This window comes from Faunimonas sp. B44, assembly GCF_052655945.1.
In genome coordinates this window covers 494,357-551,258 of sequence record NZ_JBQYEX010000002.1, presented here as the reverse complement: position 1 = coordinate 551,258, position 56,902 = coordinate 494,357, and the positions used below count along the sequence as shown (strand labels likewise).

General features: G+C 69.2%; 47 protein-coding genes, 2 tRNA genes and 2 pseudogenes (2 of these 51 cut by a window edge). 33 read left to right on the top strand and 18 right to left on the bottom strand.

Translation table 11 applies throughout. The annotated features are described in order from the left end of the window. The 13 genes and pseudogenes from pyrH to lpxB form a co-directional block, all read left to right on the top strand. A protein-coding gene (pyrH, locus tag ACUN0C_RS05870; RefSeq protein ID WP_445465379.1) for a UMP kinase crosses the window boundary here: on the top strand, positions 1-486 show its 3' portion. 237 nt of this gene lie to the left of the window's left edge; 486 of the gene's 723 nt are visible here — the last part of the coding sequence; the start codon falls outside the window, past its left edge; it ends in the stop codon at positions 484-486. A gap of 37 nt (positions 487-523) precedes the next feature. After that, positions 524-1,084, top strand: a complete 561-nt coding sequence (gene frr / locus ACUN0C_RS05865) for a ribosome recycling factor (protein ID WP_445465378.1) — start codon at positions 524-526, stop codon at positions 1,082-1,084. A 39-nt stretch (positions 1,085-1,123) separates the two neighbouring features. Next, positions 1,124-1,876 carry an isoprenyl transferase gene (locus tag ACUN0C_RS05860; protein ID WP_445465377.1) on the top strand — a complete coding sequence of 251 codons (753 nt, stop codon included), beginning with the start codon at positions 1,124-1,126 and terminating at the stop codon, positions 1,874-1,876. After that, the gene (locus ACUN0C_RS05855; RefSeq protein ID WP_445465376.1) at positions 1,869-2,579 is read left to right on the top strand and encodes a phosphatidate cytidylyltransferase; all 711 of its coding nucleotides are present in this window, start codon (positions 1,869-1,871) and stop codon (positions 2,577-2,579) included. Before ACUN0C_RS05860 ends, ACUN0C_RS05855 begins: the two co-directional genes overlap by 8 nt. Then, positions 2,579-3,757, top strand: coding sequence for a 1-deoxy-D-xylulose-5-phosphate reductoisomerase (gene dxr / locus ACUN0C_RS05850; protein ID WP_445465375.1), 1,179 nt, complete (start codon positions 2,579-2,581; stop codon positions 3,755-3,757). The genes ACUN0C_RS05855 and dxr overlap by 1 nt, the downstream gene beginning before the upstream one ends. A 24-nt stretch (positions 3,758-3,781) precedes the next feature. Then, positions 3,782-4,924: an RIP metalloprotease RseP gene (gene rseP / locus ACUN0C_RS05845; RefSeq protein WP_445465374.1), complete on the top strand. Its 1,143-nt coding sequence runs from the start codon at positions 3,782-3,784 to the stop codon at positions 4,922-4,924. 180 nt (positions 4,925-5,104) lie between these two features. Further along, positions 5,105-7,483, top strand: a complete 2,379-nt coding sequence (gene bamA / locus ACUN0C_RS05840; RefSeq protein WP_445465373.1) for an outer membrane protein assembly factor BamA — start codon at positions 5,105-5,107, stop codon at positions 7,481-7,483. Positions 7,484-7,537: 54 nt separating this feature from the next. Continuing rightward, complete coding sequence (gene lpxD, locus ACUN0C_RS05835) at positions 7,538-8,590, top strand: UDP-3-O-(3-hydroxymyristoyl)glucosamine N-acyltransferase (RefSeq protein WP_445465372.1); 1,053 nt, start codon at positions 7,538-7,540, stop codon at positions 8,588-8,590. Between the two features lie 22 nt (positions 8,591-8,612). Next, positions 8,613-9,074 (top strand): 3-hydroxyacyl-ACP dehydratase FabZ, encoded by a 462-nt coding sequence (gene fabZ, locus ACUN0C_RS05830; RefSeq protein WP_445465371.1) that lies wholly within the window; start codon positions 8,613-8,615, stop codon positions 9,072-9,074. 1 nt (position 9,075) lies between these two features. After that, on the top strand, positions 9,076-9,876 hold the full coding sequence (gene lpxA / locus ACUN0C_RS05825; RefSeq protein ID WP_445465370.1) for an acyl-ACP--UDP-N-acetylglucosamine O-acyltransferase: 801 nt from the start codon (positions 9,076-9,078) through the stop codon (positions 9,874-9,876). A gap of 5 nt (positions 9,877-9,881) precedes the next feature. Next, a pseudogene (locus ACUN0C_RS05820) lies at positions 9,882-10,289 on the top strand (DUF1009 domain-containing protein); the annotation flags it as partial. Then, on the top strand, positions 10,263-10,730 hold the full coding sequence (gene lpxI / locus ACUN0C_RS05815) for a UDP-2,3-diacylglucosamine diphosphatase LpxI domain-containing protein (protein WP_445465448.1): 468 nt from the start codon (positions 10,263-10,265) through the stop codon (positions 10,728-10,730). The pseudogene ACUN0C_RS05820 and the gene lpxI, both read left to right, overlap by 27 nt. Further along, positions 10,727-11,905 (top strand): lipid-A-disaccharide synthase, encoded by a 1,179-nt coding sequence (lpxB, locus tag ACUN0C_RS05810; protein ID WP_445465369.1) that lies wholly within the window; start codon positions 10,727-10,729, stop codon positions 11,903-11,905. The genes lpxI and lpxB overlap by 4 nt, the downstream gene beginning before the upstream one ends. Positions 11,906-11,933: 28 nt before the next feature. Here lpxB and gltA read toward each other — a convergent pair whose 3' ends face one another. Both gltA and gltX read right to left on the bottom strand, forming a co-directional pair. Beyond that, a complete protein-coding gene (gene gltA / locus ACUN0C_RS05805) occupies positions 11,934-13,226 on the bottom strand; it encodes a citrate synthase (RefSeq protein WP_445465368.1) in 1,293 nt (430 codons plus the stop codon). 151 nt (positions 13,227-13,377) lie between these two features. Next, positions 13,378-14,793: a glutamate--tRNA ligase gene (gltX, locus tag ACUN0C_RS05800; RefSeq protein WP_445465367.1), complete on the bottom strand. Its 1,416-nt coding sequence runs from the start codon at positions 14,791-14,793 to the stop codon at positions 13,378-13,380. A 78-nt stretch (positions 14,794-14,871) separates the two neighbouring features. Here gltX and ACUN0C_RS05795 point away from each other — a divergent pair, with 78 nt between their 5' ends. From ACUN0C_RS05795 to ACUN0C_RS05785, 3 genes are all read left to right on the top strand, one after another. Next, complete coding sequence (locus tag ACUN0C_RS05795; protein ID WP_445465366.1) at positions 14,872-17,037, top strand: ComEC/Rec2 family competence protein; 2,166 nt, start codon at positions 14,872-14,874, stop codon at positions 17,035-17,037. A gap of 125 nt (positions 17,038-17,162) precedes the next feature. Next, complete coding sequence (alaS, locus tag ACUN0C_RS05790) at positions 17,163-19,829, top strand: alanine--tRNA ligase (RefSeq protein ID WP_445465365.1); 2,667 nt, start codon at positions 17,163-17,165, stop codon at positions 19,827-19,829. Positions 19,830-19,845: 16 nt separating this feature from the next. After that, positions 19,846-21,594 carry a cation:proton antiporter domain-containing protein gene (locus ACUN0C_RS05785; protein ID WP_445465364.1) on the top strand — a complete coding sequence of 583 codons (1,749 nt, stop codon included), beginning with the start codon at positions 19,846-19,848 and terminating at the stop codon, positions 21,592-21,594. Positions 21,595-21,710: 116 nt separating this feature from the next. On the opposite strand, the gene ACUN0C_RS05780 is transcribed toward ACUN0C_RS05785, so the two are convergent. Then, complete coding sequence (locus tag ACUN0C_RS05780) at positions 21,711-22,922, bottom strand: NADP-dependent isocitrate dehydrogenase (protein WP_445465363.1); 1,212 nt, start codon at positions 22,920-22,922, stop codon at positions 21,711-21,713. Between the two features lie 212 nt (positions 22,923-23,134). Between ACUN0C_RS05780 and ACUN0C_RS05775 the strand changes: the two genes are divergently transcribed. Both ACUN0C_RS05775 and murI read left to right on the top strand, forming a co-directional pair. Continuing rightward, positions 23,135-23,977: an RNA methyltransferase gene (locus ACUN0C_RS05775; protein WP_445465362.1), complete on the top strand. Its 843-nt coding sequence runs from the start codon at positions 23,135-23,137 to the stop codon at positions 23,975-23,977. Continuing rightward, positions 23,970-24,770, top strand: a complete 801-nt coding sequence (gene murI / locus ACUN0C_RS05770; protein ID WP_445465361.1) for a glutamate racemase — start codon at positions 23,970-23,972, stop codon at positions 24,768-24,770. The genes ACUN0C_RS05775 and murI overlap by 8 nt, the downstream gene beginning before the upstream one ends. Before the next feature lie 102 nt (positions 24,771-24,872). Here the strand turns inward: murI and ACUN0C_RS05765 are convergent. Beyond that, positions 24,873-24,948: transfer RNA gene (locus tag ACUN0C_RS05765), tRNA-Glu, on the bottom strand. A 238-nt stretch (positions 24,949-25,186) separates the two neighbouring features. Between ACUN0C_RS05765 and ACUN0C_RS05760 the strand changes: the two genes are divergently transcribed. Beyond that, positions 25,187-25,696 (top strand): hypothetical protein, encoded by a 510-nt coding sequence (locus ACUN0C_RS05760; RefSeq protein WP_445465360.1) that lies wholly within the window; start codon positions 25,187-25,189, stop codon positions 25,694-25,696. A 27-nt stretch (positions 25,697-25,723) separates the two neighbouring features. Here the strand turns inward: ACUN0C_RS05760 and ACUN0C_RS05755 are convergent, their stop codons facing one another. Next, positions 25,724-26,212 (bottom strand): GNAT family N-acetyltransferase, encoded by a 489-nt coding sequence (locus ACUN0C_RS05755; RefSeq protein WP_445465359.1) that lies wholly within the window; start codon positions 26,210-26,212, stop codon positions 25,724-25,726. A 366-nt stretch (positions 26,213-26,578) separates the two neighbouring features. On the opposite strand from ACUN0C_RS05755, the gene ACUN0C_RS05750 reads away from it, so the two are divergent. Next, entirely contained in the window at positions 26,579-27,700 is a 1,122-nt protein-coding gene (locus tag ACUN0C_RS05750; RefSeq protein WP_445465358.1) for a baeRF11 domain-containing protein, read from the top strand. Between the two features lie 161 nt (positions 27,701-27,861). Here ACUN0C_RS05750 and hisD read toward each other — a convergent pair whose 3' ends face one another. The 5 genes from hisD to ACUN0C_RS05725 all read right to left on the bottom strand — a co-directional run bounded on the left by hisD (position 27,862) and on the right by ACUN0C_RS05725 (position 33,431). Then, positions 27,862-29,160 (bottom strand): histidinol dehydrogenase, encoded by a 1,299-nt coding sequence (hisD, locus tag ACUN0C_RS05745; protein ID WP_445465357.1) that lies wholly within the window; start codon positions 29,158-29,160, stop codon positions 27,862-27,864. A 42-nt stretch (positions 29,161-29,202) separates the two neighbouring features. After that, positions 29,203-29,985 carry an IclR family transcriptional regulator gene (locus ACUN0C_RS05740; RefSeq protein WP_445465356.1) on the bottom strand — a complete coding sequence of 261 codons (783 nt, stop codon included), beginning with the start codon at positions 29,983-29,985 and terminating at the stop codon, positions 29,203-29,205. 31 nt (positions 29,986-30,016) lie between these two features. After that, complete coding sequence (locus tag ACUN0C_RS05735) at positions 30,017-31,375, bottom strand: TRAP transporter large permease (RefSeq protein ID WP_445465355.1); 1,359 nt, start codon at positions 31,373-31,375, stop codon at positions 30,017-30,019. Positions 31,376-31,387: 12 nt separating this feature from the next. Beyond that, positions 31,388-32,056 (bottom strand): TRAP transporter small permease, encoded by a 669-nt coding sequence (locus ACUN0C_RS05730; RefSeq protein WP_445465354.1) that lies wholly within the window; start codon positions 32,054-32,056, stop codon positions 31,388-31,390. A 145-nt stretch (positions 32,057-32,201) separates the two neighbouring features. Continuing rightward, positions 32,202-33,431 (bottom strand): TRAP transporter substrate-binding protein, encoded by a 1,230-nt coding sequence (locus ACUN0C_RS05725; protein WP_445465353.1) that lies wholly within the window; start codon positions 33,429-33,431, stop codon positions 32,202-32,204. A gap of 123 nt (positions 33,432-33,554) precedes the next feature. On the opposite strand from ACUN0C_RS05725, the gene ACUN0C_RS05720 reads away from it, so the two are divergent. Next, positions 33,555-35,192: a GMC family oxidoreductase gene (locus tag ACUN0C_RS05720; protein WP_445465352.1), complete on the top strand. Its 1,638-nt coding sequence runs from the start codon at positions 33,555-33,557 to the stop codon at positions 35,190-35,192. A 4-nt stretch (positions 35,193-35,196) separates the two neighbouring features. Next, positions 35,197-35,949, top strand: a complete 753-nt coding sequence (locus ACUN0C_RS05715; RefSeq protein WP_445465351.1) for a sulfite exporter TauE/SafE family protein — start codon at positions 35,197-35,199, stop codon at positions 35,947-35,949. 101 nt (positions 35,950-36,050) lie between these two features. Here the strand turns inward: ACUN0C_RS05715 and ACUN0C_RS05710 are convergent, their stop codons facing one another. The 5 genes from ACUN0C_RS05710 to ACUN0C_RS05690 form a co-directional block, all read right to left on the bottom strand. Beyond that, entirely contained in the window at positions 36,051-37,229 is a 1,179-nt protein-coding gene (locus ACUN0C_RS05710; RefSeq protein ID WP_445465350.1) for an acetate/propionate family kinase, read from the bottom strand. 28 nt (positions 37,230-37,257) lie between these two features. After that, complete coding sequence (xsc, locus tag ACUN0C_RS05705; protein WP_445465349.1) at positions 37,258-39,036, bottom strand: sulfoacetaldehyde acetyltransferase; 1,779 nt, start codon at positions 39,034-39,036, stop codon at positions 37,258-37,260. A gap of 65 nt (positions 39,037-39,101) precedes the next feature. Next, a complete protein-coding gene (locus ACUN0C_RS05700) occupies positions 39,102-40,625 on the bottom strand; it encodes a tripartite tricarboxylate transporter permease (protein WP_445465348.1) in 1,524 nt (507 codons plus the stop codon). A gap of 15 nt (positions 40,626-40,640) precedes the next feature. Continuing rightward, positions 40,641-41,213 carry a tripartite tricarboxylate transporter TctB family protein gene (locus tag ACUN0C_RS05695; protein WP_445465347.1) on the bottom strand — a complete coding sequence of 191 codons (573 nt, stop codon included), beginning with the start codon at positions 41,211-41,213 and terminating at the stop codon, positions 40,641-40,643. Then, a complete protein-coding gene (locus tag ACUN0C_RS05690; RefSeq protein ID WP_445465346.1) occupies positions 41,213-42,178 on the bottom strand; it encodes a tripartite tricarboxylate transporter substrate binding protein in 966 nt (321 codons plus the stop codon). Before ACUN0C_RS05690 ends, ACUN0C_RS05695 begins: the two co-directional genes overlap by 1 nt. 280 nt (positions 42,179-42,458) lie before the next feature. On the opposite strand from ACUN0C_RS05690, the gene ACUN0C_RS05685 reads away from it, so the two are divergent. The 5 genes and pseudogenes from ACUN0C_RS05685 to ACUN0C_RS05665 form a co-directional block, all read left to right on the top strand. Continuing rightward, on the top strand, positions 42,459-43,256 hold the full coding sequence (locus ACUN0C_RS05685; protein ID WP_445465345.1) for an IclR family transcriptional regulator: 798 nt from the start codon (positions 42,459-42,461) through the stop codon (positions 43,254-43,256). A 202-nt stretch (positions 43,257-43,458) separates the two neighbouring features. Beyond that, positions 43,459-44,880 carry an acylating sulfoacetaldehyde dehydrogenase gene (gene sauS / locus ACUN0C_RS05680; protein WP_445465447.1) on the top strand — a complete coding sequence of 474 codons (1,422 nt, stop codon included), beginning with the start codon at positions 43,459-43,461 and terminating at the stop codon, positions 44,878-44,880. A 7-nt stretch (positions 44,881-44,887) separates the two neighbouring features. Continuing rightward, positions 44,888-46,018, top strand: a complete 1,131-nt coding sequence (locus tag ACUN0C_RS05675; protein WP_445465344.1) for a succinate--CoA ligase subunit beta — start codon at positions 44,888-44,890, stop codon at positions 46,016-46,018. Then, the gene (locus ACUN0C_RS05670; RefSeq protein ID WP_445465343.1) at positions 46,015-46,911 is read left to right on the top strand and encodes a succinate--CoA ligase subunit alpha; all 897 of its coding nucleotides are present in this window, start codon (positions 46,015-46,017) and stop codon (positions 46,909-46,911) included. The genes ACUN0C_RS05675 and ACUN0C_RS05670 overlap by 4 nt, the downstream gene beginning before the upstream one ends. A gap of 127 nt (positions 46,912-47,038) precedes the next feature. Beyond that, positions 47,039-47,265 (top strand): annotated as a pseudogene (locus ACUN0C_RS05665) (hypothetical protein); the annotation flags it as partial. Between the two features lie 434 nt (positions 47,266-47,699). Here the strand turns inward: ACUN0C_RS05665 and ACUN0C_RS05660 are convergent. Then, positions 47,700-47,773 (bottom strand) — tRNA-Gln (locus ACUN0C_RS05660). A 248-nt stretch (positions 47,774-48,021) separates the two neighbouring features. Between ACUN0C_RS05660 and ACUN0C_RS05655 the strand changes: the two genes are divergently transcribed. Next, on the top strand, positions 48,022-49,203 hold the full coding sequence (locus ACUN0C_RS05655) for a Ppx/GppA phosphatase family protein (RefSeq protein WP_445465342.1): 1,182 nt from the start codon (positions 48,022-48,024) through the stop codon (positions 49,201-49,203). Continuing rightward, on the top strand, positions 49,200-49,889 hold the full coding sequence (locus ACUN0C_RS05650; RefSeq protein ID WP_445465341.1) for an RlmE family RNA methyltransferase: 690 nt from the start codon (positions 49,200-49,202) through the stop codon (positions 49,887-49,889). The genes ACUN0C_RS05655 and ACUN0C_RS05650 overlap by 4 nt, the downstream gene beginning before the upstream one ends. Before the next feature lie 54 nt (positions 49,890-49,943). Here the strand turns inward: ACUN0C_RS05650 and ACUN0C_RS05645 are convergent, their stop codons facing one another. Together ACUN0C_RS05645 and ACUN0C_RS05640 are read right to left on the bottom strand one after the other, a co-directional pair. After that, positions 49,944-51,206, bottom strand: a complete 1,263-nt coding sequence (locus ACUN0C_RS05645; RefSeq protein ID WP_445465340.1) for a vWA domain-containing protein — start codon at positions 51,204-51,206, stop codon at positions 49,944-49,946. A gap of 222 nt (positions 51,207-51,428) precedes the next feature. Continuing rightward, positions 51,429-52,817, bottom strand: a complete 1,389-nt coding sequence (locus ACUN0C_RS05640; RefSeq protein ID WP_445465339.1) for a DHA2 family efflux MFS transporter permease subunit — start codon at positions 52,815-52,817, stop codon at positions 51,429-51,431. A gap of 300 nt (positions 52,818-53,117) precedes the next feature. On the opposite strand from ACUN0C_RS05640, the gene guaB reads away from it, so the two are divergent. From guaB to ACUN0C_RS05620, 4 genes are all read left to right on the top strand, one after another. Next, positions 53,118-54,614 (top strand): IMP dehydrogenase, encoded by a 1,497-nt coding sequence (guaB, locus tag ACUN0C_RS05635; RefSeq protein ID WP_445465338.1) that lies wholly within the window; start codon positions 53,118-53,120, stop codon positions 54,612-54,614. Beyond that, positions 54,611-55,033: an MAPEG family protein gene (locus ACUN0C_RS05630; protein ID WP_445465337.1), complete on the top strand. Its 423-nt coding sequence runs from the start codon at positions 54,611-54,613 to the stop codon at positions 55,031-55,033. Before guaB ends, ACUN0C_RS05630 begins: the two co-directional genes overlap by 4 nt. A gap of 4 nt (positions 55,034-55,037) precedes the next feature. Further along, complete coding sequence (locus ACUN0C_RS05625; RefSeq protein WP_445465336.1) at positions 55,038-56,327, top strand: RsmB/NOP family class I SAM-dependent RNA methyltransferase; 1,290 nt, start codon at positions 55,038-55,040, stop codon at positions 56,325-56,327. 68 nt (positions 56,328-56,395) lie between these two features. Continuing rightward, positions 56,396-56,902, top strand: the 5' portion of a protein-coding gene (locus tag ACUN0C_RS05620; protein ID WP_445465335.1) for a glutathione S-transferase N-terminal domain-containing protein. 201 nt of this gene lie beyond the right edge of the window; 507 of the gene's 708 nt are visible here — the first part of the coding sequence; the start codon lies at positions 56,396-56,398; its stop codon lies off the right edge, out of view.

Here is a 56,902-nt window from a genome sequence, read left to right as displayed (position 1 = left end):
CTCGCCACCGTGATGAACGCGCTGGCGCTCGAGGCGGCCCTGGTGCGCGAGGGGCTCGATGCGCGCGCCATGTCGGCGATCGAGATGCCCTCCATCTGCGAGACCTACATCCACCGGCGCGCGACCTGGCACATGAACAAGGGCCTGATCGTGGTGCTGGCCGGCGGGACCGGCAACCCGTATTTCACCACCGACAGCGGCGCGGCGCTGCGGGCGCTCGAGCTCGAATGCGACGCCCTCCTGAAGGGCACGCAGGTCGACGGCGTCTACACGGCCGACCCGCGCACCGACCCGACGGCGGAGCTCTACGAGCACGTCACCTATCAGGAGGCGATCGCCAAGGGCCTCGCCGTCATGGACACTGCCGCCTTCGCGCTTGCCCGCGACAACGGCTTGCCGATAATCGTGTTCAACATCCATGAGCCGGGTGCGCTTGCCCGGATCGTCGCCGGCGAGGCCGTCGGGACGCTCGTTTCGGCCGCATGACGCACGCCGCCAAGAAGAGAGAAGCGGGGAACCACCTATGAGCGACGGATTCGACAGCCGCGACCTGCAACGGCGCATGCAGGGGGCGCTCTCCGTGCTGAAGACCGAGCTGTCGGGGCTGCGGACGGGCCGCGCCTCGGCCAACCTCCTCGACCCGATCATGGTGCCGGCCTACGGCTCGCAGATGCCGATCAACCAGGTCGGCACGGTGAGCGTGCCGGAGCCGCGGATGCTCACGGTCCAGGTCTGGGACCAGACGCTCGTCGGCAAGGTCGACCGTGCCATCCGCGATGCCAATCTCGGCCTCAATCCGGTCGTCGAGGGCACGCTCCTGCGGATCCCGATCCCGGAGCTCAACGCCCAGCGCCGGCAGGAGATGGTCAAGGTCGGCCACAAATATGCGGAACAGGCGCGCGTCGCCGTCCGCCACGTGCGCCGGGACGGCATGGAATCGCTGAAGCGCATGGAGAAGAACGGCGAGATCAGCGAGGACGACAGCCGGCGGCAGTCCGACGAGATCCAGAAGATGACCGACGGGTTCATCAAGGAGATCGACGAGATGCTGGCCGCCAAGGAGAAGGAAATCGTCCACGTCTGACCCTCGGCCGAGCCGCGCGATCGACAACCGGATGCCGCCATGGTGAGCGTTCCCGCAACACTGGTCGAGCCGGCGCCGGCGCCCGAGCGCCTGCCGCGCCACGTCGCGATCATCATGGACGGGAACGGGCGCTGGGCACGGGCGCGCGGGCTCCCGCGCGTGGAGGGGCATCGGCGGGGGGTCGAAGTCGTACGGCGGGCCGTGCGCTATGCCGGCACGCGCGGGATCGAGGTGCTGACGCTGTTCAGCTTCTCCTCGGAGAACTGGTCGCGTCCCGAGGCCGAGATCCAGGACCTCCTCAACCTGCTCCGCTTCTTCATCCGGCGCGATCTCGCCGAGCTGAAGCAGAACGGCGTGCGGGTGCGCGTGATCGGCGAGCGGGCGAGCCTGCCGGAGGACATCCGCGAGCTGATCGCGCTGGCCGAAGCCGAAACCGCTGAGAATTCCGCGCTCCAGCTGCAGGTCGCCTTCAATTACGGGGCGAGGGACGAGATCGTCCGCGCCGCGCGCCGGATCGCCGAACGCGTCGCCGCCGGCGAGATGCGGCCGCAGGACATCTCGCAGGACGTGTTCAAGGCGCATCTCGACACCGGCGGGATGCCCGATCCGGACCTCGTGATCCGGACGTCCGGGGAGAAGCGGATCAGCAATTTCCTGCTCTGGCAGGCGGCCTATGCGGAGTTCGTCTTCCTGCCGGTGCTCTGGCCGGATTTCGGCGATCCCGATTTCGAGGCCGCACTGCGGGAGTTCGCCGGCCGCGAGCGCCGGTTCGGAGGCGTGGTCGGTGAGTGACGCCGCGCGCGGGATCGTGTCGAAGAACCTCGTCCAGCGCGTTCTGTCCGCAGCCGTTCTCGCGCCCGTCGTCCTGCTGGCGACGTGGTACGGCGGCGCTCCCTTCGCCCTGATCATCCTTCTGATCGCCGTCCTTGCCTTCCTCGAATGGTCGGCGATGACGCGGGGCAGGGGCGGCGGCGAGCGGGCGCTGTGGCTCGCCTTCGGGGCGCTCTACGTCGTGCTGCCGACGGCCGCCCTCATCGTCCTCCGCGGCAGCGACCCCGCCGGCTGGGTCGGGATCGCGTTCATCTTCGCGGTGGTCTGGGCGACCGACACCGCCGCTTATTTCGGCGGCCGCTCGATCGGCGGGCCGAAGCTCTGGCCGAGGGTCTCGCCCGGCAAGACCTGGTCCGGCGCGATAACGGGCTTCCTCGCGGGGATCGCCGCCGGCGTGCTGGTGAGCAGGCTCGGCGAGGGAACCTCCGTCGCCGCCGCAGCCGGCGTCGCCGCTCTCCTCTCGGTCGCCGCCCAGCTCGGGGACCTTCTGGAATCGGCCGTGAAGCGCCGGTTCGCCGTCAAGGATTCCGGCTCCGTGATCCCGGGCCATGGCGGGGTGCTCGACCGGATCGACAGCCTCTATGGTGCGGCCGTCATGGCCTGGCTACTGGCGCTCGCGGGTCTCTCGGGCCATCTCTTCCGATCCGTCGGCGGTTCCGGGTGATGCGCCGCGTCACGCTTCTCGGCGCCACGGGTTCGGTCGGGTCGAGCGCGGTAGAGGTCCTTCAGGAGGGGAGGGAGCGCTTCGCCGTCCATGCGGTGACGGCGAATTCCGACGCGGCGGCGCTCGCGGGAATCGCGCGGAGGCTCCGGGCCGAGCGCGCCGTCGTCGCCGATCCCGCGGCACTTGCCGCCCTGCGCGACGCCCTCGCCGGGACAGGGATCGAGGCGGCGGCCGGCGCGTCGGCCATGCAGGAGGCCGCCGGCGAGCGGGTGGACGTCGTCCTCTCCGCGATCGTCGGGGCGGCCGGGCTCGCGCCGACGGCGGCGGCGGTGCGTGCGGGCAGCACGATCGCGCTCGCAAACAAGGAATGCCTCGTCTGCGCCGGGCCCGCCTTCATGGCGCTCGCCAGGCGGCACGGCGCACGGATCCTGCCGGTCGATTCGGAACACAACGCCCTCTTCCAGCTCATCGAGGGCCGCGATGCGGACGAGGTGTCCCGCTTCACGATCACTGCGTCGGGCGGGCCGTTCCGCACCTGGAGCGCGGAGCGCTTGCGGCGGGCGACGCCGGAGGAGGCGCTCGCGCACCCGACCTGGTCGATGGGGCCGAAGATCTCCATCGATTCCGCGACGATGATGAACAAGGGGCTCGAACTCATCGAGGCGCATCATCTCTTCGGGCTGTCGCCCGACCGGCTCGACGTCCTCGTGCATCCGCAGTCGATCGTGCACGGCCTGATCACCTTCCGCGACGGTTCGGTGCATGCCGAGATCGGCCTTGCCGACATGAAGCGCCCGGTGAGCTATTGCCTCAACTGGCCCGCCCGGGGCGGATGCGCCGCGCGGCATCTCGACCTCGCCGCAATCGGGGCGCTTACCTTCGAGCGGCCGGACGAGGCGCGGTTTCCCGCGCTCGCCTTGGCCCGGTCGGCGATGGTTCACGGATCCGGAGCTCCGACGGTCCTGAACGCCGCCAACGAGCTCGCCGTCTCGGCCTTCCTGGCGAGGCGGATCCCGTTCACGGCGATACCGGAGACCGTGGCGCGCAGCCTGACCGAGGCCGACCGCGCCGGGCTCCTGACCGAGCCGGAAACGGTCGAGGAGGCGATCGGGCTCGACGCTGCGGCACGCGACCTGGCGGCGCAGGCGGTTGATAATCTTGCCGCGATCGCCAGCTAAGTACAATCTGCCCGAGAGGTGGCGATGATCGAGTCCGCTTTACAGCCTTTGACCGCCTTGATGGGCTATGTGATCCCGGCCCTTCTGGTGCTGACGGTGGTCGTCTTCGTGCACGAGCTCGGCCATTTCCTGGTGGCGCGCTGGTGCGGCATCCGCGTCGCCGCGTTCTCCATCGGCTTCGGCCGGGAGCTCTTCGGGTTCAACGACCGCAACGGCACGCGCTGGAAGATCAGCATGATCCCGCTCGGCGGCTATGTGCGCTTCGAGGGGGACGAGAACGTTGCCTCCCTGCCGGATGCCGAGGCGCTGGCGCAGGTGCCGCAGGAGCGGCGGGCGGGGCTCTTCCATTTTGCGCCGCTCTGGCGGCGGGCAGCCGTCGTAGCGGCGGGGCCGGCGGCGAACTTCCTGCTCGCGATTGCCGTCTTCGCTGCGCTCTTCGCGACGCTCGGCAAGCCGATCACCGTTCCCCGCGCCGACATGGTCATGCCCGGCAGCCCGGCGGAGCAGGCCGGCATCCTCCCCGGCGACAGGATCATCGCCATCGACGGCAACAGCATCCGGTCCTTCTCGGAGATTCAGCGGATCGTCACGCTGGCGGCCGGCGAGCCGCTGACGATCACCGTCGACCGCGACGGCGAGGAGATCGACATCGCCGCCACCCCGGAGCGCCGGGAGGTTTCGGACGGGTTCGGCGGCACCCAGCGCGTCGGCGTGCTCGGCATCTCCCGCAACATGACCGCCGACGACGTGGTGTTCGAGACGTACGGCCCGGTGGCCGCCGTCGGCGAGGGCGTGCGCGAGACATGGGCGATCGTGGAGCGCACGATGACCTATATCGGCCGGCTGTTTCAGGGCCGGGAGACGGCCGACCAGCTGAGCGGGCCGGTGCGGGTCGCGCAGGTCTCCGGCGTGGTCGCGTCGTCGGGCGGGGCGGTCGGCCTGATCAACCTCATCGCCATCCTCTCGGTCAGCATCGGCCTCCTGAACCTGTTCCCGGTGCCGATGCTCGACGGCGGCCACCTGGTCTTCTACGCCATCGAGGCGATTCGCGGACGGCCGCTCAGCGCACGTGCCCAGGAGTACGGATTCCGGATCGGATTCGCGCTCGTCCTCATGCTGTTCGTGTTCGTCACCTTCAACGACATCGTTAAGATTTCAGGCATATGAAGCCGGTGAGGGGGACGCGCCGGTGCGTGGCTGAATCGCCACTTAGCTGCAAAAAGCTCGGTACCGTGCGGGTGCTCTGATTGAAAGCACTGCGAAAGGCTGCGATAGGAAGCCTTCGATTGAATCCGTCGAAGACGCCGATCGCGTTCGATGCATCAGAGACCGGGTACCAAACGGCCAATGACAGCAAAGTTGATCCGGGCCACGTTTTCGGCCCTCGTCGTAGCGGCACCGGCGTTCTCGGTGAGCGGGACGATCCCTGTACCGAGCTTCGTGTCGTCCGCAGAGGCGGCCGTCGTGAGCCGTGTCGTGGTGCAGGGCAATGATCGCGTCGACGCGGAGACCGTCCGCGCCTACCTGCTCATCCAGCCGGGCCGGAACTTCTCGTCGGAGGACATCGACGAATCCCTGAAGGCGCTCTACGACACCGGCCTCTTCGCCGACGTGCGCGTGGCCCAGAGCGGCGGGGCCCTGGTGGTCACGGTGGTGGAGAACCCGCTCATCAACCGGGTCGCATTCGAGGGCAACAGCCGTTTCAAGGACGAGCAGCTGGCGGGCATCGTGCAGTCCGAGGCGCGCGGCGTGCTGACCAGCTCCCGGGTCCAGAGCGACGTCCAGCGCATCCTCGAGATGTACCGCCGCGGCGGCCGCTTCCAGGCTTCGGTCGAAGCCAAGGTCATTCAGCTCCCGCAGAACCGCGTGAACCTCGTATACGAGATCACGGAAGGCCCCAAGACGGGGGTCTCGCGCATCACGTTCATCGGCAACCAGGCGTTCGGCGACGGCCGGCTGCGCAACGTGATCGAGACCCGCGAGAGCGGCATCCTTAGCTTCCTCCGCCGAAGCGACGTCTACGATCCCGACCGGCTCTCCCAGGACGAGGAGAAGATCCGCCGGTTCTACCTCAATCGCGGCTACGCGGATTTCCAGATCGTGTCCGCGGTCGCCGACCTCGACCGCGAGCGGAACGTTTTCTTCATCACCTTCACGCTCGACGAGGGCCAGCGCTACCGGTTCGGCGCGGTCGACGTGGAATCGGTCGTCCCGGGCATCGATCCGGAGCGGCTTCGCCGCCTGGTCCAGACGCGTCCGGGCGAGACCTATTCGGCGCTCGAGATCGAGAAGTCGCTCGAGGCGCTGACGATCGAGCTCGCCGGCTCCGGCTATGCGTTCGCGCAGGTGCGTCCGCGCCTGGAGCGCAATCCGGAAACGCAGACGATCGGCGTGACCTATGTCGTGGACGAGGGCTCCCGGACCTATGTCGAGCGCATCGAGGTGCGCGGCAATTCGCGGACCCGCGACTACGTCATCCGCCGCGAGTTCGACCTGTCGGAAGGCGACGCCTTCAACCGGGTCCTGATCGACCGCGCCGAGCGTCGCCTGCGGAACCTCAACTATTTCAAGGACGTGAAGATCACGACCCAGCCCGGCGTGGAGCCGGACCGCGTCGTCGTGATCGTGACCGTGGAAGAGCAGCCGACCGGCGAGATCGGGTTCGGCGCGGGCTACTCGACCGCCGACGGCATCATCGGCGACATCTCGATCACGGAACGCAACTTCCTCGGCCGCGGCTACATCGTGCGCGCAGCGGTCGGCGGCGGCGAGTCGTCGCGAACCTTCGAGTTCGGGTTCACCGACCCCTATTTCCTGGGCCGGCGGATCTCGGCCGGATTCAACGTGTTCCGCCAGGTCTACAAGGAGAACGACTTCCGCTCCTACGACTTCGAGAGCACCGGCGGCGGCCTCACCTTCGGCTTCCCGATCACCGAGGAGTTCAAGGTCCAGCTCGGCTACCGGATCGAGAGCCAGGACATCAACGTCCCGGGCTACAACTTCGCCACGGATCTCGCGGACGGGTCGTTCGACTGCAAGCCGGGCGTGTCGCGGGCGGTGTGCCAGGCCGAGGGCAGTTCCGTCGTGTCCTCGGTGAACTATTCGCTCATCTACGACACGCTCGACAGCCGGACCAATCCGACCAGCGGCCTCTACGCGCAGTTCACGCAGGACTTCGCAGGCGTCGGCGGCGACGTGCGGTTCATGCGCACCACCGCGCAGGCCTCCTACTATCATGAGCTGATCCCGGATGCCGGCATGATCGGCCTGCTCAAGGTTCAGGGCGGCCACATCATGGGGCTCGGCGGCGACGACGTCCGCCTGATCGACGCCTTCTTCAAGGGCGGCGAGACGATCCGCGGCTTCGAGAGCTCGGGCATCGGTCCTCGCGACCGCCTGACGCGGGACGCCCTCGGCGCCAAGGTCTTCGTGGCCGGCACCGCCGAGGTGCAGTTCCCGCTGCCGGGGATTCCGCCGGAGATCGGCCTGAAGGGCGCCGTGTTCGCCGATGCCGGCACGGCCTTCGACACTGATTTCGACAGCGCCCGCTACCGCGCGCTCGGGATCTTCGTGAACGACTCGACCTCCATCCGGTCCTCTGTTGGCGGCTCGATCCTCTGGGCCTCGCCGCTCGGGCCGCTGCGGGCGGACTTCGCCTACGTCCTGAGCTCGCAGTCCTACGACGAGGAGCAGTTCTTCCGCATCGGCGGGGGCACGCGCTTCTGAGGACGCCCGGGACCGGCACCGGGAGGTGCCGGTCCGCCGGCGCACCGCACCGACATGCATGATTCCCGCTTCTTCCCCGCGCCTTCGCCGGTCAGCCTGGTGGAGGCTGCGAGCCTGACCGAAGCGACCCTGGTGCGCGGCGATCCGGCCGCGCTGATTACGGGGGCGGCGCCGGTCGACGCCGCGTCCGCCGGCGATCTGACCTTCCTCGACAATCCGAAGTACGTCCGGGCGCTGGCTGCCACCGGCGCCTCCGCGATTCTGTGCTCGGCGCGCTATCTCGACCGCGTGCCGGAACGGGTGGCGGTGCTGCAGACGACCGAGCCGTACCGGGCCTATGCGCGCTACCTCGCGGCCGCGTTCCCGGGAGCGCTGCGCCCGGCGGGCGTGTTCGAGGGAGACGCCGGCATTGCCGGCACGGTCCATCCGAGTGCGCAGATCGAGGATGGCGTGCGGGTGGAGCCGGGTGCGATCGTCGGCGCGCGCGTCGAGATCGGCCGGGGGTCCGTGGTCGCGGCGGGTGCGGTGATCGGGGCGGGCGTTGCCGTCGGCCGCGACTGCTACATCGGCGCCAATGTCTGCCTTCAGCACGCGTTGCTCGGGAACCGGGTGATCATCCATCCCGGCGCCCAGATCGGGCAGGACGGCTTCGGCTTCGCCATGCATCCCTCGGGCCACCGGAAGGTCGCGCAGATCGGGCGCGTCATCATCCAGGACGACGTCGAGATCGGCGCGAACACGACGATCGACCGCGGCGCGAATCGGGACACCGTGATCGGCGAGGGCACCAAGATCGACAACCAGGTGCAGATCGGCCACAACGTCGAGATCGGCCGGCACTGCGTGCTCGTCGCCCAGGTCGGGATCTCGGGATCGGCGAAGCTCGGCGACTACGTGGCGATCGGTGGCCAGTCCGGCGTCAACGGGCACGTCACGATCGGCGACGGCGCGCAGATTGCCGCCGTGAGCGTGGTGCATGGCGACGTGCCGGCGGGGGCGCGCTGGGGCGGCGTGCCGGCCCGTCCGGTGACGGAATGGTTCCGGGAGATGACGGCGCTCAGGAATTTGGGCAAGAAGGGCCGCAGCCAGAACGAGTCCGAACAATAATCCGTCCGTGGGGGCCTAGATCATGAACGAACAAGCGGGGTCACTGGAGGCGGCCGACATTGCGAAGATCCTGTCCGCGCTCCCCCACCGTTATCCCTTCCTGATGGTCGATCGGATCCGCGACATACGCGGGGACGATTTCTGCATCGGCATCAAGAACGTCACCATCAACGAGCCGCACTTCCTCGGCCATTTCCCCGAGCGGCCGGTAATGCCGGGGGTGCTGCTGATCGAGGGCATGGCCCAGACGGCGGGCGCGCTCTGCGTGCTGGCGCGGGAGACGCCCGGCAAGCCGCAGCTCGTCTACTTCATGACCATCGACAAGGCGAAGTTCAGGAAGCCCGTGATCCCGGGCGACACGGTCGAGTACCACGTCCAGAAGATCCGCCGGCGCGGGAGCATCTGGCGCTTCGCGTGCGAGGCGCGCGTGGACGGCGGCAAGGTCGCCGAGGCGGAAGTGAGCGCGATGCTGGTGGACCAGTAGGGTGCCGGAGATCCATCCCTCGGCGATCGTCGGAGAGGGGGCGAGGCTCGGCGCCGGCGTCCGCGTCGGGCCCTATTGCGTCGTCGGGAGCGAGGTGGAACTGGGAGAGAGCTGCGAACTCCTCAGTCACGTCGTCGTCGCGGGGCGGACGGCGATCGGGCCGAGGGCGAAGCTCTATCCGTTCGCCTCGATCGGGCATCAGCCTCAGGACCTGAAGTACCAGGGCGAGCCGTCGCGGCTCGTCATCGGTTCCGACTGCATCATCCGCGAAGGCGTGACCATGAACCCCGGGACTGCGGGGGGGGGCATGGTGACGATGATCGGCGACCGCTGCGCCTTCCTCGCGAACGCCCATGTCGGCCACGACTGCCGCGTCGGCGACAGCGTCATTCTTTCTAACAACGCCATGCTCGCGGGCCATGTCACGCTCGGCGACAACGTGATCGTCGGCGGGGGAGCCGCGATCATCCAGTTCGCCCGGATCGGCGCGCACGCCTTCGTCGGCGGCATGGCGGGGGTTGAGAACGACGTGATCCCGTTCGGCTCCGTGCTCGGCAACAGGGCGTATCTCGGCGGCCTCAACATCGTCGGCATGAAGCGGCGCGGCTTCTCGCGCGAGGCGATCCAGAACGTGCGGCGCGCCTACCAGCTCCTGTTCGCCGAGGCCGGCACGCTGAAGCAGCGGGTGGAGGAGGTCGCATCGACCTTTCCGGGCGACCCGAACGTCGGGATGATCGTGGATTTCGTCCGCGAAGGCGGCGAACGCTCGCTCTGCACGCCGCGCGGGGAGCGTACGGCCTGACGGCCATGACGCAGCAGTCCCCCGCCGATCCGATCGCGATCCTTGCGGGGAGCGGCGGCCTTCCGCCGGTCGTGGCGCGTGCCGCCGCCGCCGCAGGTCACCGGCCGGTGGTGATCGCCATCGAGGGCGAAGCCGATCCTTCGGCCTTTGGAGCGGCGTGCGTCCACAGCCTGCGCTTCGGCGAGATCGGCAGGCTGTTCAGGACGCTCGCCGAGGAGGGCTGCCGGCGGGCCGTCTTCATCGGCGGGGTCGCACGGCGGCCCGATATTGCCGCACTCGCGCCCGACCTCGGCGCGCTCAAGCTGCTCCCGCGCGTGCTCTCGCTCCTCCACGGCGGCGACGACCGCCTCCTCGCCGGCGTCGCCGCGATCTTCGAGGAGCGCGGTATCAGGCTCGTCAGCCCGATCGAGATCGCCCCCGACCTCGCGCTCGGGGAGGGCGTCGCGACGAGGCGCAAGCCGACGCCGCAGGACATGAAGGACGCCGAGGCGGCGCTTGCCGCAGCGCGCGCGATCGGCGCCCTCGACATCGGCCAGGCGGCGGTCGCGGTGGAGGGGAGGGTGGTCGCCCTGGAGGCCGCGGAAGGGACCGACGGCATGATCGCACGCATCGCCGAACTCCGCGAAAAGCGCAGGATCCCGAAGGCGGGCGGCGTGCTGGCGAAGTGCATGAAGCCGCGCCAGGATCCGCGGCTCGATCTTCCCACGATCGGCCCGGCCACGGCCAGGAACATCAAGGCCGCCGGTCTCGCCGGGATCGCGGCGGAGGCTGGGCGCACGCTCGTCGCGGGCCGGGCGGAGACGACCGGCGCCCTCGATGCGGCCGGGCTGTTCCTGCTCGGCGTCAAGACATGAGCGACCGGGTGCCCGGGCCGCTGAGGGTCGCGATCGTGGTCGGCGAGGAATCCGGGGACCAGCTCGGGGCCGGGCTGATCGACGCGCTGCGCCGGAGGCACCCCGACTGCGTCGTCTTCGGCGTGGCAGGCGACCGGATGATCGCGCGCGGCGCGACCACGGCCTTCCCCGTCTCCGATGTGGCGGTGATCGGGATCGGCTCGATCATCGCGCACGTCCCGCGCATCGTCCGGCGCGTGTACCAGGCCGTGGACGCGATCGTCGCCGAGCGGCCCGACATCCTCGTCGCGGTCGACAGCCCCGGCTTCACGCATTCGGTCGCCGAGCGCGTGAAGCGGCGCCTGCCCGAAGTCCCGCTCGTCGACTACGTGTCGCCCTCGGTGTGGGCGTGGAAGGCGTGGCGGGCGCCGCGCATGGCGAAGTTCTTCGACCATGTGCTCGCGCTCCTGCCGTTCGAGCCGGACGTCCACCGCCGCCTGCGCGGCCCGCCCTGCACCTATGTCGGCCACCCGCTGGTGGAGCGCGTGGCCGAGCTTCGCCCCGCCCCCGGGGAAAGGGACCCGCTGTCGGAGAACCCGGTGCTGGTGGTGCTGCCGGGCAGCCGGCGGAGCGAGATCAAGCGCCTGATGGCGCCGTTCGGAGAGGCCGTGGCGAGGATCGCCGCGGCGCATCCGGGCGTCGAGGTCCTCCTGCCGGCGGTCGGCCATCTGCGCGCGGAGATCGAGGCGGAACTGGCCGGCTGGCCGGTGAAACCCCGGATCGTCACGGGGGAAGCGGAGAAGTTCGCCGCGTTCCGCAGGGCCCACGCCGCGCTCGCCGCCTCGGGCACGGTAACGCTGGAACTCGGGCTCGCCGGCGTGCCGATGGTGGTCGCCTACCGGGTCGACCCGATCGCGCGCATGCTGAAGCCGCTCCTCCGCGTGCCCTCGATCGTCCTGGTGAACCTGATCATCGGGGAGAACGCCATACCCGAGTACCTCGACCAGGCGGGCTCGCCGGAGGTGCTCGCCGCAGACGTCTCGGCCCTCCTTCGCGAGGGGCCCGAGCGGGCGCGCCAGATCGAGGCGCTCGCCCGGCTCGACCAGGCGATGGCACTGCCGGACGGAGCGCAGCCGAGCGAGCTCGCCGCCGATATCGTCCTGAAGACGCTGGCGGCGGCCACCGCCGTGCGGTAGCCGCCGCGAAAGCCACGCAGCCCGGCCGTCAGCCGCGCTGGTCGGTCGCCACGTAGTCGCGCTGGGTCGCGCCGACGAAGAGCTGGCGCGGGCGGCCGATGCGCTGCTTCGGATCCTCCACCATCTCCTTCCACTGCGCGATCCAGCCGACCGTGCGGGCGACCGCGAACAGCACCGTGAACATGGTCGTCGGGAAGCCCATCGCCTTCAGCGTGATGCCCGAATAGAAGTCGATGTTCGGATAGAGCTTCTTCTCGACGAAATAATCGTCCGTCAGCGCGATCCGCTCGAGCTCCATCGCCACGTCGAGCAGCGAATCGTCCTTGATGCCGAGCGTGGTCAGCACCTCGTGGCAGGTCCGCTGCATGATCTTCGCGCGCGGATCGTAGTTCTTGTAGACGCGATGGCCGAAGCCCATCAGCCGGAACGGGTCGTCCTTGTCCTTGGCCCGCTCGATGAATTCCGGAATGCGATCCGGCGTGCCGATCTCGGCCAGCATGTTGAGGGCGGCCTCGTTGGCGCCGCCGTGGGCCGGGCCCCAGAGGCAGGCGATCCCGGCGGCGATGCAGGCGAACGGGTTCGCCCCGGACGAGCCGGCGAGCCTGACCGTCGAGGTCGACGCATTCTGCTCGTGGTCGGCATGCAGGATGAAGATGCGGTCCATCGCCCGCGCCAGCACCGGATCGACGACGTAGTCCTCGCACGGCACGGCGAAGCACATGCGCAGGAAGTTGGCGGCGTAGTCGAGGTTGTTCTGCGGGTAAACGAAAGGCTGGCCGATATGGTACTTGTAAGCCATCGCCGCGATCGTCGGCATCTTCGCGATCATGCGGATAGAGGCGACCATGCGCTGGTACGGATCGGCGATGTCCGTGGAATCGTGGTAGAAGGCGGACAGCGCGCCGACCACGCCGACCATCACCGCCATCGGGTGCGCGTCGCGGCGGAAGCCGGTGAAGAAGCGCGCCATCTGCTCGTGCAGCATGGTGTGGCGCGTCACGCGCTCGTCGAAGTCGCGCTTCTGGGCGGCCGTCGGCAGCTCGCCGTAGAGAAGCAGGTAGCAGGTCTCGAGGAAGTCGCCGCTCTCGGCCAACTGCTCGATCGGATAGCCGCGGTAGAGCAGCAGCCCTTCGTCGCCATCGATATAGGTGATGGAGGACTCGCACGAGGCCGTGGAGGTGAAGCCCGGATCGAGCGTGAACATGCCCGTCTTGGCGTAGAGGCTGGAGATGTCGATCACCGACGGCCCGATGGTGCCGTCCTCAATGCCGAATTCCCAGCTCTCATTGCCGACGATAAGTCTGGCCGTCTGATCGCCCATGCCGTTCACCTCATGTCGGAAGGACACGTTCGCAGGCAGTGACCGGGCGAATCGACTACACCTCGGACTGTCTGGCGGGCCCGTGTCGGGTGGAAATTCCGCCGCTTGCCTAGCTCTTTTTGCAGTGCACCGCAAGCTTCCGACCGGATTGTCAGACAATCTGGTCGGACAGCCTCGCAAGGCTCTGATCCCGGCCCAGCGCGACCATCACGTCGAAGATGGGCGGCGACGAGGAGGAGCCGGTCAGCGCCGCCCGGAGCGGCTGCGCCACCTTGCCGAGCTTCACGCCCGCGCGCTCGGAGAACGTCCTCACCGTCTGCTCGAGCGCCGACGCATCCCAGTCGGCGCTGCGCAGTTCGGGCTCGATTGCCCGGAGCAGCCCGCGTGCGTCGCCGGACAGGATTTCCGCCGCCTTGGCATCCAGGTGCAGCGGCCTTTCGGCGACGAGGAACTGAACGCCCGCAACCAGTTCGACCAGCGCCTTCGCACGCTCCTTCAGCGTCGGCATCAGGCCGAGGATCCGGCGGCGCAGGTCCTCGTCGAGGCGGGCGGCGAGCGCCGGCCCGCCCTCGATCTCGGGCAGGATCGCCTCGAGACGTTCCAGCAGGTAGCCGTCGTCGGCGAGGCGCATGTAATGGCCGTTGAGATTCTGCAGCTTGGCGAAGTCGAATCGCGCCGGCGAACGGCCGATGCCGTCGAAATCGAACCACTCCGCCGCCTGTTCGCTCGAGAAGATCTCGTCGTCGCCATGCGACCAGCCGAGCCGGGCGAGATAGTTCCGCAGCGCCTCCGGCAGGTAGCCCATCGCCCGGTACGCCTCCACGCCGAGCGCGCCGTGTCGCTTCGAGAGCTTGTGACCGTCGGGCCCGTGGATGAGCGGGATGTGCGCCCAGACCGGCACCGTCCAGCCGAGAGCGTCGTAGAGGATGGTCTGCCGCGCCGCATTGGTGAAGTGGTCGTCGCCGCGGATGACGTGCGTGACGCCCATGTCGTGATCGTCGACGACGACCGCATGCATGTAGGTCGGCGTGCCGTCGGAGCGCAGGATCACGAAGTCGTCGAGGTCCTTGTTCGGAAAGGCGACCCGCCCCTGGACCTTGTCGTCGACGATCGTCTCGCCGCTCTGCGGCGCCTTGATGCGGATCACCGGCGCGACGCCCGCCGGGGCCTCGCTCGGGTCGCGGTCCCGCCAGCGGCCGTCATAGCGCGGCGGCAGGCCCTTGGCGCGCGCCTCCTCGCGCATGGCCTGGAGCTCCTCGGGGCTCGCATAGCACCGGTAGGCCCGGCCGGCGGCGACGAGGCCGAGCGCAACCTCGGCATGGCGCGCGCAGCGGGCGAACTGCGAGATCGGCTCGCCCTCCCAGTCGAGCCCGAGCCAGGCAAGCCCATCCACGATCGCCTCGATCGCGGCCTGCGACGAGCGCTCCCGGTCCGTGTCCTCGATCCGCAGCAGCATGCGGCCGCCGTGGCCGCGCGCGTAGAGCCAGTTGAAAAGGGCGGTGCGCGCCCCGCCGATGTGCAGGAATCCGGTCGGCGAGGGGGCGAATCGGGTGACGATCTCGGTCATCTGGACGCTTCGGATATGTGCTGGAGCGCGGCCTGTGTAACATAGGTCCCTCGGGGCACAAGGTCCGGGGCAGGGGCCGTGGCGGAGCGGGGCGAGGTCGGGCCGGGGATCGGCGGGCGCGCTGGCGTCGGCGCCTTCGCGGCTGCGCTCCGGACAAGGCTGTTCCGGATCGCGCCGGCAGCTGCGCGCGCGATCCGCGAGAGCTGGGTGGCGGAACTCGACGAGCGGCGCGGCTTCCACTGGCTCGCCGCGGCGTTCGGAACGGGCGCGATCGTCTATTTTGCATTGCCGCGCGAACCTTCGCTCGCGGCTGTCGCCGCTGCCGCCGCCCTCGTTTCCATCCTCGCGCTCTCCGCGTTCCACAGGGACCGCCCGTTCCGCGCACTGACGCTGGTCGCGCTCCTGCTCCTCGGTGCGACCGCCGCGAAGATCCGGACCGACAGCCTCGGAGGGCCCGCGATCACCCGCCAGGCCGCCGCCCTCGTCACCGGCCGGGTGCTGCAGGTCGAGGAGAGGGTCGAAAGGCGGCCGCGCATCCTGCTCGACCGGCTGGCCATCGCCGGCCGGGCCCCCGGCGAGACGCCGGCCCGGCTGCGCCTCTCCCTCCCGCCCGGCCGGCCGCTGCCGCCGCTCGGCGCCGCCATCGAAGTCCGCGCCATGCTCATGCCGGTGCCTGGCCCCTCGATGCCGGGCGGGTATAATCCGCGCTGGTCCGCCTTCTTCGACGGGATCGGCGGAAGCGGGTTCGCGCTCGGGAACTGGACGCTCCTGCCGGAGCCTGACGGCCCGGGCTGGCGCTTCCTCGTCGCGAAGGTTCGCCGGCACGTCGTGGACCGCATCCGCTCGCTCGCTCCGGGCGAGGCCGGCGCCGTCGCGGCTGCGCTCCTCGTCGGCGAGCGCAGCGGGCTTTCCGATGCGACCAAGCGGAACCTCCAGGATTCCGGGCTCGCCCATGTCATCTCGATCTCCGGCCTGCACATGATGCTGGTCGCCGGCACGGCGTTCTTCGCCGTGCGCGCGCTGCTGGCGCTTTCGCCGGCGCTCGCGCTCGGCCGGCCGATAAGGCAATGGGCCGCCATCGTCGCGATCGGCGTCGCGACCGCCTACCTCGCGATCTCCGGCGGCAACGTCGCGACGAGGCGGGCCTACGTGATGGCGGCGATCCTCTTCGCCGCCGTGCTCGCCGGCCGTCCCGCGCTCTCCATGCGGAACCTGGCGATCGCCGCCTTCGTCGTCCTCGCCCTGGAACCGGAAAGCGTGCTCGAGCCGGGCTTCCAGATGTCGTTCGCCGCCGTCGTCGCGCTCGTCGCCGGCTGGGAGGCCTGGCGAGACCGGGAGCCGGGCATCGCGGGCGAGCCGCTCTTCCCTGGTCACGCGGCCCTGCGCTGGCTCTGGCGCGGAGTGTTCGGGATCGCGCTGACGACGGTCATCGCCAGCCTCGCCACCGCGCCCTACGCCGCCTACCATTTCGAGCGGATCACGAGCTTCGCGCTCGTCGCCAACCTGCTCGCGATGCCGGTCGTCTCCATCCTGGTCATGCCGTTCGGGCTGCTCGCGCTGCTCCTCATGCCGTTCGGGCTCGATCCGCTTCCGCTGGCGGTGATGACGACCGGGATCGAGCTGATGCTCGCAGTCGCGGGCTGGGTGGCGCGGCTTCCGGGCGCGTCGCTGCCTTCGCCGCCCATTCCCGCGGCTGCGCTCATCGTCATGACGGCGGGGTTCCTCTGGCTCGCGCTGTGGCGGTTGCGATGGCGGCTCGCGGGCGTGCCGGTCGCCATCCTGGGCCTTCTGATGGTGCCGGTGTTCGGCGGCCGGCCGGACGTCGTGCTCTCGCCCGACGGCCGCGTCGCCGCGGTGCGCGACGAGACGGGCGTGCTCCGCGTGTCGGGCGGCCGGGCCGGCTCCTTCACGGTCGAGCAGCTGTTCGAAAGCGAGCCCGGCATGCCTTCCCGCGCGGAGCTCCGCGCGGGAATGGCCTGCGACGAGGCGGCCTGCCTGCTGCGGGGGGCAGGCGGGCGGCTCGTCTCGCACGTCAGGGACGCGGTCGCCTTCGCCGAAGACTGCCGGCGCGCCGCCGTCGTGCTGACGCCGCTTCCGGCGCCGCCCGGATGCGCCGCGGCGATCGTGATCGACCGCGACCGCCTCGCCCGCTTCGGCGCTCATGCGATCGCCTTTCCGGGCGGCCCGGATGGCGCACCCGTCGTCGCGACGGCGCACGGGGACATGAAGCGGCCGTGGCAGTAACGGCTGCGGCGGAACGCTTCACGCGATGCGCAGGCGCGGTCGCTGCCGGCTTGCTGGACAGGCCGGACGGCTGCGCTTAAATGCCCTGCGCGGCCGCGCTCCGCCGGCCCTCACACGAGCGTTTCATGTCCAGCGTCAACGATATCCGCAGTGCGTTCCTGAACTATTTCGCGCGCGACGGCCACGAGCCGGTGGCGTCGAGCCCGCTCGTGCCGCGCAACGACCCGACGCTGATGTTCACCAATGCCGGCATGGTCCAGTTCAAGGACTATTTCACCGGCAAGTCGGCCGCGCCGTGGCCGCGCGCGGCGACCTCGCAGAAGTGCGTGCGCGCCGGCGGCAAGCACAACGACCTCGACAATGTCGGCTACACGGCGCGCCACCACACCTTCTTCGAGATGCTCGGCAACTTCTCGTTCGGCGACTACTTCAAGGACCGCGCGATCGAGCTCGCCTGGAACCTCGTGACGAAGGAGTTCGGCCTCGCCGCCGACCGCCTGCTCGTCACCGTCTACGCGACCGACGACGACGCCTTCGACCTGTGGCGGAAGATCGCCGGGCTGCCGGAATCGCGCATCATCCGCATCGCGACCAGCGACAATTTCTGGGCGATGGGCGACACCGGCCCGTGCGGGCCGTGCTCGGAGATCTTCTACGATCACGGCGAGGGCATTCCGGGCGGGCCGCCGGGCTCGCCCGATGCCGAGGGCGACCGCTTCATCGAGATCTGGAATCTCGTCTTCATGCAGTACGAGCAGGTGACGCCGGACGAGCGCGTCGACCTGCCGCGGCCCTCGATCGACACCGGCATGGGGCTGGAGCGGATCGCCGCCGTGCTCCAGGGCGTGCACGACAATTACGACATCGACCTCTTCAAGGCGCTGATCGCGTCCGTCCACGAGCATACAGGGCGGCCGTCGAGTGCCGTCAACCAGGCGAGCCCGCGCGTGATCGCGGACCATCTGCGCGCCTCGAGCTTCCTCATCGCCGACGGCGTGCTGCCCTCCAATGAGGGGCGCGGCTACGTGCTCCGGCGGATCATGCGCCGCGCCATGCGGCACGCGCACCTGCTCGGCGCCGAGGAGCCGAGCATCTACCGCCTGGTGCCGACGCTCGCACGCGAGATGGGCGACGCCTATCCCGAGCTCCGCCGCGCGCAGTCGCTCATCACGGAGACGCTGAAGCTCGAGGAGACCCGGTTCCAGAGGACGCTCGCGCGCGGCCTTTCCCTCCTGGAGGCGGCGACGTCTACGCTCGACAAGGGCGATACGCTCGACGGCGAGACGGCGTTCCGGCTCTACGACACCTACGGCTTCCCCCTCGACCTGACGCAGGACGCCCTCAAGAACCGGGGCATCGGCGTAGACCTGATGGGCTTCACGGACGCCATGGAGCGCCAGCGCGCCGAGGCGCGGGCGAGCTGGGTCGGCTCCGGCGACGCCGCGACGGAGACCGTCTGGCTCACGCTCAGGGACCGCACCGGGGCGACGGAGTTCCTCGGCTACGACACGGAGGAGGCGGAGGGCGTGGTCCTCGCGCTGGTCGCGGACGGCCGGGAAGCGGAGGCACTCGGTACCGGCCAGTCCGGCGCCGTGGTCGTGAACCAGACGCCGTTCTACGGCGAATCGGGCGGCCAGGTCGGCGATACCGGCACGATCGTCGCCGCCGACGGCGCACGGTTCCGGGTGACGGACACGCAGAAGAAGGCGGACGGGCTGTTCGTCCATTACGGCCTGGTGGAGGCGGGCACGCTCAGGACGGGCGAGGCGGTCCACCTGCAGGTGGATTCCGGCCGGCGCGCCACCATCCGGAGCAACCATTCGGCCACCCATCTCCTCCATGCCGCCCTCCGCCAGGTGCTCGGTCCGCACGTGACGCAGAAGGGCTCTCTGGTCGCGCCCGACCGGATGCGCTTCGACTTTTCCCACCCGAAGCCGATGACGGGCGAAGAGCTGACCGCCGTCGAGGACATCGCCAACGCGCTCGTGCTCCAGGATGCTCCGGTGGAGACGCGCCTCATGGACCGCGACGTGGCGATCGAGGCGGGCGCTATGGCCCTCTTCGGCGAGAAGTACGGTGACGAGGTGCGCGTCGTGTCGATGGGCCTGGCGCCCGACGATCCGAAGCGGACCTATTCGGTCGAGCTCTGCGGCGGAACCCATGTCCGCCGCACCGGGGAGATCGGCCTCATCGCCGTCCTGGGCGAAAGTGCGGTCGCAGCCGGCGTCCGCCGGCTCGAGGTGCTGACGGGCAATGCGGCCCGGCACTATTTCGTCGAGCAGGACCGCCGCGTGCGCGACATGGCGGCGCGCCTCAAGGTGCGCCCCGACGAAGCCGTTGCGCGGCTCGAGGCGCTGGTCGAGGAGCGGCGGAAGCTGGAGCGCGAGCTCGCCGAGGTGAAGAAGAAGCTCGCGCTCGGCGGCGAGGGCGGTGGCGCGGAGCCGGTCCGCCGCATCGGCTCGATCAGCCTCATGGCGCGGTCGGTCGAGGGCGTCGCCCCGAAGGACCTGCGCGGCCTCGTCGACCAGGGCAAGCGCCAGGTCGGCTCGGGCGTGGTGGCGATCGTCGGCGTGAACGACGGCAAGGCCGGCCTGATCGTCGGCGTGACCGACGATTTGACGGACAGGATCAACGCCGTCGACCTGGTGCGCGTCGGCGCGGAGGCGCTCGGCGGCAAGGGCGGCGGCGGCCGCCCGGATCTCGCGCAGGCGGGCGGGCCCGACGGGGCGAGGGCATCGGCTTCGCTGGACGCGATCAGCGCCGCGCTCGCCGAACTCGCCGGCGCGGCCTGAGCCGGTCGGGACGGGCTTGGAGAGCGTCGCCCACGAAGCCTGGATCGAGGACGCGCTCACGTTCCTGATCGCCGCCGGCATCATCGTCCCGTTCTTCCATCGGCTCAGGATCAGCGAGGTCCTCGGCTTCCTCGTCGCGGGCATGGCCATGGGGCCGTACGGGCTCGGCCGTTTTCTCGGCGACGTTCCCCTGCTCGGCGTGCTCGTGATCGACGATCCCGAACGCATCAAGCCGTTCGCGGAATTCGGCGTCGTCTTCCTGCTGTTCGTCCTCGGCCTCGAGCTGTCGCTCCGGCGCCTCTGGGAACTCCGCCGCTACGTCTTCGGCCTGGGTTCGGTCCAGGTCGTCGCCGCGGCCCTCGTCGCGGGGCTCGCCGTCTACGTCCTCGGCGCACCGTTCAATGCGGCGATCGCGGCCGGGCTCGGCCTGTCGCTGTCCTCGACGGCGATCGTCATGCAGCTCCTCGCCGAGCAGCGCCGGCTTGCGACCGGCCCCGGCCGTGTCAGCCTCTCGGTCCTCCTGATGCAGGACCTCGCCGTCGTCCCCATCCTCTTCGTCGTCGGGCTGCTCGGCATCGGCAGCACGCAGGAGACCGGCGAGGCCGCGCTCGCCTTCGGCTGGACGGTGCTGCAGGCGGCGCTCGCGATCGGCCTCATCGTCGCGATCGGGCGGTACGTTCTGAGGCCGCTGGTTCGGCAGGCGGCGCGCTCCGGCAGCCGCGAGCTGATCATGGCGATCACCATGCTCGCCGTGGTGGGATTCGCCGTCGGCACGGAGGCCGCGGGACTGTCGCTGGCGCTCGGCGCGTTCCTCGCCGGGGCGATGCTCGCGGAGACCGAGTTCCAGCACCAGATCGAGGTCGACATCGACCCCTTCAAGGGCCTGCTGCTCGGCCTCTTCTTCATGACCGTCGGCATGGGGATCGACCTCGGCTACGTCTTCGGCGCGCTCGGCTGGATTCTCGCCGCGGCGGCCGCCCTGATCCTCGCGAAGGCCGCGATCCTCTTCGCCGCCGCGCGCCTTTTCGGGATCGGGTGGTCGCCGGCCGTGGAAGTCGCCCTGCTGCTCGCCGGCGCCGGCGAGTTCGGCTTCGTCGTCATCCGGATGGCCACGGGCGGCGGGATCTTCGACGACGGCCTCGCGCAGTTCCTCACCGTCGTCGTCAGCCTCTCCATGATTGCGACGCCTGCGCTCGCCCGTGCCGGCCGGGCGCTCGGCCGGCGCTTCGAGCACTACGACCACGGCGACCTGCCGAAGGACCCGGACAGGACGGAGCTCGGCGGCCACGTCGTGATCGGCGGCTTCGGCCGGGTGGGCCAGATGATCGCCCGGATCCTGGAGCGGGAGGGCATACCCTTCGTCGCGGTCGACATGAGCGCCGAGCTCTGCAGCGAGCACACCCGCTCGGGCCGGGTGATGTGCTTCGGGGACGCGGCGCGACCGGAGCTCCTGGAGCGCGCGGGCGCCGACAATGCGCGTGCCTTCGTCGTGACCATCGACGCGCCGGCGGCGGCCGAGCGGATGGTGAGGACGATCCGGCGGCGGCGGCCCGATGCGCCCGTCTATGCGCGGGCGCGGGACGTGCGCCACGCCCAAGCGCTCGCGAAACTCGGGGCGGTCGTCGTGCCGGAAGCGCTGGAGGGCAGCCTCCAGCTCGCCGAACGGGTGCTGGAAGGCCTGGAGATCCCGGAGGACGCGCTGATCAGGACTCTCGACGAGGAGCGCAGGCTGCAGGCGGAGAACCTGCGGGCGGAGCCGACCTGACGCCCGCGGGCGGCGCCGCTTGTCGGCCCACGTCCGGGAAGGGGAGGCGGCGGCGCGTGGAACGCGCCGCCATCAGCGGGAGGAGAGGCGGCGCGGAACGCGCCGCCATGCGGGCGTCAGCCCATCGCCTTCTGGAGGTTCTCGTCGATCTTGTCGAGGAAGCCGGTGGTCGAGAGCCACGGCTGGTCGGGGCCGACGAGCAGCGCAAGGTCCTTCGTCATCGCACCGGACTCGATCGTGTCGACGGTGACCTTCTCGAGCGTCTCGGCGAAGCGCTTCAGCTCGGCATTGTCGTCGAGCTTGGCGCGATGGGCGAGGCCGCGCGTCCAGGCGAAGATCGAGGCCGTGGCGTTGGTCGAGGTCTCCTTGCCCTGCTGGTGCAGGCGGTAATGCCGCGTGACGGTGCCGTGGGCAGCTTCCGCCTCCACGGTCCTGCCGTCCGGCGTCATCAGCACGGAGGTCATCAGGCCGAGCGAGCCGAAGCCCTGCGCCACCGTGTCGGACTGCACGTCGCCGTCATAGTTCTTGCAGGCCCAGACGTAGCCGCCCGACCACTTCAGCGACGCGGCGACCATGTCGTCGATCAGCCGGTGCTCGTAGATCAGGCCGTTCTTCTCGAACTCGGCCTTGAACTCGTTGTCGTAGACCTCCTGGAAGATGTCCTTGAAGCGGCCGTCATAGATCTTCAGGATCGTGTTCTTCGTGGAGAGGTAGACCGGGTAGCCGCGCATCAGGCCGTAGTTCAGGGAGGCGCGGGCGAAGTCGCGGATCGACTCGTCGAGATTGTACATCGACAGCGCGACGCCGGAGCCCGGGAACTGGAACACCTCGTGCTCGATGACCTTGCCGTCCTCGCCCTCGAACTTGATCGTGAGCCGGCCCTTGCCCGGGACCAGGAAGTCGGTCGCGCGGTACTGGTCGCCATAGGCGTGGCGGCCGATGATGATCGGCTTCGTCCAGCCCGGCACCAGGCGCGGCACGTTGCGGCAGATGATCGGCTCGCGGAAGATGACGCCGCCGAGGATGTTGCGGATCGTGCCGTTGGGCGAACGGTACATCTTCTTCAGGCCGAACTCCTCGACCCGGCCCTCGTCCGGCGTGATGGTGGCGCACTTCACGCCGACGCCGTGCTCGCGGATGGCTTCGGCCGCCTCCACCGTCACGCGGTCGTCCGTCGCGTCGCGGTTCTCCATCCCGAGGTCGTAATAGATGAGGTCGACGTCGAGATAGGGATGGATCAGCTTGTCCTTGATGAACTGCCAGATGATCCGGGTCATCTCGTCGCCGTCGAGCTCGACCACCGGGTTTGCGACTTTGATCTTAGCCATCAATCAGCCTTTCACGACAACGGGCGCCTGGCACCGCGGATCTCGAGGAGAAAAGGGAATGCGGCGCCCCTATAGCAAAGGCCCGGGGAGCCGCCAACCGCTGTATACAGGCGTGGGCGGAGGCGCGGTTCACCGGCGTGCCGCGGCGTGCGCGCACTGGACTCCGCCGCACGCCTGGAGGAGACCGGCGGCTCTTCATCGATAATGGACGGATGACGAACTTGGCCGAGGACCCGACCGCAAGCGCGACCACGAACGCCGAGGGCGGCGGCGGAGGCGGAGCGCTCCGCTGCCCGCCGCCGGCCGTCGTGCTCGTGGAGCCGCAGCTCGGCGAGAACATCGGCGCGGCCGCGCGCGCGATGGCCAATTTCGGCCTCGCCGACCTCAGGCTCGTGGCGCCGCGCGACGGCTGGCCGAGCGAGAAGGCGCGCGCCGCGGCTAGCCGCGCCGACCACGTCGTCGACGGCGCGCGCGTCTTCGCCACCACCGCCGAAGCCGTCGCCGACCTTCGCTTCGTCTATGCGACGACGGCGCGGACCCGCGGCCTGCCGAAGGTGGTCGTCGGTCCGCGCGAGGCCGCCGCGACGCTGCGCGCCCGCGCCGCGGCGGGGCAGGGCACGGGCATCCTGTTCGGGCGCGAGCGCTGGGGGCTCATGAACGAGGAGATCGCGCTCGCCGACGAGATCGTCACCTTCCCGGTCGAGCCCGCCTTCGCCTCGCTCAACATCGCGCAGGCGGTGCTCCTGATGAGCTACGAATGGATGGCGTCGGGCCTGGAGGCCGGCGCCCTGCCGACGCGCGGCGCCGTGCCCGCCTTCGATGCGACACCCGCGCCCAAGGCGCAGCTCGTCGGCCTGATGGAGCATCTCGAGCAGGCCCTCGACGAGGCCGCCTATTTCCGCAGCGAGGACAAGCGGCCGGCCATGGTGGCGAACCTGCGGGCGATCCTGCAGCGCGCCGGCTTCACCGAGCCGGAGGTCAAGGTGCTGCGGGGCGTGGTGGCCGCCCTGGAGAGACGGCACGAGAAGCGGCGGCGGGCGAGCGGGAATGAATGAGGCGCGGCCGGTTCTCGTCTTCGATTCCGGCATCGGCGGGCTGTCGGTCTTCCGCGCGATCCGCGAGCGGCTGCCCGGTCTTCCCCTCGTCTACGTCGCCGACGACGCGGCCTTTCCCTACGGCGACTGGGAGGAGGCGGCGCTCGTCGCTCACATCGTGAGCCTGATGGACCGGCTGATCGCGGCGCACGACCCCGCCGCCGTGGTGATCGCCTGCAACACCGCGTCGACGCTGGTCCTGCCGCCGCTCAGGTCCGCCTTCGCGATCCCCTTCGTCGGCACGGTGCCGGCGATCAAGCCCGCCGCGGAGCGGACGGAGAGCGGCGTCGTCGCGGTCCTCGCCACGCCCGGAACGATGCGGCGCGACTATACGCGCGAGCTGATCCGGACCTTCGCGGCCGGCTGCCACGTCCGCCTGGTCGGAGCGCCGGACCTGGCGCGGCTCGCCGAGGCGCACCTCAGGGGCGAGCGGATCGACGAGGGCGCGGTGCTGCAGCAGATTGCGCCCTGCTTCGTGGAGCTCGGCGGCAGGCGCACCGACACGATCGTGCTCGCCTGCACGCACTACCCGTTCCTGCGCGACGTGTTCGAGCGCGTCGCGCCCTGGCCGGTCGCCTGGATCGATCCGGCCCCGGCGATCGCGCGGAGGCTCGAGACGGTGCTCCGGGAGGCCGGCGTTCCCGGAGCGTCGCCGGAATCGCCGCCGCCGGGCAGGGCGGTCTTCACCAGCGGCAGCCGCCCGCCGCCGCCGCTCCTCGGCGTGCTCGCGGGCCTCGGCCTGGAGCCGGGGTGAGGGGCGGGATGCCCGGGGCGGGCGCCTCGCCGCAGCCGAATCGGGGGTGGCACCGCGCTCGGATGCGCGGCGCACAAGACTTCGGTATGTCGCGGAGAATGCTGGCGCTCCCTAGGGGACTCGAACCCCTGTTTCCGCCGTGAGAGGGCGGCGTCCTGGACCGCTAGACGAAGGGAGCGTTGCGACGCCGCATATAGCGGCTCGCCCCGGCCGGCGCAACTGTTGTCGCGCAGGCCTCCCGGGAACGTCGGGCCGGGCTGGCCGCGCCGCCGAGGCAGCCTATTTGCGGCGGGCGGCGGGGGTGTTCGCCGACGGTGCCCGCCGCTCTGCCGCCCGCACGGAGGCACGCGCAGCGGGCTCCCGGGCAACTGCAGGCACCCGGCGCTGACGCGCCACCGAACCGGAAAGGAGGCGGGATGCGCCGCCGCTTGGTCACCGTGAACGACAGGATGCAGGAGGGCTATGCCTACGAGCTCGTGGCGCCGGCCGGCCGCGACTTCGACCCGGCGTTCCGGCCGGAGCTGACGCCGAAGGAGATGCTCGCGCTCGGCGTCTTCTGCGGCAAGTACATGACCGATTGCCGCGCCGAGTTCCCCGCGAGCTGGTTCGAGGGCGCGAAGCTCTCGCCCTCCGGCCGCGACTGCGCGCTCAACTATTTCGGCGTCGACGCCAGCCAGCCTCTCTCGGAATGGCGGACGAAGGGCTGGATCCATCCCGACGACCCGCGCGGCTGGTTCCAGTGGTACTGCCGCTACTACATGGGCCGGCGCCTCAGCGGCGACGATGCGCGCCAGATCGGGCGCTGGAAGGCGATGAAGCGGCACGTCTCGCAAGTGCGCAAGCATTGCGAGCCGGGCGATCCGATGTGCCGCCCGCGCCAGCGCCAGGCGCTGCTGCACTGGGCCTATGACAGCCGGGTGATCTGAGCCGGGCGGAGCGCTCCCCGCCGCCCGTCAGCGGCCGCCGAGGGCCTTCTCGTAGCGCCAGACGTCGAGGGGGCAGCGGCCATTCGATATATCGAGAGTGATCGTGACTGTCCCGGCGCGGGTCCAGCCCGATTTCTCGTAGAAGCGCGCTGCCCGGTCGTTGCCGATCGCGCAGGCGAGCCAGGCGGTCGCGACGCCCGAAGCGGCAAGCCTTCGCTCGGCGTCGGCCAGGAGGGGTGCCGCCACGCCGGAGCCTCGCGCCCGGCGGTGGACGTAGAACTGGTCGAGCTGGTCGGCCGCGACATAGGAAAAGCCGTCCGGATCCCCGATCGGGCCGATGGCGCGCACATGCGCCAGGCCGCGCAGGAGGCGCTCGCCGAAGCTCTCCAGCGTGCGCGCGCGGGCGAGCTCGGCGGGCACGAGCCCGGCATGGGCGTCCTGCCAGCCCTCTTGCCACAGCCGCGCGAGCGCCGGCACGTCGTCTTCCGTGGCCGGGCGTGGCGTCGCGGAGGTCATCTCTCGTCGTACTCCAAGCTGGTTGCCGTTCGAGGACACTCAGGGAACCCCGTGCCTCGAGCGCTGCCCCGATCTCCGGGGGGTCCTCGAGGACGAATTCGGTTCCAACCGACACCATATCATCCTAGGTGTTGCCACGCGTCTCGATCGTGGAGCGGCCGGCATTCGGCCGATCCAGAAAAGGTCCTGGCCATCAGACGAACCCTTGTCCCGCCCGACCGAGGCGCATCGCCAACCTGCCGAACGAAGGCGATCGCACCGTCGGCAAGGTCGATGCACATACGGGCTCAATCGGGCGCATCTTTCCGCGCGCCGCGCACGCGAACCGCCGCCCCGGAGCGCGCCTCACAGACTGGAGTCTCCTGAATGCTTTACGTCGACATCCCCACGCTTCCCGAGATCCGGGCGCTCCATGCCACCCGCGCCGACGCCTGCGTGTCGATCTATCTGCCGACGACGCCGCAGACCCAGGACGTGAAGGCGAGCCGCATCGCCCTCGGCAACCAGGCCAAGGCGGCCATGGCGCAGCTGGACGCCGCCGGCTTCGACAAGCGCCGCCGCGCTTTGCTGGAGGCGGAGCTCGCCGCGCTTGGCGAGGACGATGAATTCTGGCGGCTGCAGGCGCACAGCCTCGCCGTTCTCGCCACCCCGGACAATGTGCGCACCTTCCGGCTGGCCACCGCCGTGACCGAAACGGTCGAGGTTTCCGACCGCTTCCACCTCAAGCCGCTGCTGCGCGCGATTGCCTTCCCGCAGCACGCCTTCGTGCTGGCCCTGTCGGAGAACGCTGTGCGCCTCGTCGAGGTGTTCGCCGATCTGCCGGCAACGCATGTCCGCGTTCCCGATCTCCCGAAGAGCGCCGCCGACGCCGTCGGCCGCGCATCGGTGAACAACCTGACGCAAGGGACGCGCCTCGCCAACGCCCAGGGCCAGACCGTGCTGCTGCGCCAATATGCGCGGCAGGTGGACGCCGCCTTGCGCGGGGTCCTCGCAGGGCGGGAGACGCCTCTGATCCTGGCGGCGACCGAGCCGCTCGCGCCGATCTTCCGGGCCGTCAACTCCTATCCGGCGCTGCTGTCCGAGGGCGTGTCCGCCAGCCCGGACCGCATGAGCGACGGCGAGCTGGCCGAGGCCGCGCGGGCGGTCCTGGACGGCCATTACGCCGCGCAGGTCGAGGCGGCGAAGGCGCTCTTCCAGGAACGGTCCGGCCAGAATCGCGCCACCACCGAGCTGCAGACCGTCGCGCGCGCGGCCACCTTCGGCGCCGTGGAGCTCCTGCTCGTCGACATGGACGAGACGCTGCCGGGCACCGTCGACGAGACGGACGGTTCGGTCTCGCTCGCCTCGGAGGCGGGCGCGGGCAGCTATGGCGTGATCGACGAGATCGCCGGGCGCGCCATCCGCGCGGGCGCGAAGGTCCTTGCCGTGCGCCGGGCCGACATCCCGGAGGAAGCATCGGCGGCCGCGATCCTGCGCTATCCGGTCTGACCGGAGGGACGGGTGACGGGGAGGGGGGCGACCCGCAGCAAACGAGCCCCGGAGGCGTTGCCTGGACCGGGGGGTGGCAACGCCCCCCGCGGATCCGAAGGGGAGCGGGCGTCCAGGCTCAGCGTAGCAGATCCCTCTCACCAGATCGCGGCCAAGGATCTCTAGTCGCGATCGGCGGCCTTTGCGGCAGCATACTTCGCAAGGCGCACATCTGCCGTACGCGCATGCGCTTCCATCCCCTCGAGCCGCGAGATGCGAGCCGTGACAGGCGCAAGGCTGCGGCAGGCGCCGGCGTCGGCGCGTTGCCAGGTGAGCGGCTTGAGGAATTTGTGCACCGACAAACCTGCCGAGTAGCGCGCGGCACCCTTGGTGGGCAGAATGTGGTTTGGGCCCGAGACCTTGTCGCCGAATGCGACCGTTGTCTCCTCCCCGAGAAAGAGCGAGCCGTAATTGCGAAGGTTCTCCAGCCACCAATCGAGGTCGGAGGCATGGACTTCCAGATGCTCGCTGGCATGACGGTCCGATACCTCAACGAGTTCCTCGCGCGTGTCGCAAAGGATCACCTCGCCGTGGTCCTGCCAGGCCGCGGCCGCGGCGGAACAAGCCGGGTCCGGCAGATCAGCAATCAACTTCGGCACCCGGTCCATGACCGCCTCGGCAATGGCCCGCGATGTCGTGAACAGCCATGCAGGACTCTCATGGCCGTGCTCCGCTTGACCCACCAGATCGGCAGCGACGATATCGGGATCGGCCGTTGCGTCGGCAATGACCGCGATTTCCGAGGGTCCGGCGAACACGTCTATGCCGACTTTGCCGAAGAGCATCCTCTTCGCTTCGGCAACGTACTTGTTGCCGGGGCCAACGATGATGTCGGCCGGCAGGCCGGTGAAGATGCCGTATGCCATGGCCGCCACGGCCTGGACTCCCCCGAGCGTGAGGACGACGTCGGCGCCGGCCTCCTTCATCGCAAAGAGGACACTGGGGTGGATCGGCCCGCCGCGATACGGTGCGGAGCAGGCGATGACGGTGTTCACCCCGGCAGCCTTTGCGGTCGCGACCGACATGATGGCCGAGGCGACATGCGCATATCGGCCGGTCGGCACATAGCAGCCGGCGACGCCGCATGGCACCATTCGCTGCCCGGCGACAAGGCCCGAACCCATGGTCATCGCGAAGTCCTTGACGGAAGCCTTCTGCGCCAGCGCGAAGCGCCGCACTTCGCCCGTGGCAAGGGCGATGTCGGCACGCACCTCCTCCGGCACCTCTGCCGAACGAGCGTCCATCTCGTCGCGGCTGACGACGATCGGGCCACTCCAATTGTCAAGAGCCATGGCGAAGTGGCGGACTGCCGCCTCGCCCTCTGCCTCGATGCGGGCCAGGATGCCGGCAACCACGTCCCGAACGTTATCAGTCTCGGAGTCGGAAACCCGTTCGGCCTTTTTCAGGTAGGTCACCGGCATTTTGTATCCTTATCGCCGTCCTCGGGGCGTGCCGTGCGTAGTCTATAGTAGCGCTGACAGTTCCTCGGCGGCGCGCTTCAGGCGGGGGAGGTGCGTATATCCCGCCTCAATCGATAGTCGCTGTGTCGGACCCTGGAAGGCGATGGTTGCCGGCATGCGACCGTTCTTGTCCCGAAGCGGCACGGCAAATGCGATGACCCCCTCGAGAAACTCTTCGTTGTCGACGGCGAAACCTTGGGCGCGCACCTTCTCGATTTCCGCTCGCAGCGCATCAGGAGTGGTGAGAGTGTGCGGCGTCTTGGCGTCGAGATTGGCGTTGCGAAGGTAGCTGTCGAGCCGCACGTCGCTGAGCGTGGCGAGATAGAGCTTGCCCGCAGCGGTGCAATGCAGCGGCACGTGCGTCCCGACGGAAAACTGCACGCGGAGCGGCCAGTCGGTCTCCACCCGGTCGAGGTACACCATGGACTCTCGGTCCGGTATGGCGAAATTGCAGGTCTCGCCCACATCCTTTGCCAGCGCACGCATGATTGCCAGGCGCGCCGTTCGCACGCGCTGGGTGGAGAGCGTCGCCACCGCCATCTCCCGCGCGCGCCGGCCGACCGAGTAGGACCGCCCGTCCGGTTCGCGCTGCAGGTAGCCCTCCGCCTCGAGCGTCTGGAACAGCCTGTGCAGCGTCGGCTTGGGAAGGTCGGTCGTTCCGCTCAAGTCGGACGGCTTGACCGGCCGGCCCAGGCGGACGATCTCCTCGAGCAGCGTGAGCAGGCGAAGCGTCGTCGGAATCCGCTCGGACCTGGCAGCGGGGGCACTCTCCGTGGCGTTCGGCATGGCGGGGCTCAACAGGGACACGCGGTCAAGGTCAGGTCAGGACCAGAGACAACCAGGGAACGAACGCCACCAGCAACCAGACAAGGATCAGGGCGATCAGGTACGGAACGATATACCTGAGCAACCGCATGTACGGCACCCCGGTCACACCGCTGGCGACATATAAGTTCAGACCGTAAGGCGGGGTGATGAAGCCGATCGAGCCGCCGATCAGGAAGATGACCGCGAAATGGACCGGGTCGACGCCGACGCTGGCGGCGATCGGCGCCAGGATCGGAGCCATGATGATGGTGTTGGGAAGGCTCTCCAGCACCATGCCAGCGATGAAGACGAAGGCCATGGCCATGAGCAGAACGGCGTAGTAGCCACCGATCCCGGTCATGAAGCCTTGGATCGCCGCCTGCGCGCCGAGGAGAGAGAGGATCTGCTGCATCACGACCGAGATGCCTATCAGCGGAGCCAGCATGCCCGCGATCCGCGCCGAGTTGAGGACGACCGGCGGCAGGTCGCGAAGCCGGAACCCTTCCACCAGAACCATCTCGATCCAGCCGGGGGTGCGCGCAAGGTCGTCGTCCGCGGCCTCCCCGCGATTGATCAGGCGGTAGAGCGGGCGGGAGAGCAGGGCGACGAGGATGCAGAACCCGACCGTCACGCCCGCGGCCTCGGTCGGCGAGAACTTGCCGGTATAGATGCCCCACAGCACCAGCCCGATGGCGAAGAAGCCGAGCCAGGCGCCGAAGGCGGTGCGCACCACCCGGTCGAATTCGAAGCGGATCAGGTGCCCCCAGCCTTTGATGCGGCATACGATCCAGCAGGCGACCTGCATCGCGAAGACCATCAGCATGCCGGGGATGATGCCGGCAAGGAACAGCTCCGAGATCGAGAGATTCATCAGGAAGCCGTAGACGATGAAGATGATCGACGGGGGGATGATGATGCCCACCGTGCCGCCGGCACCAGCGGTCGCGGCCGAGAAGCGTTCGTCGAAGCCGTTGCTCACCATGCGTGGATGCATCATCGCACCGATCGTCGCAGTCGTAGCCGAATTGGAACCCGAGATCGCTGCAAAGAGCCCGCACGCCCCGATGCTGGCCATGCCCAGCCCGCCGCGGAGCCAGCCAAGGCAGGCATAGGCGAAGGCCGAGAGACGGTGCGCGATCCCCGACCGGTTGATCAGGTCGCCGGTCAGGATGAAGAGCGGCATCGCCAGCAACGCGAAGGAGGTGGTGAACACCGCCGAGAAGGCATAGCCGATGTTGTCGAGGGAGAGGTTGACGACGAAGCTCATCGCGACGACCCAGAGCGCGATGACGAGAAAGATCGGCACGCCGAGAACGAAGAAGGCGGTGGCCAGCAGTGAGAAGATCAGCGTCAGCGTCCCGTCGGTCATGGCGCCTGCCTCCTATTCGCGGGCGAGCTCCGCGTCGGCACTGGGTTCCTGCCTGACACGGTGGTTGCGCACGTCCTCGATCAGGTTCTCCAGCACGCGCGCATACAGCACCAGCCAGGCCGCCGGCACGCAGATGTAGAACCACCAGCGCATGACGTTGTCGGTGCCGAGCAGCAGCTGGAAGTTCGAGGCCGAGTTCGCCGTCAGCCGCAAGGTCGCCACCATCACGATGACCGCCATCAAGTACCAGAGCGCCGCATCCACGAACGACATCGCCAGCCGGGCGGCGGGCGGCAGGGCGGCCCGAACCTCGCCAAAGGCCAGGTGGCTGCGGAGCTTGACGTTGTAGGCGCAGCCGATCCAGGTCAGCAGGAGGAAGAGGTAGGGCGGGAGCGTCGTGGACCAGGGCGCCTGGACGCTGAGGAAGAAGCGGCGGATGACCTCAACGAAGATGATCGCGGCGATCGACATGTAGGTGAAGAACATCGCCGTGGGTTCGAGATGCCGGTTCAGCACCGGCACCGCGCGAAGCACGGCCAGGACAAGGAAAGACGCCGGCAGGATGCCGAAGGCGAGGATCCAGTAGAGGACCGGATGCCGGATCGCGCGGGCGATCATGAAGGGCTCGCCCGATTGCAGCGCCTCCCAAACGGAGAGGAACGCTAACCACAACTCCTGCATTCGAGCCGGCTCCTCGCTTTTGCTCCGAGACGCGTGGCCGTGTGACCGGTGCCGGAGGGCGACCGTATTGCGCCCGGTCTGGCGCCGAGGCGGCAAGAGGGGAGGCAGCGCCCGCGCTGTCGCGGGCGCATTTTCAGGCGTTCGATTACGTGCGCCACCAGCGGCGTGGCTCGACGTTCTCCGCCAGCATGTCGACCGGGATCTCCCGCGCGACGCGATGGATCTCAGTGTAGGTGTCGACGCCGTCCGCCCAGGCGTTGATGCGCTCGCGCCACTGCTCCCAAGGACCGGGCACGAATTCGGGCGAGCACATCTCCTCGGCCTCGCGCCGTGCTTCCGGCGACAGGAAGGCGACCCGGACGCCATGCTTGGCGAAGATCGTTCCCTCCTTCTGGGGATCCGAGAAGCCCACGGTGTTCACGAGCGCCGCCTCGTTGGAATATTGCGCGGCAATCTGAGCCAGGTAGGCAGATTCCATGACGGCATCCTGCAGATCGCCGTCGAGCCTGTCGAAGCTTTCCGCCGACATCGCGGTGTGCTCGGTCCCGCAGAAGAAGCGCAGGTCCACGCATTGCGACACCACCGGCGTCATGTTGGCGTAGGCCACGGCCGAGGCCCAGGTCTCGGCCCCGTCGATCAGGCCCTGCCGCAGGCCGTCGAGCGTCTCCTCCCAGGCGATCGGCGCGGGGTTGAGTTTCATCAGCTCCATGGCGATGCGGCCGAGCTGGGTGCCCGTCACGCGGTTGCGGGTGCCGGCGATGTCGGTGACGCTGGTCACCGTCGGCCGATCCCGCCACGTGTTGCCCAGCATGATGCCGCGCAGTTCGCAATGCGTGAACAGGAACTTGATCCCGTGCCGTCGCTCCAGCGGCTCCCGGAACACGGTATTGCTTATCGGATGATAGAAGAAATGGTACTGCGACGCTCGGCTCGGGAACATGTAGGCGTAGTCGAGAACGTTGTAGTGCGGGGCGCCACCGGCTGAGTTCTGTGTCGAGGCCGAGAACAGATCGACGATCCCCTCCTGCGTCTTCGAAACGCAGTCGAGTTGGCCGCAGATCTGGTTGTCGCCAATGAACTCGATCCGTATCTCGCCGTCCGTCCGCTCCTCGATGTCGCGGATGAACTCGAGGATGCCCGTCCGCTCGATCATCAGATTGCGGGCGTTGAAGCCTGCCGCGCCGTGCCGGAGCGTGTGGCGTGGCTCTTTCGAGAACCGCTTCTGATAGGTCGATTCCGCTGCCTTTGCCAGCTGCGGCAGCGTGATGGTGCCGGCCATGCCACCGAGCGCCAGAAGTGTCGAACTCAAGCCAAAGCGCTTACTCACACGCAGGAAGTCCCGGCGCGAGACGCCGGATAGGTCACGCTTATTCATGGTCTCCTCCCAACCGGATGTTGATGCCGGACGTCACTGTTTTTGAGACTTGTAGTTTCAAAAAACCACCACTAGCTTTCCGAAGTCAAGCGATTTCCGGCCGGCTTGACGGGGGAGTTGGTGGTGTTTGATCACGAGGCGGACGTTGTCATTGTCGGAGCCGGATCGGCGGGCTGCGTCCTTGCCAATCGCCTGAGCGCGGATCGAACCCTGCGCGTGCTGCTGCTCGAGGCCGGCGGCCGCGACCTGAACCCGTGGATCCACATTCCGGTGGGGTATTTCCGAACCATGGGGCACCCGTCGCTCGACTGGTGCTACATGACCGAGCCCGATCCCGGGCTGAACGGGCGCAGTCTGCCGTGGCCGCGCGGCAAGGTTCTCGGAGGTTCGTCCTCGCTGAACGGACTGCTCTACGTGCGCGGCCAGCCCGAGGATTACGACCGCTGGCAGCAGATGGGCAATGCCGGGTGGGGCTGGGAGCACGTGCTGCCCTACTTCCGCCGGGCCGAGGATCAGGAGCGTGGCGAGGATGCCTTCCACGGCACAGGCGGGCCGCTCACGGTCAGCGACGCGCGCCTCTCGCGGCCGATCTGCGACGCCTGGGTGGCCGCGGCCCAGAAGGCCGGCTATCCGTTCAACCCCGATTGCAACGGGGCGACGCAGGAGGGCGTCGGCTACTTCCAGCTGACGGCGCGCCGGGGGCGGCGCTGCAGCGCCGCCGTGGCCTACCTCAACCCCGCCCGCGCGCGGGCGAACCTGCAGATCGTCACGCGCGCCCTGACCACGCGCGTCCTCTTCGAGGGTCGCCGCGCCGTCGGCGTGGAGTGGCGCCGATCCGACGGATCGACCCAACGCGCCAGGGCGCGCGCGCGTGTGATCCTTTCTGCCGGGGCGATCGGGACGCCACAGATCCTGATGCTCTCGGGGATCGGCCCGGCCGAGCATCTGCGCGAGCGGGGCATTGCGCCGCGGGCCGACCTACCTGGCGTCGGACGCAACCTGCAGGACCATCTCCAGGCGCGGCTGGTGTTTCGTTGCCACCGACCAACGCTGAACGACGAAGTGCGCGACCCGCTCAACAAGCTGCGCATCGGGCTGCGCTACGCGGTCACGCGCAGCGGCCCCATGGCGATGGCGGCGTCGCTGGCGACCGGCTTCGTGCGCACGTCGTCGGCCGTCGCGACGCCAGATATCCAGTTCCACATCCAGCCCTGGTCGGCCGACAACCCGGGCAAGGGCGTCCACCCGTTCTCCGCATTCACCGTCTCGGTCTGCCAGCTGCGCCCCGAGAGCCGGGGCCATATCGAGCTGCGCGGCGCCGACGCAGGCGAGCCGCCGCTCATCCGGCCCAACTACCTGGCGACGCCTACCGATTGCGCAACCATCGTCGAGGGCGTCCGCATCGCCCGCCGGATCGCTCGCCACGCTCCGTTGCGAGACGAGATCTCCGCCGAGGAGGCGCCCGGCCCCGGTATCGACGACGCGGACGAGGAGGGGCTTCTCGACTGGGTGCGCAACACGGCGACCACCATCTTCCACCCGACCGGCACCTGCAGGATGGGACCCGATGGCGACGCGGGCGCCGCGCTCGATCCCCGCCTCCGGGTGCGCGGCGTCGAGGGGCTGAGCGTGGCCGATTGCTCGATCATGCCCGAGATCGTGTCGGGCAATACGAACGCGCCGGCGATCATGATCGGCGAGAAGGCGAGCGAGATGGTGCTCGAGGATCTCCGCCAGGCGGCCCTGCGCGTGCCCGTCTGACGGGATGGCCGGCGGCTTCCCTCTCGGACTGGATCTGTGGCAGCAGGTCTACCTCGCCCTCTGCATCCTCGGCGCAGCCTGGGTGCGCGGGTATTCGGGCTTCGGGTTCTCGGCGCTGGTCGTCACCTCGGCAGCGGTCGTCACCGATCCGGTGCCCCTGGTCGCCACGCTGATCATGTGTGAGATCCTGCTCAGCCTGGGCCAAGCCCGCGGCCTGCGCGCCCAGGCCGACTGGCGGCGCGTCGCCGGGATGCTGGCCGGGGCGACCCTGGTCATGCCCTTCAGCTTCGCGCTGCTCGCCCGGCTCGGCGAGGACCCGGCGCGCATCGCCATATCGGCGACGGTGCTGGTCATGTGCGTGGCGATGGCGCGTGGATGGAGCTTCGGACGCAACGTCGGCACGGCGGGCAACGTCGTCGCCGGGATGGTTTCGGGCGTCGCCAACGGAGCGGCGGTCGGCGGGTTGCCGGTGGCGGTCTTTCTCTCCGGACAGCCGGTGGCGGCACCTGTCTTCCGCGGCACGATGATCGCCTACCTGACCCTGATCTGTATTATAGCGCTGCCGTCATTGTGGATGACGGGTCTGTTGCGCGGGTCGAGCTTCGTCCTCCTCGCCGTCATGGCGCCGCTGATGGCGCTCGGGCTCTGGATCGGCGGCCGGCGCTTCATCGCGTCAACGCCTTGCGATTTCAGGCGCTTCACCCTGAGCTTGCTGGGAATCCTGTCCGTCTTGGGACTGCTCCGGAGCATTTGGTGAATGGCCACGCGTCCTTGTGGCACCGCCGCTGATTTGCGGGAGCGGCAGCACATCGGCGAAATCGTCGATGCGCTCCGTCGAACGATCGAGTCGATCGGAGCCTAGGGCGCGAACCGCGCGGCTGCGCGGGCGATGACGATCTCCTCGTCCGTCGGCAGGACGAGCACCCGCACCGGGCTGTCTTCCCGCGAGATCGTCCGGTCGCCCCGTCGATTCGCCTCCTCGTCGAGGATAATCCGGGTCCAGCCGAGCCCCTCGCATACCATCGCCCGGACATGCGCCGAGTTCTCGCCGATGCCGCCCGTGAAGACCAGGCCGTCGATCCCGCCCAGATCCGCCACCAGCGCCGCGACCTCCCGGCGGATCCGCGTCGTGAAGTACGCGATCGCCTCCGCTGCCTCCGGCGCATCCGAAGCCTCGAGCCGGCGCATGTCGTTGGAGATACCCGAGAGCCCCAGAAGCCCCGAGCGGTTGTAGAGCAGGTCGGCGAGAGCCGCCGCGTCCATCCCCTCCTCGGTCATCAGGTAGAGGAGCACTCCCGGATCGATCTGCCCGCACCGCGTCCCCATCGGCAGCCCGTCGAGCGGCGAGAACCCCATGGTGGAACTGACCGATTCACCCCCGACCATCCCGCACATCGAGGCCCCGTTCCCCAGATGCGCCACCACCATCCGTCCCGCATTGAGCGCCGGTTCGTCCCGCGCGAGCGCGCTTTGGATGAAGTCGTAGCTGAGCCCGTGAAAGCCGTAGCGCCGCAACCCCTTATCGTAAAAGGCGCGCGGCAGCCCGAAGGCGTCATGCACGAAGGCATGGCGGCGGTGAAAAGCGGTATCGAAGCAGGCGATCTGCGGGGCGCCGGGAAAGGCCGTGGTCGCGGCCTCGACGCCCGCGAGATTGTGCGGCTGGTGGAGCGGCGCGAAGGGGACGAGGCGCGCGAGCGCCGCGATGATCGCCGGCGTGAGAACGACCGGCTCCGCGTGATCCGGCCCGCCATGGACGATCCGGTGGCCAACGACGGCAATGTGCCCGTCCCCAAGCCGCTCGCCGAGAAGCGCGAGCACGGTGTCGAGCGCGGCCCGGTGGTCTCGCCCCGCGTCTTGCGGCAAGACGCGCCGGACTTCGTCGCTCTCGCCCGCGAAGCGCGCGCGCATCTGAGGCGCGCCGCCGATCTGCTCGACGACGCCTGCGGCGCGCGGCTCCGGTTCCGCCGCGCCGATGGCGAAGAGGCCGAACTTCACCGACGAAGAGCCGGCATTCAGCGTGAGGGCGTGCGCGCGCACCGGTCGAACCCGTCCAGCGGCGGTTCCCTCAAGCGGGGGTCATCTGGGCCCGCATGTCGGTTGCCTCGATGCCGGCGATGGGCACTGGCTTCTTCATCGCGTCGCGGCGGAACGGTTCACCGAGCTCCTGGTTGAGGAGGACCTCGATGAAGGTGGTGACGCCGGCCTTCTGCTCCTCGATCGCGCGGGACAGCGCATCACGCAGCTCGTCCTGGGTTCCGACCTGCACGCCGCGAAGGCCGCAGGCCTCCGCGACCTTCGCGAAGGAGAGCTCAGGGTTGAGCTCGGTCCCGACGAAGTTGTTGTCGTACCAGAGGGTCGTGTTGCGCTTCTCGGCGCCCCATTGGTAGTTGCGGAAGATCACCATGGTGATCGCCGGCCAATTCGCGCGGCCGATGGACGTCATCTCGTTCATCGAGATGCCGAACGCCCCGTCCCCGGCGAACCCGACAACGGGCGTGTCCGGATTGCCGACCTTCGCTCCGATGATCGACGGGAAACCGTAGCCGCATGGGCCGAACATCCCGGGCGCGAGGTATTTCCGCCCCTGCTCGAAGGTCGGGTAGGCGTTGCCGATCGCGCAGTTGTTGCCGATGTCGGTCGAGATGATCGCATCCTGCGGCAGCACGGCCTGGATCGCGCGCCACGCCATCCGCGGCGACATCCGGTCGGGCTCGCGGCGCCGGGCCTCCTCGTTCCAGCTCGTGCCGGGGTCGTCCTCCTCGTGGTCGAGCGAAGTGAGGAGCTGGAGCCAGGCCGAGCGTGTCTTGCCGATCAGGGCGCGGCGCTCCTCGCGACCGGCATTGCCGGCGCCGGGCTCCAGCCGATCGAGTATCCCGCGCGCCACCTTGACCGCGTCCCCGCAGATCCCGACGGTGACCTTTTTCGTCAGCCCGATCCTGTCGGGGTTGATGTCGACCTGGATCACCTTCGCGTCCTTGGGCCAGTAGTCGATCCCGTAGCCCGGCAGCGTGGAGAAGGGGTTGAGCCGCGTGCCGAGGGCGAGCACCACGTCTGCGCGCGCGATCAGCTCCATCGCCGCCTTCGAGCCGTTGTAGCCGAGCGGCCCGACCGAGAGCGGGTGGCTGCCCGGGAAGGCGTCGTTGTGCTGGTAGCCGCAGCAGACAGGCGCATCGAGCCGCTCGGCCAGCGCCACCGTGTCGGGAATGGCGCCGGCGATCACGACCCCCGCGCCGCTGAGAATCACCGGGAACCTTGCCTCTGAGAGGAGCCGGGCCGCCTCCGAGATCGCCTTCTCTCCGCCGGCAGGACGCTCGAGCCGGACGATCTGCGGGAACTCGACGTCGATGATCTGGGTCCAGTAGTCGCGCGGGACGTTGATCTGTGCAGGGGCCGAGCCGCGCCAGGCCTTCTCGATGACGCGGTTCAGGACCTCGGGTATGCGGGCGGGATCTCGCACCTCCTCCTGGTAGCAGACCATCTCCTCGAACATCGCCATCTGGTCGACCTCCTGGAAGCCGCCCTGCCCGATGGTGCGGTTCGCCGCCTGCGGCGTCACGAGGAGCATCGGCGTGTGGTTCCAGTAGGCGGTCTTGATCGCGGTGACGAAACCGGTAACGCCCGGCCCGTTCTGGGCGATTGCCATGCCCATCTGGCCCGTCGTCCGGGTGTAGCCGTCGCAGATCAGAGCGGCGTTAGTCTCGTGTGCACAATCCCAGAAGGTGATGCCCGCCTTACCGAACAGGTCCGAGACCGGCATCATTGCCGAGCCAATGATGCCGAAGGCGTGGCGGATGCCGTGCATCTGAAGCACTTTGATGAAGGCTTCCTCGGTGCTCATCTTCATGGGTCGTCCTCTTCCTGATTTTGCTGGACCGGCTGCGGCAGCCGGCATCGTCTACCGTCTCGGCATCACCCCGCGCCGCTACCCGCGCGTGCCTGCCTTCTCCCGTCGCTCCAGATGCGCTTGAGCGCGGGCGCCAGCGACCACAGGGCGAAGACCGTGGCGAGACCAAGGATCGTCCCGCTGATCGGCCGCGCAAAGAACACCGTCCAGTCCTGGCCGTAATTGGCGAGCGAGGTCATGAAGTAGCGCTCTGCGAGCGGCCCCAGAATGACTCCGAGGACGAGGGGCGCCGTCGGGAATCCGGTGCGCTTCATCACCCAGCCGATCACACCGAAGACGAGGCAGACATAGACGTCGAAGATGTTGTTCCGCACGCCGTAGGCGCCGAGCACGCTGAGGACCACGATGAAGGCCGCGAGCACCGCCGGCGGCGTCCGCATCAGGGTCGAGAAGAACTGCGCGACGCCGATGCCCGCAACGATCATCAGGATGTTGGCGATGATCATCGCGGCGAAGATCGTGTAGACCATCGACGGATCGGTCAGGAAGAGAAGGGGCCCCGGGTTCACGCCATGCAGCATCATCGCGGCGAGCATGATCGCCGTCGCGGCGCTCCCCGGAATGCCGAGGGTCAGCAGCGGCACCATGGCCGCGCCCGTCGTCGCATTCTTGGCCGCCTCCGGCGCGGCAAGGCCCTGCTCGACGCCGGTGCCGAATTCGTGGCCGCGGCCTGAAGCCTGCTTCTCCACGCCATAGGCGATGACGGCGCCGGGCGTGGCGCCGGCACCCGGGATGACCCCGAGCATGCAGCCGATGCCGGTGCCGCGGGCGATGGCCCCCTTCACGCCCCAGAGGTCGCGGAGGCTGATCGGCCAGCCGCGCCCGCTGCTCTTGGCCGGGCGCAGGCTGCGGTTCGTGGCGATCAGGTCGATCACCTCGCTGATCGCGAAGAGGCCGATCATCACGACGACGAAGTTGATGCCGCTCTGGAGGGCCGGCACGCCGAAGCCGAAGCGCGCCATGCCGTAGAGCGGGTCGACGCCGACCGTGCCGACGACGATCCCTATGAGCATGGAGAGGAGGCTGATCAGCGGCCGGTCCTTGGCGATCGCGATGACGCTCACGAGGCCGAGCACGGTCGCGGCGAAGAATTCCGGCTGCGAGAAGCGCAGGGCGAAGGTGGCGAAAGGTGCTGCGGCGAAGGCGAGCACGAGTGCGCTGCAGAGCCCGCCCGTCGCCGAGGCGATGATCGCAATGGAGAGTGCGCGCCGGACCTTGCCCTGCTTCGTCATCGGGTAGCCGTCCCAGCAGGCGGGCAGGCTCGCCGGCGTCCCGGGGACGTTGATCATGATCGCCGAAATCGAGCCGCCGAAGACGCCGCCGACATAGATCCCGCCGAGGAATAGCATCGCGTTGACCGGCGTCATCACGTAGGTGAACGGAAGCGCCATCGCCATCGCGTTGACGAAGGAGATGCCGGGCAGCGCTCCCGCGACGACCCCGACCACGAGGCCGATCACGATCGTCGCGAAGGCCCCGAGGGCGAAGGCGTTCGCGAAGCCCGCGCCGAGTAGCTCGAAGGTGCCCATGGTCTCCGCCCTCCCTCAATAGATGCCGAGCGCGCGCAGGATCGCGATGCTGATCCCGTCGAAGACGCCCGTGCCGCGGCTGAGGGGCATGAGCGCGAGGCCCATGAAGACCCAGAGCAATGTGATGGTGCCGAGCACGCTCACGGGGATCACCGCGAGCGGGTTTCGCACGCCGCCGAGCACGCACCAGATCGCGATGAAGGCAGCCGTCGCCAGCGGAAACCCGATCCTCGGCAGCGACCAGCCATAGGCGAGGATGAGCGCAAGGCCGGCGACCGCCTTGTCGTAGCTGTATTGTTCCGTTTCCTCCGCGGGCGGTGCGGGAGCGTCGAGCGCGCCGGACCGCCAAGCCAGCGCAGACTGCACCGCCCAGAGAGCGGCACAAGCGGCGACGAGCCACAGCATGAAGTGCGGCCAGGCTGCGGGGCCGAGGCCCGAGCCGCGGAAGGGTCGCGACGTGTTCAGCATGAAGGCCGGTAGGACGAGCGCGGCGACGACCAGCAGAATGGGCGTCCCCGCATGGAGCGCCAGCGTCCTCCAGCGACGTCCGGCCGCTGGTGACGCGAGCGCCTCGAGCGGCCGGTTCATCATCGATTGCTGTCGAGACGTTCGGCGATCATCTGGCGGAAGTCGTCCACCATCTGGCGCGCCTCGTCTCCGGTGACCGGATCGATGCAGGTGTAGGTCGTCCGGCAGAAGGATTGCCACTCTTCGGTCTTGCTCGCCTCGATGATCGCCTCCTCCAGCTTCGCGATCACGTCGTCCGGCGTGCCTGCGGGTGCGGCGATGGAGCGGAAGGTGTAGAGGCCGGCGATGTCGAAGCCGATTTCCCCGGCCGTCGGCACGTCCGGAAAGTCCGGATGCCGCTCGTTGTCGAAGACCACCAGCGGCACGAGCTGACCGGACTGGAGGAACTGGACGATGTCGCCCGGCTCCTCGTAGAGCACGTCCGTGTGCCCGCCCACGGTGGAGGCGTAGCGCTCCGCGGGCGCGGCGAAGGGCACGTTCGACATCTCCACCCCGCCTTCCGCGAGGATCTGCACGGTCACGTCGTCCTGAGTGCCGTAGCCCGAAGTCGCGACGGTCAGCGTGCCCGGAGCCTGGCGCGCCTTGTCAAAGAGCGCCTCGACCGTGTCGAAGCCGCTTTGCGGCCGCACGAAGAGCATGGAGGGCGTGTTCTGGATCACCGCGATGATGTCGAAGTCGTCCGCCCCGACGTCGCCGAGTTCGGAGGCCCAGGAGGCGACCGTGAGCGAGATCAGCGTTCCGAGGGTGTAGCCGTCCGCCGGGCTCGTCGCGAGACGCGTGAGGCCGGCATTCCCCGACGCGCCTGCGACGTTCGTCACCGGGATGGAGGTCCCGAGGATCGGCTCCAGGATCTGCGACATCTGCCTGCCCATGAGGTCGGCGCCGCCGCCCGGCCCGAAGGTCACGATGAGCTCGATCGGTCGGGAAGGGAAGTTCTCCTGCGCAAACGTTGGCGTGGCTGCGGGAAGCCACGCGAGCGCGGCCGCTCCGGCCAGAACGGTTGCAATGCGAGTCCGTATCGCCATTTCGTCTTCCTCCCTTGGTGTCGCGCTTCCTGCGCCGCTTCTCCCGCTCTCGTGCAGCAACGGCTGCCACAAAAAACGGGACGCATTATCTACTTTTTCAGGTAAGCATAAAGCGACTGGCGAGGCAATGTCCGTGTTCGCCGGGGCTTGGGAACGCGATCGGAACGTAAGAAGATGATCTGGATCAATCAGTTCAGGGGAAGTGTTGCAGTCCCGTCGCCGGGTTATGCTGCGGCAGCGGCACGATTCGCGGCAGCGCGCAAGCGAAGGAGAACCTAGGATGCCGAAGCCAAGTTCGGCGATCGAAAAGGCGTTCGTGATCATCGAGCGGATCGCGGCGGCGCAGCGGCCGGTGACGCTGGCGCAGCTGGCGCAGGCGACGGAGATGCCGAAGCAGACGGTGCATCGGGTGCTCCAGCAGCTCGAGGAGGCGCGGGTGATCCAGCGGGGGATCCGCACCGACAGTTTCATGCTCGGGCGGCGGATGACGGCTCTTTCCCATGCGTCGCTGCGGGCGGCGACTGCGACGCTGCCGATCCGGGCAGAGCTCGAGACGCTGGCGAAGGCCGTGGGAGAGAGCGCCAATCTGGGCGTGCTGAACGGGCGGGCGGTGCGCTATCTCGAGCGGGTGGAATATGCGTGGCCGCTGCGGTTCACGATCAATCCGAACGACGAGCTGCCCGCGCATACGGTGGCGATCGGGAAGCTTCTGCTCGCCTTCCTGCGGCCGCAGGTGCGGCGGGAGCTGCTGAGGGGGGTGGCGTTTGAACGGTTCACGGACTGGACGATCACGGATCCGGTGGCGCTTGAGGCGGAGCTCGATCGGATCGAGGCGGCCGGCTACTCGACCAACAATCAGGAATACCACATCGGGCTCGTGGGGGTGGCGGTGCCGGTGGTCGGCAGCGACGGGTCGATCGTGGCTGGGCTGGCGATCCATGGGGTGATCCCGCGGACCTCCCTCGATGCCTTGTCGGCGCACTTGCCGCGGATGAAGGCGACGGCGGCGCGGATCGGGGAGCTCCTGGAGGAGATGGAGCCGTCCGGTGAGGTCGATGAGGCGGCGGCCGCGGAGTGAGAGGGCCCTTTCACGCTCGATGCGCCGACAACCCATTGATTCCTTGAGGATTGCCTGTGCGGCTCCTCGCGGTCCCGTCCCCGTCGAGGTCCGGCCTTGGTTGACACTGCGCGCGGCCCCTCATAAAAAGAGACAATGCGTCCCGAAAAATAGAAGCCAAGGGCGGCGGGGGCGACCAGCAAGAAGGGAGGGCGCCGTGGCGATGACGGCCGAGGCACCGGCGGTGCATGAGACGGCGGAGGAGGTCGTCGGGCCGATCCTGCGCAAGGCGCGGGCGGCGCTCGCGGCCTACGAGAACCATGACCAGGCGCGGGTGGACGAGGCGGTCACGGCGCTTGCCTGGTCCATCTACAAGCCCGAGCACGCAAGTTTGCTCGCGGAGCTCGCCGTGGAGGATACCGGGCTCGGCAACGTCGAGTCTAAGGTCATCAAGAACACCCGCAAGACCTTCGGCACGCTGCGCGATCTCCTGCGGGCGCGCACCGTCGGCGTGATCGAGGAGGACCCGACCCGCGGCCTCGTCAAGTACGGCAAGCCGGTCGGGGTGGTGGCGGCGGTCTGCCCCTCGACCAACCCGGCGGCGACGCCGGTGAACAAGGCGATGATGGCGCTGAAGGGCGGCAATGCCGTTGTGATCGCGCCCTCGCCGGCGGGCTACGCCACCACCGCCCGCACGGTGGACCTGATGCGCGCCGAGCTCGCCAAGGCGGGCTTTCCCGAGGACCTCGTTCAGATCCTGCCCGCGCCCGTCTCGAAGGAGACGACGCAGGCGCTGATGGCCGGGTCCGATCTCGCGGTCGTCACCGGCTCGCAGGACAACGTGCGCCGGGCAATGGCCTCGGGCACCGTGGCGATCGGCGTCGGCGCGGGCAACGTGCCGGTCATCGTCGACGAGAGCGCCGATCTCGACGACGCGGCGGAGAAGATCACGGCGTCGAAGATCTTCGACAACGCCACCTCCTGCTCGTCGGAGAACGCGGTGATCCTGCTCGACGCCGTCTACGAGGACGCAATCGCGGCGCTGGAGCGTCAGGGCGGCCACCGCGCGAGTGCGGAGGAAAAGGAGAAGATCCTCTCCGGCCTCTGGGTGAACGGCAAGCTGAACCGGCGCGCGATCGCCCGCGACATGGCGGTGCTCGCCGAGACCCTCGACCTGAGCGATGCGGCACGGGCCGCGCGATACGTGCTGGTCGAGGACGACCGGCCGGGCAAGGACCGGCCGCTCTCCGACGAGAAGCTGTCGCTCGTCCTCACCGTCTATCGGGCGCGGGACTTCGACGACGCGATCCGGCTCGTGCGGGAGATCCTCGAGGTGAAGGGGCGCGGGCATTCCTGCGGCGTCCACACGGCCGACATGGAGCATGCACGGCGCCTCGCCGCCGCGACGGAAGTTGTCCGCGTGCTGGTGAACCAGGCGCACACCTTCGGCAATGGCGGTGCGTTCAACAACGCGATGCCCTTCACCCTGTCGATGGGCGGCGGGACCTGGGCGAAGAACTCGATCTCCGAGAACCTGAACTGGCGCCACTTCATCAACATCACCCACCTCGTCACGACGATCCCGGAGGACAAGCCGAGCGAGGAGGCGCTGTTCGGCGCCTACTGGGCGAAATACGGGAAGTGAGGGCGCGATGAACTTCGAGGAACACGCGGCAAAGCCGCTGCTCGCCGAACACGGGCTCGCCGTGCCGCCCTCCCGGCTTGCCCGCAGCGCGGACGAGGCGGAGGCAGCGGCGCGCGAGATCGGACCCTGCGTCGTAAAGGCCCAGGTCCCGGCCGGCAAGCGCGGCAAGGCGGGCGGCATCCGGCTCGCCGCGACGCCCGCGGACGCCAGGGCAAGTGCCGAGGCGATCCTCGGCATGGAGATCGGCGGACATCGCGTCGGGGCGGTGCTCGTCGAGGCGCAGGTGCCGATCGCGCGCGAGCTCTATGCCGCGGTGCTGAACGATCCGGCGTCGCTCGGGCCGATCGTCCTGTTCTCGACGCTCGGGGGCATGGACGTCGAGGAGGCCGCCGAGCGCGACCCGGCGGCGATGCGGCGACAGAAGGTCGACATCCGCACGGGCCTTTCGCGGCAGGATGCCGAGGCACTCGCCGCCGCGGCCGGGCCGGAGGTGGCGCCGGCGGTCGCGGGCGCGCTCCTCGCCCTCTACGATGCCTATCGGGCTCTCGACGCGGAGCTTCTCGAAATCAACCCGCTGGTGGTGACGGCTGAGGGCGGCGTCATCGCGCTCGACTGCAAGCTCGTCGTCGACGATGCGGCGGCGGCGCGGCGGCCGGGCCTGCTCGAGCAGGGGACGCCGGACCGGCTGACCGATCTCGAGGCGCGGGCGCAGGCGGCCGGGCTCAAATATATCGAGCTCGGCGGATCGGTCGGCATCCTCGCCAACGGCGCGGGCCTCACGATGACGACGATGGACGCCGTGAGCCATCTCGGCGGCGAGCCCGCCAACTTCCTCGAGGTCGGCGGCGAGGCATACACCAAGGCGCAGACCGCGCTCGAGATCCTGCTCGACAACCCCAATGTCCGGTCGCTCATCGTCAATTTCTGCGGCGCCTTCGCCCGGACGGACGTGATGGCCGACGGGGTGGTGCAGGCGTGGAAGGCGCTCGACCCGAAGATCCCGGTCTTCTTCACGATCCACGGGACCGGGGAGGACGAGGCGGTCGCGCTCGTCCGGCGGGAACTCGGCTTCGAGCCCTTCGACCGGATGGACGATGCGGTGGCGGCGGCCGTCGAGGCGGCGAGGGGGGCGGCATGATCATCCGGCGGCAGCACAGGGTCCTCGTCCAGGGCATCACCGGCAAGCAGGGCACGTTCTGGACGGAGGCGATGCAGCGCTACGGCACGCAGGTCGTGGGCGGCGTCAACCCGAAGAAGGCGGGCGAGACCCATCTCGGCGTGCCGGTCTTCGCGAGCGCCTGCGAGGCGGCGCAGGCCGCGCCCTTCGACGTGACGGTGATGTTCATCCCCCCGATGGCCGCGAAGGCCGCGGCGATCGACGCCTGCGAGGCCGGCGCCGCCATGATCGTCTGCCTGACCGAGCACATCCCCGCCCACGACGTCATGGAGATGCATGCGGCCGCCCGCGCGAGCGGCACGCGGATCGTCGGGCCGAACACGGCGGGGCTGGTCACGCCGGGGGAAGCCTTCGCCGGGATCCTGCCCGCCTTCAATGAGCGGGTTTTCCGTCCCGGGCGGATCGGGGTTGTCTCCCGGTCGGGGAGCCTCGGGACGCTGGTCTCGCTCGTATTGACCCAGGCGGGGGAGGGACAATCGGCCCTCTATGGCGTCGGGGGCGATCCCATGATCGGCACGAGCTCGCGGGAGGCGCTCGAAATGCTGGACGCGGACGAGCGGACGGAGGCGGTGGTGCTCTGCGGCGAGATCGGCGGGACGGCGGAGGAGGAGGCGGCGGAGTATGCCCGCACGATGAAGAAGCCGGTCGCGGCCTTCATCGCCGGCCGGGCCTCGCCGCCGGGCAAGAAGATGGGCCATGCCGGCGCCATCGTCTCGGGCGGCGCGGGGGATTACGGATCGAAGCGGCGGGCGCTCGAGGCGGCGGGGGTCGCGGTCGCGGACCTGCCGAGCCAGCTGCCGGATCTTCTCTTTGGGCGACTCGGTTCGGCGCGCAGTCTTCATGTCGCGCATTGAGCGGTTCGAGCCCGCGCCCGGCCAGGCGGCCGATAGCGGCCGCGGCGCCGTGCGGGCGCGGCCGGGGCCTGTGGTGCCGGCGCTGTCGCCGAAGGTCTCGGACGAGGTGCGCAAGACGACGTGCTCCATGTGCGCCTGCCGCTGCGGGATCGACGTCCATACCCGCGACGGCCGCGTGCGCTCCATCGAGGGCAACCGCGACCATCCGGTGAGCCGGGCGTGCTCTGCGCCAAGGGCTCGGCCGGGATCATGCAGCAATACGCGCCGGCGCGGCTCCGCAAGCCGCTGCTGCGCGTCGGCGAGCACGGCCGCGGTGCGTTTCACGAGGCCGAGTGGGAGGAGGCGCTGTCGTTGATCTACGGCAGCCTGCGGGGGGTGCCGTCCTGGCACCATCCGCTGACGCCGCTCGTCTGATCTACGCCTTGAAGAGCTGCCGTTCGAAAAGAGCCTTGCGTATGTCGATGGGACTTGAGGGTGGCCGGCGGGAGCGTGTCCATCTGGTCGTGTCGAACTGGGCTGGTAATCGTTGGCCGTGGTGCTCGATCAGTGTGCGCGCGTGTAAACTCTCCTGAAAGCGCGCTCCCGCCCGTCGGGGCAGGTCGACGCTTCGATCGCGAGGCTCGATGAGCAGGACGCGAATGCAGACAGGTTCAGAGAAGACAGGGCTGGAGAGAGGGACCTTCGATCCGCACCTCACCGCCGCAGTCAACAGGACCAAAGCTATGACCTGGGAGACAACAAGAAATCCGGTCGCGGCCGGATCGGGAGAACGCGCTCGCGAAGGGATTTGGCTGGGGGACCTGGATTCGAACCAGGACTAACGGAGTCAGAGTCCGTGGGTCTACCGTTAACCTATCCCCCACCGGGTCGCGGCGCGAAGGGCCGGCGGATCGCTGCGGCATGGCCGGCGGCGACGAGGGCTATATAGCGGCCTCGCCCGGGATTGCAAAGGGTTCGGCGCGACCGTTTCACATCCGCGTGCGAGTTGCTATCTTGGATCCCGACGCAAGCAGGCGCGCATGGCCGGATCGGCACTGCGCCCCGGGAAAGCGAGCAGGATAGATGAGCAACGCCTCGGACGCGGGCTGCGCGTCTGGGCCAGAGAGGGCGGTGGAGGCTTCGCAGGACGAACACGGGTTCCAGCCGGCCGACGCCTACGGCGATGTCGGTTCCACGAACCATCGTGCGCCTGAAGCCTCTCCCGGTCCGTCGCGCGGGGACGAGTCCGTCCGGCCGTGGGCGAACGGGCACCGTCATGGCGGCCGCGCCAGGCCGGGGCGCGGGAGCGGCCCCTATTACGCGGCGCTGGACCTCGGGACGAACAATTGCCGGCTGCTGATCGCGGAGCCGCGCGGCGACACGTTCCGGGTGGTGGATTCCTTTTCGCGGATCGTGCGGCTCGGCGAGGGGGTGGCGCAGAGCGGGCTCCTCGGCGACGGGGCGATGCAGCGTGCGCTGGGCGCGCTCAGGATCTGCCGGCAGAAGCTCGGCGACCGCCGCGTTCTCCGCGCCCGCCTGATCGCGACCGAGGCCTGCCGCCGCGCCTCGAACGGCGCCGAGTTCCTGGCCCGCGTGCGGCGCGAGCTGGGCCTCGACCTCGAGATCATCGACCGCCGCACGGAGGCGCGCCTGGCGGTCTCCGGCTGCTGCGCGCTGCTCGACCCGGAGGCGGAGGGGGCCGTCCTCTTCGACATCGGCGGCGGGTCCTCCGAGATCGTCTGGCTCGACCGGCAGAGGAGCCGCCGGCGCGGCAACCTGATCCGGGCCTGGGTCTCGCTGCCGGTCGGCGTGGTCACGCTCGCCGAGCGCTTCGGCGGCGTCAGGGTCGACAGCGCGACCTTCGAGGCGATGGTGGCGCATGTGCGGGACGAGTTCCGCCGCTTCAAGGCGCGCGAGGCGCTGCGGGAGGCGGTAGCTCGCCGCAGCTTCCATTTCCTCGGCACGTCCGGGACGGTGACGACGCTTGCGGGCGTCCACCTCGACCTGCCGCGCTACGACCGCCGCTACGTCGACGGCCTGTGGATGGAGGATTGCGACATCGCCCGGATGATGTCGAAGATCACGGCGATGGATTACGACGAGCGCGTCGCCAATCCGTGCATCGGGCGCGAGCGGGCCGACCTGGTGCTCGCCGGCTGCGCCATCTTCGAGGCGATCCGGCGGGAATGGCCGTGCGAGCGGCTGAGGGTCGCCGACCGCGGCCTGCGCGAAGGCATCCTCGTACAGATGATGCGGGCCGACGGCTTCCTGCGCGCGCCGCGCCCGGGCGCGGATGCGGGCGCGCCGGCGTGAAGAAGGCGGGCACCGGCCATCGCGGGCTCCACCAGCGGGTCAAGACGGCGAAGAAGCGGAAGGTCTCCTCGCAGCGCTGGCTCGAGCGGCAGCTCAACGATCCCTATGTCGCGCGCGCGAAGCAGGAGGGGTTTCGCTCCCGCGCGGCCTACAAGCTGGCCGAGATCGACGATGGCCACCACCTGCTCAGGCCGGGATTGCGGGTGGTCGACCTCGGCGCCGCGCCCGGCGGATGGTCGCAGATCGCGGCCGACCGCGTCCGCTCCAGCGACGACGATCCGCGCGTCGTGGCGATCGACTATCTCGACATGGATCCGCTTGCCGGCGTCGTCGTGCTGAAGAAGGACTTCCTCGACGCGGATGCGCCGGACGCGCTGAAGGCCGCGCTCGGCGGGCACAAGGCCGATCTCGTCCTCTCCGACATGGCCGCCCCGACCACCGGGCACAAGGCGACCGACCACCTGCGGATCGTGGCGCTCTGCGAGATCGCCGCCGCCTTTGCGCGCGAGGTGCTCGCGCCCGGCGGTGCCTTCCTCGCCAAGGTGTTCCGCGGCGGCACCGAGCACACGCTCCTCGCCGACCTGAAGCGCGACTTCATGAAGGTCCAGCACGTCAAGCCGCCGGCGAGCCGCCCGGACAGCCCGGAGCTCTATCTGCTCGCGACCGGGTTCCGCGGCGGGGGCTGAGAGGAAACGGCCCGCCGAAGGGCGGGCCGTGCCATGCGGCGGTCGCCGAGCGGCCTATTTCGAGATGCGTAGCTCGGAGAGCTGCGCCCCGATCGCCTGGAAGGCCGGCACCAGGTCGTTGACGTTCTCGACGTTGAAGTAGTGGTCCGTGCTCGTTGCGCACTGGCGCAGCAGGGTCTGGTTCCCTTCCTGCAGGCGGACCGTGTAGAGCAGGATCTTCTTCGCCTTGACGGCATCGCAGGCGAGGCTGGTGCGCTGGTCGATCCTCGTCTGATCCTTCGTCCAGCGATTCTCCGTGTTGTCGCCGTCCGTGATGAGGATCAGGACCTTGGAGACGTCCTCGGTCCCCCAGGCAACGCCCTGCGTGAACGGCGCCTCGGGGGAGAGCAGCGTCTGCCCCCAGGCCAGCCCGATCGTGATGTTGGTGTTGCCGTCGGCCTGCATGTTGTTGATGCGCACGCGAAGGTCGGCGAGGTTGGTGTTGAGCGGCACGATCTCCGGCAGTTTCGTGGTCGCGCAGACCACGGCCGTGTAGCGGAAGGCGTCGCCCGATCCCTGCAGATCGTTGGTGTCGTAGTCCTTCCCGCTGACATTGGTCGTGTACGGGTTTTCGCCGCGATCGGTGATGCAGCCGGCCCAGTTGGCCTTCGTGACCTCGGAGTTCGCGCCGGTCTTGCACGTCCCGAAGAGAATCTCGAGGAACGTGCATTCCTTGTCGCGGAACTTCAGCCAGGTCTGGTCCTTGTAGCTGGTGTTCAGCCGCACCTGCGTGTTGAACGGAACGAGCCCGACCTTGACCAGGTCCGGATCGGAGGACTGCACGGAGTCCAGCAGGGCGGTCGCGGCCTTCTTGAGCTCGATCAGGCGGTTGTGCTGGTTCATGGAGCCGGTGTCGTCAACGGCCAGCACGATCTCCATCTTGCCGGTGCTCCAGGTCGCCTCGGAGCTGGCCGCGATGTTGAGGTGCTCGGAGCCGAGGACGCCGGTGAGCGTGCTCTTCAGCTGGCCCGTCGCCGCGATTTGGACCGTGCCCTGGTCGCGGCTGAACTCGCTCACCTGGAACGTGTAGTACTGGGCCGGGAGGAGGGCGGCGAGCCGCTCCTCGACCATCGTCCTCAGTTGGGCGTCGCTCATGTCGCGGGAGGCCTTGGCGGCAGTCAGCGCGACCGAATCGAGTGCGGTCTGCATCCGGACGCGGGCATCCGAAGCCCGCGTATAGTCGACGGCGATGCCCATCAGCCCCATGATCGGGATCAGGCTGAAGGCGAACATGATCGCGATGTTGCCGTCGTCCTTGCGGCGCAGGGAACGAAGCATTCGCAGGATACGCATGGAAATCCCCCTGAGTGCCTGCGAAATGTAGCAGCTCGCGCAAACTGCGTAAAAAACGCATCATTATTTAGTTGACGAGTTGTTATAGGAATGCGGCACGCGCGGAAGTCTTGGTTAAGAGATTGCAGCCGGGCGCTCGGGATACGAGGTCTGCCGTGTGCTCGGCCGATGCTGCCTTAACGGCAATGGGCGGCGGTCGCCTCGGCGTCAGGCGTGGTGGCGGCGATGGCCGGACACCTCGCTGCCGGCATCGGGCGAGAGCCGCATGAAGGCCAGACCCGAGACGGCCGTCACGAGCCCGATCACGAGGAAGGCGGGGCGGAATGCCTCCACGGTGAGGGCGCCCTCGATCGCGGAGGCGAATTCGAGCGCCATCGCCCCGACGCTGATGCCGATGCTGAGCGCCACCTGTTGCGCCACGCTCGACAGGCTGGTGGCGTGGCTCATCCGCTCCGACGGAACGTCGGCGAAGACGAGCGCGCTCATGCTGGTGAACTGGAGGGACCGGAAGAAGCCGCCCATCAGCAGCAAGGCCAGCATCAGCGGGACGGGGGTCGCGAGCGTGAAGGCCGCGGGAACGGCGACGAACGCGCCCGCGACGACCGCATTGACGAGCAGGATGCGGCGGAACCCGGCACGGCGCAGGAGCGGCGGGGCGAGGAACTTCATGGTCATCGCCCCGAGTGCGGAGACGAAGGTGACCAGGCCCGAGTGGAAGGCGCTCATGCCGAAGCCGAGCTGCATCATGAGCGGCAGCAGGAAGGGAATGCCGCCGATCCCGACGCGGAAGAGGGTGGCGCCGGCGAGGCTGATGCGGAAGCTCGGCAGGCGGAAGAGCGTCAGATCGATGATCGGGTCGGGTGCCCGCCGCCCGTGCCGCACATAGGCGAGGAGCGCGAGCGCGCCGCCGACGAGCAGGGCCGCCACGACCGGGCCCGGGAGTATGCCGAGCCCGAGCGAAGTCGAGCCGGTGACGAAGGCGGCGATGCCGAAGCCGGCGAGCAGATAGCCCGCCACATCGAAGCGGCGCTCCTGGTCGCCGCGGATGTCCGGGATGTAGAGCGTGGCCAGCAAGAGCCCCAGTGCGCCGATCGGTACATTTATGAAGAAGATCCAGCGCCAGTCGAAATAGGTGGTGATGAAGCCGCCGAGCGGCGGGCCCGCCACGGGGCCGATGAGGGCCGGGATGCTGAGCCAGGCCATGGCGCCGACGAAGTCGCGCTTCTCGACCGAGCGCAGGATGACGAGCCGCCCGACCGGCACCATCATTGCCCCGCCCATGCCTTGCACGATGCGCGCGAAGACGATGCCGCCGAGGGAGGACGACAGGCCGCAGAGGACCGATCCAAACGTGAAGGTGAGGATCGCCAGGCGGAAGACGGTCCTCGCGCCGAAGCGGTCCGCCATCCACCCGCTCGCCGGTATGAAGATGGCGAGCGCGAGCAGGTAGCTCGTGAGGGCGAGCTTCAGGTGGATCGGGCTGGTGCCGAAGTCGCGCGCAATCGTCGGCAGCGCGGTCGACAGGATCGTGGAATCGAGGTTCTCCATGAAGAGGGCGCAGGCCACGATGAGGGGGAGGAGAATCCGGTTCGGCATCGGGCGGGGCGCATCTCGGGGACAGGCGGCGTCGCCGGCTGCGGCTGCGCCGGGCGGGCCCTGCTCTTACGACGTTGCGGCGGCCGCGCAAGTCGCGCCGTGCCGCGTCCCGATCGGCGGCGGGCCGGCGCCGGTCGGGCGTCGGCAGGCATGGAGACACGTTGCCGCGTTCGCCGCGGCGCAGGCCTCCATTTCCAAGTCCGCGGGGCCATGTTAATCACCCCCGCCAACCCCCCGAGAGCCGATTCCGAGCTTCAGGCGCCGCTCGGAGCCTCCGGCGATCCTATTCCGAGGTATGGCATGGTCCGGATCATCGACGTCGTCACTGGCCGCGAGGCGCTGACATTCGACGACGTTCTGCTGCGCCCCGGCCGCTCCGAAGTGCTGCCCGGCGAAACCGAGATCGGCACGCGGCTGACCAGCCAGATCCGCCTGAACATCCCGATCCTTTCGGCCGCGATGGACACGGTGACGGAATCGCGGCTCGCGATCGCCATGGCGCAGGCCGGCGGGCTCGGCGTCATCCACCGCAACCTCGAGCCGGACGCACAGGCCGAGGAAGTCCGCCAGGTGAAGAAGTTCGAGTCCGGCATGGTGGTGAACCCGGTGGTGATCGGCCCGGAGGCGACGCTGGCCGACGCCAAGGCCCTGATGCGGGACTACAACATTTCCGGCATTCCGGTGGTCGCCAACGGCGGGACCGGCGGCCCGATCACCGGCCGCCTCGTCGGCATCCTCACCAACCGCGACGTCCGCTTCGCCTCCGACCCGGCGCAGAAGGTGTCGGAGCTGATGACGCGCGACGGGCTGGTGACGGTGCGCGAGACGGTGAACCAGGATGAGGCGAAGCGGCTCCTCCACCAGCACCGGATCGAGAAGCTCCTCGTCGTCGACGGCGACCAGAACTGCATCGGCCTCATCACGGTCAAGGACATCGAGAAGGCGCGGCTCAACCCGAACGCCTGCAAGGACGAGCAGGGGCGGCTGCGGGTGGCCGCCGCCACCACGGTCGGCGACAAGGGGCTCGCCCGCACCGAGCGGCTGCTCGACGCCGGCTGCGACGTGATCGTCATCGATACGGCGCACGGGCATTCCGAGCTGGTCCTGCAGAGCGTGGCGGCCGTGAAGCGCCTCTCCAACCGCGCCCAGGTGATCGCCGGCAACGTCGCGACGGCCGATGCCACGAAGGCGCTGATCGACGCCGGCGCGGACGCGGTGAAGGTCGGCATCGGTCCCGGCTCGATCTGCACCACCCGCATCGTGGCGGGCGTCGGCGTCCCGCAGCTCACCGCCATCCTGGAATCGGTCGCCGCCGCCGGCGACGTGCCAATCATCGCGGACGGCGGCATCAAGTTCTCTGGCGACCTCGCCAAGGCGCTCGCCGCCGGTGCCTCCGTGGCGATGGTGGGATCGCTCCTCGCCGGCACCGAGGAGAGCCCGGGCGAGGTCTACCTCTACCAGGGGCGTAGCTATAAGGCCTATCGCGGCATGGGGTCCGTCGGCGCGATGGCGCGCGGCTCGGCCGACCGCTACTTCCAGGCCGAGGTGCGGGACACGCTGAAGCTCGTGCCGGAAGGCGTCGAGGGGCAGGTCGCCTACAAGGGGCCGGTGGCGAGCGTGCTGCACCAGCTGACCGGGGGGCTGCGGGCGGCAATGGGCTATGTCGGCGCGCGCAGCCTCGCCGATTTCAGGGAACGGGCCGAGTTCGTGCGCATCTCGGGCGCTGGGCTCCGCGAGAGCCACGCGCACGACGTGACGATCACCCGCGAGAGCCCGAACTACCCGGGCGCCGTATGAGCGGGCCGCTCTCGCTCTATCCACCCATTCTCGCGCAGATCGCGCTGACGATCGCCATCCTGCTCTGGACCGGACGAGCACGGATCGCCGCGCTCCGCGCCGGGCGCGTCAGCATTCCAGAGGTCGCGCTGTCCGGCGATCCCTGGCCGGACGACGTCCGGCAGATCGCCAACAACTTCCGCAACCAGTTCGAGACGCCGGTTCTCTTCTATGTCCTCTGCATCCTGGCGACAGAGATCGGGGCGACGGGACTGCCGCTCGTCCTCCTCGCCTGGGCCTTCGTCGCCGCCCGCGTGCTCCACACCGCGATCCACGTCACCACGAACAATGTGCGCCACCGCTTCTTCGCCTTCCTGCTCGGCACGGCCGTGCTGATCGTGATGTGGCTGATCGTGGCCGTTCGCCTGCTCGAGACCTGAGGACATGCGGCTCCCCGGCAGGATCGCCGCCGCGATCGAGGTGCTGACGGATATTGAGAGGCGCTATCGGCCTGTCACGGACGCGCTGCGCGACTGGGGCGTCTCGCACCGTTTCGCCGGCGCGAATGACCGCGCGGTCATCGGCAACCTCGTTCACGACGCGCTCCGCCGCCGGCTGTCGATCGCCTGGCGAATGGGCGAGGATTCGCCCTGGGCGCTCGCTGTCGGCGCCGCCATCTTCGTCTGGGGTGAGGACCCGCAGCGACTGAACCTCGCCTTCGCCGAGGATTCCCACGCCCCGGCAGCGATCCCGCCGGAGCACCTGAAGTGGATGGCGGCGGCGGACCTGGAGGAGGCGCCCCCGAACGTGCGGGCCGACCTGCCGGAATGGATGGTGCCCTTCTTCGAGGAGGCGTTCGAGGACGATTGGGAGGCGGAAGGCGCCGCGCTCGCCGCCGCGCCTCCGCTCGACCTCCGCGTCAACACGCTGAAGAGCGACCGCGAGCGGGTGATGAAGCAGCTCGCCCGCTTCGCCGCCGCGCCGACGGCGATCTCGCCGGTCGGCATCCGCATTCCGCCCGCGGAGGGGCCGCGCCGCCACCCGAACGTCCAGGCGGAGGAGGGCTTCCAGCGCGGCCGCTACGAGGTCCAGGACGAGGGCAGCCAACTTTGCGCGCTGCTTTCCGGAGCAAGACCCGGCGAGCAGGTGCTCGATTTCTGCGCCGGGGCAGGGGGCAAGACGCTCGCGATCGCGGCGGCGATGGAGAACCGGGGCCAGATCTTCGCCTATGACGGCGATCGCCTGCGGCTCGCCCCGATCTACGAAAGGCTGAAGCGGAACGGCGTCCGCAACGTGCAGGTCCGCCCGCCGGGCGACGGCGCGCTGGCCGGGCTGGAAGGGCGGATGGACCGCGTGCTGGTGGACGCGCCCTGCACGGGTTCGGGCGTCTGGCGCCGGCGCCCGGATTCCAAGTGGCGGCTCTCGCCGGAGGCCGTCTCGCGCCGCATCGCCGAGCAGGACGCCGTGCTCGACGGCGCCGCGCCCTTCGTGCGGCCGGGCGGCCATCTGACCTATGCGACCTGCTCGCTGCTCCCGCAGGAGAACGAGGCGCGCATCACCGCCTTCCTCGACCGCCATCCCGAGTTCCGCCTGGTTCCGGCAGAGGATGCGTGGCGAGCTGCCTTCGGCGACCTGCCGCTCCCGCTCGCCGCCCGGCACGACTGGTTCCTGTTCTCGCCGCGCCGGAGCGGCACGGACGGCTTCTACGCCTGCGTGCTCTGTCGGCTCGCCTGACGGAACGATTTGCGGCGCCGCACCATTCGGACGCCGGAGCGCTGAATCCCGAACTGCAGGAGCGAGCCGTGGACGTGATCCGGACGAGCCCGATCGACCTCTATTACTGGCCGACGCCGAACGGCTACAAGATCACCATCATGCTCGAGGAGCTCGGGGCGCCCTACACGGTACGGTACGTCGATATCGGTCGCGGCGAGCAGTTCGACCCCGCGTTCCTGGCGATCTCGCCAAACAACCGGATGCCGGCGATCGTCGACCCGGACGGTCCGGGCGGCGAACCGATCTCGGTGTTCGAGTCCGGTGCGATCCTGCTCTATCTCGGCCGCAAGTTCGGGCGCTTCTACCCGTCCGACGAGCGCCGCCGCGTCGAGGTCGAGGAATGGCTGATGTGGCAGATGGCCGGGTTCGGCCCGATGCTCGGCCAGAACCACCACTTCCGGTCCTACGCGCCTGAGAAGATCCCTTACGCGATCCGGCGCTACGAGGACGAGGCCGACCGGCTCTACGGCGTCCTCGACCGCCGGCTCGCCGGGCGCGACTACGTCGCCGGCGCATATTCGATCGCCGACATG

What these genes read in the sequence shown, in the direction of transcription:
- ACUN0C_RS05670 (WP_445465343.1), top strand. Translation starts at nt 46,015, where the DNA reads ATGATCATCCGGCGGCAGCACAGGGTCCTCGTCCAGGGCATCACCGGC.
- xsc (WP_445465349.1), bottom strand. Translation starts at nt 39,036, where the DNA reads ATGAAGATGAGCACCGAGGAAGCCTTCATCAAAGTGCTTCAGATGCAC.
- murI (WP_445465361.1), top strand. Translation starts at nt 23,970, where the DNA reads ATGAATGAGGCGCGGCCGGTTCTCGTCTTCGATTCCGGCATCGGCGGG.
- ACUN0C_RS05625 (WP_445465336.1), top strand. Translation starts at nt 55,038, where the DNA reads ATGCGGCTCCCCGGCAGGATCGCCGCCGCGATCGAGGTGCTGACGGAT.
- ACUN0C_RS05715 (WP_445465351.1), top strand. Translation starts at nt 35,197, where the DNA reads ATGGCCGGCGGCTTCCCTCTCGGACTGGATCTGTGGCAGCAGGTCTAC.
- ACUN0C_RS05690 (WP_445465346.1), bottom strand. Translation starts at nt 42,178, where the DNA reads ATGGCGATACGGACTCGCATTGCAACCGTTCTGGCCGGAGCGGCCGCG.
- ACUN0C_RS05640 (WP_445465339.1), bottom strand. Translation starts at nt 52,817, where the DNA reads ATGCCGAACCGGATTCTCCTCCCCCTCATCGTGGCCTGCGCCCTCTTC.
- ACUN0C_RS05675 (WP_445465344.1), top strand. Translation starts at nt 44,888, where the DNA reads ATGAACTTCGAGGAACACGCGGCAAAGCCGCTGCTCGCCGAACACGGG.
- ACUN0C_RS05755 (WP_445465359.1), bottom strand. Translation starts at nt 26,212, where the DNA reads ATGACCTCCGCGACGCCACGCCCGGCCACGGAAGACGACGTGCCGGCG.
- ACUN0C_RS05700 (WP_445465348.1), bottom strand. Translation starts at nt 40,625, where the DNA reads ATGGGCACCTTCGAGCTACTCGGCGCGGGCTTCGCGAACGCCTTCGCC.
- sauS (WP_445465447.1), top strand. Translation starts at nt 43,459, where the DNA reads ATGACGGCCGAGGCACCGGCGGTGCATGAGACGGCGGAGGAGGTCGTC.
- rseP (WP_445465374.1), top strand. Translation starts at nt 3,782, where the DNA reads ATGATCGAGTCCGCTTTACAGCCTTTGACCGCCTTGATGGGCTATGTG.
- ACUN0C_RS05740 (WP_445465356.1), bottom strand. Translation starts at nt 29,985, where the DNA reads ATGCCGAACGCCACGGAGAGTGCCCCCGCTGCCAGGTCCGAGCGGATT.
- hisD (WP_445465357.1), bottom strand. Translation starts at nt 29,160, where the DNA reads ATGCCGGTGACCTACCTGAAAAAGGCCGAACGGGTTTCCGACTCCGAG.
- lpxB (WP_445465369.1), top strand. Translation starts at nt 10,727, where the DNA reads ATGAGCGACCGGGTGCCCGGGCCGCTGAGGGTCGCGATCGTGGTCGGC.
- ACUN0C_RS05630 (WP_445465337.1), top strand. Translation starts at nt 54,611, where the DNA reads ATGAGCGGGCCGCTCTCGCTCTATCCACCCATTCTCGCGCAGATCGCG.
- ACUN0C_RS05685 (WP_445465345.1), top strand. Translation starts at nt 42,459, where the DNA reads ATGCCGAAGCCAAGTTCGGCGATCGAAAAGGCGTTCGTGATCATCGAG.
- ACUN0C_RS05730 (WP_445465354.1), bottom strand. Translation starts at nt 32,056, where the DNA reads ATGCAGGAGTTGTGGTTAGCGTTCCTCTCCGTTTGGGAGGCGCTGCAA.
- ACUN0C_RS05860 (WP_445465377.1), top strand. Translation starts at nt 1,124, where the DNA reads ATGGTGAGCGTTCCCGCAACACTGGTCGAGCCGGCGCCGGCGCCCGAG.
- gltX (WP_445465367.1), bottom strand. Translation starts at nt 14,793, where the DNA reads ATGACCGAGATCGTCACCCGATTCGCCCCCTCGCCGACCGGATTCCTG.
- fabZ (WP_445465371.1), top strand. Translation starts at nt 8,613, where the DNA reads ATGAACGAACAAGCGGGGTCACTGGAGGCGGCCGACATTGCGAAGATC.
- ACUN0C_RS05735 (WP_445465355.1), bottom strand. Translation starts at nt 31,375, where the DNA reads ATGACCGACGGGACGCTGACGCTGATCTTCTCACTGCTGGCCACCGCC.
- ACUN0C_RS05760 (WP_445465360.1), top strand. Translation starts at nt 25,187, where the DNA reads ATGCGCCGCCGCTTGGTCACCGTGAACGACAGGATGCAGGAGGGCTAT.
- ACUN0C_RS05750 (WP_445465358.1), top strand. Translation starts at nt 26,579, where the DNA reads ATGCTTTACGTCGACATCCCCACGCTTCCCGAGATCCGGGCGCTCCAT.
- alaS (WP_445465365.1), top strand. Translation starts at nt 17,163, where the DNA reads ATGTCCAGCGTCAACGATATCCGCAGTGCGTTCCTGAACTATTTCGCG.
- ACUN0C_RS05780 (WP_445465363.1), bottom strand. Translation starts at nt 22,922, where the DNA reads ATGGCTAAGATCAAAGTCGCAAACCCGGTGGTCGAGCTCGACGGCGAC.
- frr (WP_445465378.1), top strand. Translation starts at nt 524, where the DNA reads ATGAGCGACGGATTCGACAGCCGCGACCTGCAACGGCGCATGCAGGGG.
- ACUN0C_RS05645 (WP_445465340.1), bottom strand. Translation starts at nt 51,206, where the DNA reads ATGCTTCGTTCCCTGCGCCGCAAGGACGACGGCAACATCGCGATCATG.
- bamA (WP_445465373.1), top strand. Translation starts at nt 5,105, where the DNA reads ATGACAGCAAAGTTGATCCGGGCCACGTTTTCGGCCCTCGTCGTAGCG.
- ACUN0C_RS05725 (WP_445465353.1), bottom strand. Translation starts at nt 33,431, where the DNA reads ATGAATAAGCGTGACCTATCCGGCGTCTCGCGCCGGGACTTCCTGCGT.
- lpxD (WP_445465372.1), top strand. Translation starts at nt 7,538, where the DNA reads ATGCATGATTCCCGCTTCTTCCCCGCGCCTTCGCCGGTCAGCCTGGTG.
- gltA (WP_445465368.1), bottom strand. Translation starts at nt 13,226, where the DNA reads ATGGGCGATCAGACGGCCAGACTTATCGTCGGCAATGAGAGCTGGGAA.
- ACUN0C_RS05695 (WP_445465347.1), bottom strand. Translation starts at nt 41,213, where the DNA reads ATGAACCGGCCGCTCGAGGCGCTCGCGTCACCAGCGGCCGGACGTCGC.
- dxr (WP_445465375.1), top strand. Translation starts at nt 2,579, where the DNA reads ATGCGCCGCGTCACGCTTCTCGGCGCCACGGGTTCGGTCGGGTCGAGC.
- ACUN0C_RS05775 (WP_445465362.1), top strand. Translation starts at nt 23,135, where the DNA reads ATGACGAACTTGGCCGAGGACCCGACCGCAAGCGCGACCACGAACGCC.
- guaB (WP_445465338.1), top strand. Translation starts at nt 53,118, where the DNA reads ATGGTCCGGATCATCGACGTCGTCACTGGCCGCGAGGCGCTGACATTC.